Source organism: Pseudocolwellia agarivorans, assembly GCF_002000085.1.
In the GTDB taxonomy this organism is placed as follows: Bacteria; Pseudomonadota; Gammaproteobacteria; order Enterobacterales; family Alteromonadaceae; genus Pseudocolwellia; species Pseudocolwellia agarivorans.
The window spans coordinates 1-57671 of record NZ_MUZU01000005.1; the positions used below are offsets into that span (position 1 = coordinate 1).

The 57671-nt window shown below is 35.5% G+C and carries 54 protein-coding genes (1 of these 54 running past the window's edge); 32 read left to right on the forward strand and 22 right to left on the reverse strand.

The genetic code is table 11. From position 1 onward, the window contains the following. Positions 1 to 801 precede the first annotated feature (801 nt). The gene (locus tag B0X80_RS08945) at positions 802 to 1347 is read left to right on the forward strand and encodes a gamma carbonic anhydrase family protein (protein WP_077339608.1); all 546 of its coding nucleotides are present in this window, start codon (positions 802 to 804) and stop codon (positions 1345 to 1347) included. Between the two features lie 84 nt (positions 1348 to 1431). On the opposite strand, the gene B0X80_RS08950 is transcribed toward B0X80_RS08945, so the two are convergent. The 12 genes from B0X80_RS08950 to B0X80_RS09005 all read right to left on the reverse strand — a co-directional run bounded on the left by B0X80_RS08950 (position 1432) and on the right by B0X80_RS09005 (position 10606). Then, positions 1432 to 1659: a hypothetical protein gene (locus B0X80_RS08950; protein WP_077339610.1), complete on the reverse strand. Its 228-nt coding sequence runs from the start codon at positions 1657 to 1659 to the stop codon at positions 1432 to 1434. Beyond that, on the reverse strand, positions 1660 to 2475 hold the full coding sequence (aroE, locus tag B0X80_RS08955; protein ID WP_077339612.1) for a shikimate dehydrogenase: 816 nt from the start codon (positions 2473 to 2475) through the stop codon (positions 1660 to 1662). It lies immediately after the preceding gene. A 108-nt stretch (positions 2476 to 2583) separates the two neighbouring features. Next, positions 2584 to 3261 carry an OmpW/AlkL family protein gene (locus B0X80_RS08960; RefSeq protein ID WP_077339614.1) on the reverse strand — a complete coding sequence of 226 codons (678 nt, stop codon included), beginning with the start codon at positions 3259 to 3261 and terminating at the stop codon, positions 2584 to 2586. Positions 3262 to 3386: 125 nt separating this feature from the next. Continuing rightward, positions 3387 to 3767 carry a diacylglycerol kinase gene (locus tag B0X80_RS08965; protein ID WP_077339616.1) on the reverse strand — a complete coding sequence of 127 codons (381 nt, stop codon included), beginning with the start codon at positions 3765 to 3767 and terminating at the stop codon, positions 3387 to 3389. A gap of 34 nt (positions 3768 to 3801) precedes the next feature. Continuing rightward, positions 3802 to 4707 carry an oxygen-dependent coproporphyrinogen oxidase gene (hemF, locus tag B0X80_RS08970; protein ID WP_077339618.1) on the reverse strand — a complete coding sequence of 302 codons (906 nt, stop codon included), beginning with the start codon at positions 4705 to 4707 and terminating at the stop codon, positions 3802 to 3804. Further along, a complete protein-coding gene (gene tsaC / locus B0X80_RS08975; RefSeq protein ID WP_077339620.1) occupies positions 4704 to 5249 on the reverse strand; it encodes an L-threonylcarbamoyladenylate synthase type 1 TsaC in 546 nt (181 codons plus the stop codon). Before tsaC ends, hemF begins: the two co-directional genes overlap by 4 nt. 101 nt (positions 5250 to 5350) lie before the next feature. Continuing rightward, positions 5351 to 6490 (reverse strand): 5-(carboxyamino)imidazole ribonucleotide synthase, encoded by a 1140-nt coding sequence (locus B0X80_RS08980; RefSeq protein WP_077339622.1) that lies wholly within the window; start codon positions 6488 to 6490, stop codon positions 5351 to 5353. 9 nt (positions 6491 to 6499) lie between these two features. After that, positions 6500 to 6982, reverse strand: a complete 483-nt coding sequence (gene purE / locus B0X80_RS08985; protein ID WP_077339624.1) for a 5-(carboxyamino)imidazole ribonucleotide mutase — start codon at positions 6980 to 6982, stop codon at positions 6500 to 6502. Between the two features lie 163 nt (positions 6983 to 7145). Then, positions 7146 to 7709, reverse strand: a complete 564-nt coding sequence (locus B0X80_RS08990) for a DNA topoisomerase family protein (RefSeq protein WP_077339626.1) — start codon at positions 7707 to 7709, stop codon at positions 7146 to 7148. A 93-nt stretch (positions 7710 to 7802) separates the two neighbouring features. Then, complete coding sequence (locus B0X80_RS08995; RefSeq protein ID WP_077339628.1) at positions 7803 to 8276, reverse strand: DUF494 family protein; 474 nt, start codon at positions 8274 to 8276, stop codon at positions 7803 to 7805. Positions 8277 to 8329: 53 nt separating this feature from the next. Further along, positions 8330 to 9472, reverse strand: coding sequence for a DNA-processing protein DprA (dprA, locus tag B0X80_RS09000; protein WP_077339630.1), 1143 nt, complete (start codon positions 9470 to 9472; stop codon positions 8330 to 8332). Between the two features lie 39 nt (positions 9473 to 9511). Beyond that, a complete protein-coding gene (locus B0X80_RS09005) occupies positions 9512 to 10606 on the reverse strand; it encodes a LysM peptidoglycan-binding domain-containing protein (RefSeq protein WP_077339632.1) in 1095 nt (364 codons plus the stop codon). 115 nt (positions 10607 to 10721) lie between these two features. Here B0X80_RS09005 and def point away from each other — a divergent pair, with 115 nt between their 5' ends. From def to trkA, 4 genes are read left to right on the forward strand one after another with little or no spacing between them, the layout of a single operon-like run. Further along, complete coding sequence (gene def, locus B0X80_RS09010; RefSeq protein ID WP_076417383.1) at positions 10722 to 11234, forward strand: peptide deformylase; 513 nt, start codon at positions 10722 to 10724, stop codon at positions 11232 to 11234. Positions 11235 to 11254: 20 nt separating this feature from the next. Then, a complete protein-coding gene (fmt, locus tag B0X80_RS09015) occupies positions 11255 to 12256 on the forward strand; it encodes a methionyl-tRNA formyltransferase (protein WP_077339634.1) in 1002 nt (333 codons plus the stop codon). Continuing rightward, positions 12256 to 13572, forward strand: coding sequence for a 16S rRNA (cytosine(967)-C(5))-methyltransferase RsmB (gene rsmB / locus B0X80_RS09020; RefSeq protein ID WP_077339636.1), 1317 nt, complete (start codon positions 12256 to 12258; stop codon positions 13570 to 13572). Before fmt ends, rsmB begins: the two co-directional genes overlap by 1 nt. Before the next feature lies 1 nt (position 13573). Next, a complete protein-coding gene (gene trkA / locus B0X80_RS09025) occupies positions 13574 to 14953 on the forward strand; it encodes a Trk system potassium transporter TrkA (RefSeq protein ID WP_077339638.1) in 1380 nt (459 codons plus the stop codon). 9 nt (positions 14954 to 14962) lie between these two features. On the opposite strand, the gene B0X80_RS09030 is transcribed toward trkA, so the two are convergent. From B0X80_RS09030 to B0X80_RS09045, 4 genes are all read right to left on the reverse strand, one after another. After that, entirely contained in the window at positions 14963 to 16444 is a 1482-nt protein-coding gene (locus tag B0X80_RS09030; RefSeq protein WP_077339640.1) for a TrkH family potassium uptake protein, read from the reverse strand. A gap of 225 nt (positions 16445 to 16669) precedes the next feature. After that, the gene (locus B0X80_RS09035) at positions 16670 to 17302 is read right to left on the reverse strand and encodes a YigZ family protein (RefSeq protein ID WP_077339642.1); all 633 of its coding nucleotides are present in this window, start codon (positions 17300 to 17302) and stop codon (positions 16670 to 16672) included. A gap of 3 nt (positions 17303 to 17305) precedes the next feature. Next, positions 17306 to 18622, reverse strand: a complete 1317-nt coding sequence (pepQ, locus tag B0X80_RS09040) for a Xaa-Pro dipeptidase (protein ID WP_077340130.1) — start codon at positions 18620 to 18622, stop codon at positions 17306 to 17308. Between the two features lie 104 nt (positions 18623 to 18726). Further along, positions 18727 to 20625, reverse strand: coding sequence for a lytic transglycosylase domain-containing protein (locus B0X80_RS09045; RefSeq protein ID WP_089024859.1), 1899 nt, complete (start codon positions 20623 to 20625; stop codon positions 18727 to 18729). Positions 20626 to 20903: 278 nt separating this feature from the next. On the opposite strand from B0X80_RS09045, the gene tusA reads away from it, so the two are divergent. After that, a complete protein-coding gene (gene tusA / locus B0X80_RS09050; protein WP_077339644.1) occupies positions 20904 to 21158 on the forward strand; it encodes a sulfurtransferase TusA in 255 nt (84 codons plus the stop codon). A 79-nt stretch (positions 21159 to 21237) separates the two neighbouring features. On the opposite strand, the gene glyS is transcribed toward tusA, so the two are convergent. The 6 genes from glyS to dnaA all read right to left on the reverse strand — a co-directional run bounded on the left by glyS (position 21238) and on the right by dnaA (position 30518). Beyond that, positions 21238 to 23304 (reverse strand): glycine--tRNA ligase subunit beta, encoded by a 2067-nt coding sequence (gene glyS / locus B0X80_RS09055; RefSeq protein WP_077339646.1) that lies wholly within the window; start codon positions 23302 to 23304, stop codon positions 21238 to 21240. Between the two features lie 5 nt (positions 23305 to 23309). Then, positions 23310 to 24233, reverse strand: a complete 924-nt coding sequence (glyQ, locus tag B0X80_RS09060; RefSeq protein WP_077339648.1) for a glycine--tRNA ligase subunit alpha — start codon at positions 24231 to 24233, stop codon at positions 23310 to 23312. Positions 24234 to 24480: 247 nt separating this feature from the next. Beyond that, positions 24481 to 26925 carry a DNA topoisomerase (ATP-hydrolyzing) subunit B gene (gyrB, locus tag B0X80_RS09065; protein ID WP_077339650.1) on the reverse strand — a complete coding sequence of 815 codons (2445 nt, stop codon included), beginning with the start codon at positions 26923 to 26925 and terminating at the stop codon, positions 24481 to 24483. Between the two features lie 5 nt (positions 26926 to 26930). Continuing rightward, complete coding sequence (recF, locus tag B0X80_RS09070) at positions 26931 to 28025, reverse strand: DNA replication/repair protein RecF (protein WP_077339652.1); 1095 nt, start codon at positions 28023 to 28025, stop codon at positions 26931 to 26933. Then, a complete protein-coding gene (dnaN, locus tag B0X80_RS09075; RefSeq protein WP_077339654.1) occupies positions 28025 to 29128 on the reverse strand; it encodes a DNA polymerase III subunit beta in 1104 nt (367 codons plus the stop codon). The genes recF and dnaN overlap by 1 nt, the downstream gene beginning before the upstream one ends. A 31-nt stretch (positions 29129 to 29159) precedes the next feature. Then, on the reverse strand, positions 29160 to 30518 hold the full coding sequence (dnaA, locus tag B0X80_RS09080) for a chromosomal replication initiator protein DnaA (RefSeq protein ID WP_077339656.1): 1359 nt from the start codon (positions 30516 to 30518) through the stop codon (positions 29160 to 29162). 469 nt (positions 30519 to 30987) lie between these two features. Here dnaA and rpmH point away from each other — a divergent pair, with 469 nt between their 5' ends. The 26 genes from rpmH to B0X80_RS09210 form a co-directional block, all read left to right on the forward strand. Further along, on the forward strand, positions 30988 to 31122 hold the full coding sequence (gene rpmH / locus B0X80_RS09085) for a 50S ribosomal protein L34 (RefSeq protein WP_033080930.1): 135 nt from the start codon (positions 30988 to 30990) through the stop codon (positions 31120 to 31122). Positions 31123 to 31162: 40 nt separating this feature from the next. Further along, positions 31163 to 31519, forward strand: coding sequence for a ribonuclease P protein component (gene rnpA / locus B0X80_RS09090; protein ID WP_076417396.1), 357 nt, complete (start codon positions 31163 to 31165; stop codon positions 31517 to 31519). Next, positions 31486 to 31734: a membrane protein insertion efficiency factor YidD gene (yidD, locus tag B0X80_RS09095; RefSeq protein WP_077339658.1), complete on the forward strand. Its 249-nt coding sequence runs from the start codon at positions 31486 to 31488 to the stop codon at positions 31732 to 31734. Before rnpA ends, yidD begins: the two co-directional genes overlap by 34 nt. Positions 31735 to 31740: 6 nt before the next feature. Then, complete coding sequence (gene yidC / locus B0X80_RS09100; RefSeq protein WP_077339660.1) at positions 31741 to 33366, forward strand: membrane protein insertase YidC; 1626 nt, start codon at positions 31741 to 31743, stop codon at positions 33364 to 33366. Between the two features lie 153 nt (positions 33367 to 33519). Beyond that, positions 33520 to 34905: a tRNA uridine-5-carboxymethylaminomethyl(34) synthesis GTPase MnmE gene (gene mnmE, locus B0X80_RS09105; RefSeq protein ID WP_077339662.1), complete on the forward strand. Its 1386-nt coding sequence runs from the start codon at positions 33520 to 33522 to the stop codon at positions 34903 to 34905. A gap of 52 nt (positions 34906 to 34957) precedes the next feature. Beyond that, positions 34958 to 35401, forward strand: coding sequence for a flavodoxin domain-containing protein (locus tag B0X80_RS09110; protein ID WP_077339664.1), 444 nt, complete (start codon positions 34958 to 34960; stop codon positions 35399 to 35401). 413 nt (positions 35402 to 35814) lie between these two features. Then, complete coding sequence (gene mnmG / locus B0X80_RS09115) at positions 35815 to 37704, forward strand: tRNA uridine-5-carboxymethylaminomethyl(34) synthesis enzyme MnmG (RefSeq protein WP_077339666.1); 1890 nt, start codon at positions 35815 to 35817, stop codon at positions 37702 to 37704. 31 nt (positions 37705 to 37735) lie between these two features. Next, positions 37736 to 38362, forward strand: coding sequence for a 16S rRNA (guanine(527)-N(7))-methyltransferase RsmG (gene rsmG / locus B0X80_RS09120; protein ID WP_077339668.1), 627 nt, complete (start codon positions 37736 to 37738; stop codon positions 38360 to 38362). Positions 38363 to 38392: 30 nt separating this feature from the next. Then, complete coding sequence (locus B0X80_RS09125) at positions 38393 to 39187, forward strand: ParA family protein (RefSeq protein WP_077339670.1); 795 nt, start codon at positions 38393 to 38395, stop codon at positions 39185 to 39187. A gap of 15 nt (positions 39188 to 39202) precedes the next feature. Continuing rightward, entirely contained in the window at positions 39203 to 40084 is an 882-nt protein-coding gene (locus B0X80_RS09130; protein WP_077339672.1) for a ParB/RepB/Spo0J family partition protein, read from the forward strand. 129 nt (positions 40085 to 40213) lie between these two features. Then, complete coding sequence (locus B0X80_RS09135; protein WP_245825427.1) at positions 40214 to 40669, forward strand: ATP synthase subunit I; 456 nt, start codon at positions 40214 to 40216, stop codon at positions 40667 to 40669. 43 nt (positions 40670 to 40712) lie between these two features. Next, positions 40713 to 41483: a F0F1 ATP synthase subunit A gene (atpB, locus tag B0X80_RS09140; protein WP_077339676.1), complete on the forward strand. Its 771-nt coding sequence runs from the start codon at positions 40713 to 40715 to the stop codon at positions 41481 to 41483. 112 nt (positions 41484 to 41595) lie between these two features. Next, positions 41596 to 41817, forward strand: coding sequence for a F0F1 ATP synthase subunit C (atpE, locus tag B0X80_RS09145; RefSeq protein ID WP_076417406.1), 222 nt, complete (start codon positions 41596 to 41598; stop codon positions 41815 to 41817). Positions 41818 to 41864: 47 nt separating this feature from the next. After that, the gene (gene atpF, locus B0X80_RS09150; RefSeq protein ID WP_076417407.1) at positions 41865 to 42335 is read left to right on the forward strand and encodes a F0F1 ATP synthase subunit B; all 471 of its coding nucleotides are present in this window, start codon (positions 41865 to 41867) and stop codon (positions 42333 to 42335) included. A 14-nt stretch (positions 42336 to 42349) separates the two neighbouring features. Continuing rightward, positions 42350 to 42883, forward strand: coding sequence for a F0F1 ATP synthase subunit delta (gene atpH / locus B0X80_RS09155; protein WP_077339678.1), 534 nt, complete (start codon positions 42350 to 42352; stop codon positions 42881 to 42883). 12 nt (positions 42884 to 42895) lie between these two features. Continuing rightward, on the forward strand, positions 42896 to 44437 hold the full coding sequence (gene atpA, locus B0X80_RS09160) for a F0F1 ATP synthase subunit alpha (RefSeq protein ID WP_077339680.1): 1542 nt from the start codon (positions 42896 to 42898) through the stop codon (positions 44435 to 44437). Positions 44438 to 44467: 30 nt separating this feature from the next. Next, a complete protein-coding gene (gene atpG, locus B0X80_RS09165; RefSeq protein WP_077339682.1) occupies positions 44468 to 45328 on the forward strand; it encodes a F0F1 ATP synthase subunit gamma in 861 nt (286 codons plus the stop codon). A 58-nt stretch (positions 45329 to 45386) separates the two neighbouring features. After that, positions 45387 to 46772 (forward strand): F0F1 ATP synthase subunit beta, encoded by a 1386-nt coding sequence (gene atpD / locus B0X80_RS09170; RefSeq protein ID WP_077339684.1) that lies wholly within the window; start codon positions 45387 to 45389, stop codon positions 46770 to 46772. Positions 46773 to 46839: 67 nt separating this feature from the next. Beyond that, entirely contained in the window at positions 46840 to 47259 is a 420-nt protein-coding gene (locus B0X80_RS09175) for a F0F1 ATP synthase subunit epsilon (protein ID WP_077339686.1), read from the forward strand. A 132-nt stretch (positions 47260 to 47391) separates the two neighbouring features. Beyond that, positions 47392 to 48750 carry a bifunctional UDP-N-acetylglucosamine diphosphorylase/glucosamine-1-phosphate N-acetyltransferase GlmU gene (glmU, locus tag B0X80_RS09180; RefSeq protein WP_077339687.1) on the forward strand — a complete coding sequence of 453 codons (1359 nt, stop codon included), beginning with the start codon at positions 47392 to 47394 and terminating at the stop codon, positions 48748 to 48750. Positions 48751 to 48879: 129 nt separating this feature from the next. Then, entirely contained in the window at positions 48880 to 49641 is a 762-nt protein-coding gene (locus tag B0X80_RS09185; protein WP_076417414.1) for a DeoR/GlpR family DNA-binding transcription regulator, read from the forward strand. 27 nt (positions 49642 to 49668) lie between these two features. Continuing rightward, positions 49669 to 51498: a glutamine--fructose-6-phosphate transaminase (isomerizing) gene (glmS, locus tag B0X80_RS09190; RefSeq protein ID WP_077339688.1), complete on the forward strand. Its 1830-nt coding sequence runs from the start codon at positions 49669 to 49671 to the stop codon at positions 51496 to 51498. 144 nt (positions 51499 to 51642) lie between these two features. Then, positions 51643 to 52470, forward strand: coding sequence for a TnsA endonuclease C-terminal domain-containing protein (locus tag B0X80_RS09195; RefSeq protein ID WP_077339689.1), 828 nt, complete (start codon positions 51643 to 51645; stop codon positions 52468 to 52470). After that, the gene (locus tag B0X80_RS09200; protein ID WP_077339690.1) at positions 52454 to 54538 is read left to right on the forward strand and encodes a DDE-type integrase/transposase/recombinase; all 2085 of its coding nucleotides are present in this window, start codon (positions 52454 to 52456) and stop codon (positions 54536 to 54538) included. Before B0X80_RS09195 ends, B0X80_RS09200 begins: the two co-directional genes overlap by 17 nt. 2 nt (positions 54539 to 54540) lie before the next feature. Further along, the gene (locus tag B0X80_RS09205) at positions 54541 to 56199 is read left to right on the forward strand and encodes an AAA family ATPase (protein ID WP_077339691.1); all 1659 of its coding nucleotides are present in this window, start codon (positions 54541 to 54543) and stop codon (positions 56197 to 56199) included. Between the two features lies 1 nt (position 56200). Further along, a protein-coding gene (locus B0X80_RS09210; RefSeq protein WP_077339692.1) for a TnsD family Tn7-like transposition protein crosses the window boundary here: on the forward strand, positions 56201 to 57671 show its 5' portion. The gene runs 41 nt beyond the window's last position; the window shows 1471 of its 1512 coding nt (coding positions 1-1471); it begins with the start codon at positions 56201 to 56203; its stop codon lies beyond the right edge, outside the window.

The window sequence follows — 57671 nt, forward strand, 5'->3', positions numbered from 1 at the left end:
CTGCCGCCAGCGTTCAATCTGAGCCATGATCAAACTCTTCAATTATAAATCGTTTGTGCATCTTGCGATGCTGCTCAATGAATTCTGTCGTGTTACCTACATAAGTAGATAACTACATAAAACGTACAATTTAATATAAATACTAAATTATACTTTTTTGTGTGACATCAACATAAGCTGTTTTACGTCTTTCTTATTACCTAAGTAATAAAACCGACTATGTAAAATCAATCTTAATGTGAATGTTCACACAAATTGCATGATAACTAATTTTTAAAGAAAGGCTTCTTTTTATAAAAGAAGCAAGAGGTTAATCGCATTCGTTAAACTCTTGTGCTGCAGGCCTTGCCTGAAGCGAGATGCGCATTCTACGCGCCTCAGTTTTGATGTCAACAACTTTTTGAAATTCTTTTTAAAAGATTTTAAAAGTTATCTTTTGTTTAATCGGCCAATTAAGCCTAACTAAACCTATCAAAACTATCACTTCGCTGTCCTTATTAAGTGAACTAAGTATTTCCTATACTTACCTTCTCTGGGTTTCCCTGAAGAAGTGGAGCGCATTTTAGAGATTTTTGAGGTGACGTCAACACTTATTTTGAAAAAACTTACCGTTTGCTGGATTTTCACACAGACCTTGGTTTTGTTGTGTTATTTATCAACACTTCGTGTATTTAAAGAGCTATTTATCAGTGATATATATGACTTGATATACGTTAACTGTTTTCTTATTTTTGCTTTTTACGTTATTTTTATGGTTCTTTGTTAAAATAAACAAAATTAAAATTGGAAAATCTACTTAATATGAATACGATTAACATTAGATCCTTTAAAAACATCTCCCCTACTTTTGGTAAAAACACTTATATTGATACTTCCGCGGTTCTTATTGGTGATATATCAATTGGTGACGAAGTGAGTATTTGGCCATTAGTTGCTATAAGAGGTGATGTAAATTCTATTTCTATTGGTAATAGATCAAACGTACAAGACGGTTCTGTATTACATGTAACTCATAAAAATTCGAATAATCCTAATGGCTACCCTTTAATTATCGGTGAAGATGTAACTATTGGCCATAAGTGCATGTTACATGGCTGTACTGTTGGAAATCGTATATTGGTAGGTATGGGCGCTATTATAATGGATGGGGTTGTAGTTGAAGATGATGTATTTATAGGTGCTGGAACTTTAGTACCTCCAAACAAAATATTAAAGAGTGGTTATTTATATGTTGGTAATCCCATGAAACAAGCACGTAAACTTAAAGACTCTGAGTTTCAATTCCTTAAAAAATCTGCTGAAAACTATGTTCGCTTTAAAAATGAATACTTAGATGAAGAAGTATAGGAAGTAATTCGCCACCTTCTGTATAGACCCGTTTCCAATAAAGGTGCATATTTCAGAGCATATGATTGGTAACGGGTATACATATTATTTAATCGTAATTTCTACTGTATTATTATTTGGCTCGTTTTCTTCGAACCATTCCTCTATTACATATTCCCAATCAAATTTAATAGCTTGCGTTAGCTCATTAGATGAAACACTGCTATTAATTATAATAATGACTTTTTCTCCAGACAACATGGCTGAACATTGCCAATACTGTTTGTTGTGATTAAATTCATAATCGTCATTAATAATAATAGCTTGATTCATTTACTGACTTAACTCTTTACGTAATTCGTTTAATACCTTGCTAGTTTCTGGACGAACACCACGCCAAAGGTAAAAGCTTTCAGCAGCTTGCCCTACTAACATCCCTAAACCATCAATTATCTGTTTAGCGTTCTGCTTAGTAGCCATTTGAAGAAAGGGGGTTAAGCTTTTACCGTAAGTCATATCGTAACATGCAGTATTATTAGATATAAGAGTTTCTGAAATAGGTACACCATTACCTGATAATCCTGCTGATGTAGCATTAATAATAAGATCGAATTCTTGTTTATTAGCATCTTCAAACGACATGGCTGTTATAGGTTGGTTAGCATATTGCTGCGCGATTGTTTCTGCTTTAGATACTGTTCTGTTAGCAATTGTTAAATGTTTAGGTTTTTGATTGAGTAAAGGCAAGACAACACCTTTTGAAGCACCACCAGCTCCTAAGAGTAAAATACGACTATTTTCTAGCTCAACGTTGTGAGATAAAAGATCATTCACTAATCCAACACCATCGGTAGTATCACCATAAATTTTGTCATTTTTGAAGGTTAGTGTATTTACTGCACCAGAAAATTGAGCGTGTTCAGATAATTCATCACACATTGCCATAGCTTCCTCTTTAAAAGGTGCAGTAACATTGGCCCCTTTACCTCCTTCTTTAATAAAGAGCTTAACCGTTTGTTCAAACTCGCCTAATTCTGCTAACTGACTTTTATATTCAATGTTTTGATTTGTTTCTTTTGCAAATGCAGTATGAATAAAAGGGGATTTAGATTGTTTTATTGGGTTACCGTAAACGAGATAGTGATCCATAATTAATTCTATTTAACGCTGTTTTTTTTAGCTTAAATCAGAATCAACAAAAAAGCATCGACTTATCGATGCTTTTTTAGATGAAATTGTTTTATTAAAAGTGTGTAGTTAAAATTTATACCCTAGCATTATAGAATAAACCATAGGATCTACATCTATGGTTGCCTTGCCTATGCTTTCGCCACCAACATCAAAAGTCGCATCGGTAGATATATCAATATAACGAGCCGAAGCATTAATATGGAAGTTATCATTAATTAAGTAATCAACACCTAACTGATATGAAAGACCGAAAGATCCATCTAGTTCTAAATTACTTAAACCTAAACTTTTTGGTGCATCTTCAAATTTCTCATCAAAAAATATGGTGTAGTTAATTCCCAGGCCAACATAAGGCTTAAAAACTGATTGGTTTTCAATATAATAAAGTACGCTAATGGTCGGTGGCAATTGTGTAACTTCACCTAACTTTGCTCCATCAACATTAAGTACAGCGTTTTTATCATGAATAGTTACATCATGTGTGAAAGGGGTTGCAGCTAAAACCTCTATCGCGATATTGGTACTATAGAAGTATAAAAAATTTAAACCTAACTGAGAATTATCATCAACCGTTAAAGTCATTGATGAATCAGTATTATTGAGAAAAATGGAGGTATGATCACTGCTTGCGTTTACATTCGTGATACCACCACGTACAACAATATCACCCGATTGATAATCAGCAGCAAATGTAGATGTGGATAATATAGTACAAAGTGTTAGTGTTAAAATATTTTTTTTCATGATGATTCCCTTTAAGTTATTGCCGATATTTTAAAGAGGATCATTAAACAAAAATTTGATTTAGCTCAATTTGTTCTATTCATATAGCTCAAGGAACAAATTAAAGAATTGAATTCTGATCTAAATCAACTTAGCACAAAATACTGATAGACTTTATAACCCCAAACCATCAAGAAAAATAAAATCGCAACAAATACTGCAGCGGAAGCAATATCTTTTGCACGACCGCTGAGCTCATGATGCTCTAACCCAACCCTATCAACAACAGCTTCTATCGCAGAATTAAGGAGTTCAGTTACCAAAACAAAAACAAGAGAAAACACTAGTAAAAATAATTCAACAAAACTTGCACTGATCAACCAAGCGATCGGCGATAATATTAAAAATAGAAAAACTTCTTGTCTAAAAGCGATTTCATTTTTATAGGCTAAGAACAATCCCGCAATACTATTTTTAATTGCAGGTAAAATTCTTTCAATATGACCTGATTTATTTTTACCTGACATGAAACGCCCTATGCCTATTTATCTCGGTGTATAACTATACCCAGTTTCTAGGAACTAAGTACTGACTTAACTTATGTTCTTCAGAACTTTCGTCAACTTGAAAATTGTATTCCCATCTCGCCAGAGGTGGCATCGACATTAAAATAGATTCTGTTCTACCGCCAGACTGCAAACCAAAAAGAGTTCCGCGATCAAAAACTAAATTAAATTCTACATAACGACCACGACGATATAATTGGAATTGACGTTGGCGCTCACCGTATTCTTTATTTTTACGTTTTTCTATTATAGGTATATAAGCATCGATGAATCCTGATCCCACAGCTTTTATATAATTTAAACAAGTTTCGAAACCCCACTCATTTAAATCATCAAAAAATAAACCGCCAACCCCTCGTGTTTCATCACGATGCTTTAAGTAAAAGTAGTCATCGCACCATGCTTTATGCTGCTGATAAACAGAATCACCGAAAGGCTGACACAGTGTTTTAGCGGTTTGATGCCAATGAACAATATCTTCTTCAAACGGATAAAAGGGAGTTAAATCGAATCCTCCACCAAACCACCATACAGGCTCTTCACCTTCCTTTTCTGCAATAAAAAAGCGAACATTAGCATGTGATGTAGGAATATAAGGATTTTTGGGATGTATAACTAAAGATACACCACAGGCTTTCCAAGTTCGTCCAGCGAGTTCCGGTCGATGAGCGCTTGCTGATGGTGGAAGTTTATCACCTGAAACTAAAGAGAAGTTAACTCCTCCTTGCTCAACAACGCCTCCGTTAGTTAGAACTCGTGTACGTCCGCCACCACCTTCAGGGCGAACCCAATTATCTTCAACGAATTTAGCTTGGCCGTCGGCATGTTCTATCGCAGCACAAATTTGGTCTTGTAAACCTTTTAAAAATTCAACAACAGTTTCTATATTTACAGCACTCATGTGCGAAAAACCTCTCCAGTTAAACCATCAATAATTTTTGATGGTTGCATATAACCTAACGTTTCACCTTTTATTAAGTGATCAATCATCTGAGTTAATGTGGGATCTAATGTTTGCCATGTTCTGGCTGGCTCTAGCCCTGATAAATTAGCACTTGTTGAAACGATAGGTTTTTTGGTTTGTGAACACAATGAAACAACATCAGGCTGATCGGTAACTCTCACTGCAATAGTAGAAAAGTCGCCTGTTAAGTATGAAGAGACACTAGCCTGAGCAGGCAATACTTGAGTAACACCGTTTGGCCAACGACTTAATATTAAGTCAATTTGTGTATTAGTCAGCTTAGAAAGATCAATGTATGGCGTTAATTGTTCAAAACTACCCGCAAGTAAAATAAGCCCTTTGGCTTTATCTCTATTTTTGATTTGTAATAATTTTTCAATTGCCGTTTGATTATCAGGATCACAACCAAGACCAAATACGGCTTCAGTTGGATAAGCAATAACGCCACCTTGTTGAAAAATTTCAATTGCTGTAAACATTAGACCGTATTTTATTATCAATAATTTAAATTAGACATATCACGACGACTTACTACTAAAATAAAAAAGCGCTAAACGCGCTTTATATTTAACCAGCTATATTAGAGTGTACTCACGTATTCGTTTACATCAGGAAAATCAGCATTAGGTAACATTGTTGATAATTGAGTTAACCGACTAATTAATTCAGTTCGAGTTGAACCACACACATTGATGTGTCCCATTTTTCGCCCCGCCCTTTTACCTTTACCGTACCAATGAAGTGTTACACTAGGTATTTCAAGAATACTATGTGGAACGCTATCTGTACCGAGTATATTTATCATAGCTGTAGGTCTAACTAACTCGGTAGAACCTAAAGGCAATTGACAAACAGCTCTTATATGGTTCTCAAACTGACAAGTATCAGCACCTTGTTGAGTCCAGTGTCCAGAGTTATGCACACGTGGAGCAATTTCATTTACTAATAAAGAATCTCCCACTTGGAAAAACTCTATAGCAAGTACACCTACATAGTCTAAAGCATTGGCGATTTTATCAAAGGCTTCAGTTGCTTGAGCTTGCAAATTTTGATGCTCGTTAATGGCTAACGAAACACTTAATACACCTTTACTATGATGATTTTCAGTAAGAGGATACGCTAAGGTTTGTCCTGTTTTACTACGAACACCCACCATAGAAACTTCACGGTCAAAAGGCACCATTTGTTCAACAACAATAGCTTGTGGCCGACCACTGGTATCACCTTCAATAAATGATTTAATCTCTTGCCAAATAGCTTCTGCTTCAGATTTATCTTTTAAGCGCCATTGCCCTTTACCGTCGTATCCTGCTAGCGCACTTTTCATAATAAGGGGTAAAGTTAGCGACTCTATGGCTTCATCAAATTCAAACTTATTCGCTATAATTTTATGCTTAGCATTGGCAACGCCAGCTTGTGCAAGTAAAGTTTTTTCTAACCTTCTATCACCACCGGTTTTAATAGCTTGGCTACTAGGAAATAACTTTCCTGATTGTTCACAAGCTGCAAGTACATCATGAGCGATATGTTCAAACTCAGCGGTAATTGCATCAGCATCTAAAATTCCTTGGGCTAAATCACCATAATCTACACTCAGTGATAAAGGGTCAACAACGCGTTCGCTACCAACATCGTAAGCTCTAACATTAATATTTAGAGGTTTACTTGCTAATGCCATCATTCTGGCTAACTGGCCTGCGCCTAATACTAAAACATTCATTTAAATAACCTATTCCGCAGGGTTTGGGTTATCGAGAATATTTTGGGTTTGTTCTTTTCTAAACTTTTCAATCGCTGCCATTACGGTTTCGTCATGAGTACCGATAATTTGTGCCGCTAATAAGCCAGCATTCGCAGCGCCAGCATTACCAATAGCTAAAGTCCCTACCGCAATACCTTTAGGCATTTGCACGATAGATAATAAAGAATCTTGACCACTTAAAGCTTTTGATTGCACAGGAACACCTAAAACAGGCAAACTTGTGAACGCTGCAGCCATACCCGGTAAATGAGCTGCACCACCAGCGCCAGCAACAATAACTTTAATACCGCGCTCTTTAGCACTTTCTGCATATTCAGCAAGTAAGTGAGGGGTTCTGTGAGCTGATACTACTTTAGTTTCATATGGAACATTAAGAAGATCTAGCATATCTGCTGCATGTTTCATTGTCGGCCAATCCGACTTAGAACCCATGATAATACCTACTTTCATGATCAAACGCCTTTAAATTATATTAAGTTAAATTTTAAAATGTCTCGTATCGAGACGTTAACAGTCGAACATTATAACCTTGTTCGAAATAGATAAAAACTCAAGTCGCTATCAATCTTTGTACTTTAATAGTTAAACTTGGTCTTAATAATGGTTAAGCACGTTATATAACCTTCCGCTTAAAGCTACACTTCTTTTGCGGGCACATAACGATGTCGCCACTTGCCATTTTACGAGAAACTAAAATTGCCCAATGACATTCAGGACACGATTCATTAATAGGTTGATAGTTTATAACGTATTTACATGATGGATACTGATCACACGAATAAAAGGTTTTCCCGTAACGATTGGTTTTTTCGAATAATTTACCTTTGGCGCAATTCGGACAATGCACATCCATATCGTCATTTTGATTGGTATCTTCGATATGCTCGCATTCGGGGAAATTAGTACAACCAATAAACATACCATAACGGCCTTGCTTAACAGCTAACGTGCTATCACATAGTGGGCAGTGAGTTCCTGCTAATAAGGTATCTTCTACTTTTTCGTGCTCAACAACGGGACGTGTATATTCACAATTAGGATAATTGTTACATCCCAAAAAAGAGCCAGACTTACCATGTTTGATTGATAACTCAGCACCACAAGTAGGGCAAGTTTCATACGCTTTTTCTAACGCATGTTCATGATGTTTAAAAATTGAATCTTCAGATTTAGACATAAAACGCACCTGTTTCATACGAACTAAGTCATAGTTTTAGTTCAAGTTGCGCATTATGCCATAAAATTGAGGTGATTAACTAACCAAAGATAGCTAATGAAGTGGCCCTTCTTGCTCATCAAATATAAGGTCTTCCATTTGTGAGTATGCAGTTTCTTTACCAGGCACATTAAAAAGCACCATTAAAACCACCCATTTAAGATCGTCAATTGAGAAAAACTGAGTATCTAACTCCATAACACGGTCAATAACCATTTCACGCGTGGTAAAGTCTAATACATTAACTTGCTCAAGAAACATTAAGAACCCTCGAGACTCTACATCTAATAATTGCATTTCTTCACATGTGTAAACACGTGTAGATTTACTCGCAATACGTGTTAAGTAGGGATAGGCATCGCTGTCTTGAAGTGCTGCAAGTTTTTCTAACCAAGTAAGCGCTTTATATATTTCATCTTGATGAAAACCAGCTCGCGTTAATTCATCAGTTAAAACATCATGGTCAACCATAACTTCGGCTTCACTATGAATATAATTTTCAAATAAATACATTAAGATATCAAACATAACTAACCCCTTAATAAACACTTATATAACAAACTAACGATAAATTTTACTTATTAAATTCTCAGGTAACCACCTGGAACAGCTGACACTAAACCTTTCAGCTCTAATATTGTTAACTGTGTTAATACTACATCTATGGGTAGCTTACTCCTAGATACCACGACATCAATAGGAGTAATTTCATATCCCACATTATCTAACAATGAATCGTTAAACAAGTCCTCTTGATGATTTTTTTTCTCTTGTAGATTAGACTGAAGCGCTTCTTGCTCACTCTTTAAATTTAAGTGTAGACCAGTTTTTAACGGAATATTAAGATCTTCAATAATATCATTACATTCCTCAACTAACTTTGCTCCTTGTTTAATCAACCAATGACAACCTTTACCCTGTGGATTTTTTATTGAACTAGGAATAGCAAACACTTCCCGGTTTTGCTCAACAGCACAGCGTGCAGTAATTAATGAGCCACTTTTGATCGTCGCTTCAACGACCAAAACCCCATAGCTCATACCACTGATAATCCGATTTCTTTTAGGAAAAAAGCCAGCTTTAGGCACTGTACCAGGAACAAATTCACTAACAATAAGACCATCGCTATTCACTATGTCGTGAGCTAATTTTTTATGTCTACTTGGGTAAACGCGATCTAAACCTGTAGCAACTACAGCGATTGTTTTACCATTATTAAAAAGTGCTCCTTTATGTGCCTCGGCATCTATGCCTAAAGCCAGACCACTGGTAATAACAATACTTTTTTTAACTAAATCTCCAGCAAAAACAAAAGCATTTTCTCGTCCAAAAGGTGTAGCTCCCCTGCTACCAACAATAGCAATTTGAGGTTCTAACAGAAGCTGTTTATTACCTTGAGTAAATAAAACTAGCGGAGGATCATATATCTGCTTAAGCCTTTCTGGGTACTCTTCATCATCAAAACAAACGATATCACTGCCACATAGCTTACTATCGGTTATAACTTTATTAATCTTATCCCAATCTGGATGAGTAATAGCAGACTGTTGTTTCTCTGTTAAATGAAGTGAAGGTATCGATGTTACAGATGAAAAAAGCTTCATCAGTCCAATCTCTTGAACTAAACGAAGCTTTTTATGAATGGCTAGCCGAGGTATAAACTTTAACGCTAGCCAATAATGTGCATTAGATTTTTTTGTAGTTGATGTAACTTCAGTAGCCATATATCTTCTCCTTAAGATCAGGCTGTTTGCATTATTATTTTATGGTGCAGTTACTATATCAGACAACCTCAAAGGTTTAGATGTACGTAAGATTAATGCCATACTCACTTTATCGTAAATTTTAAAGACCATCATATTGCCTACAGGTTCAACGGGCATATTATATTCACCTTCTGCTGATGATAGTAAATTCCACCGTGAACTATCTTTTTTATACATAGGCCCTTTACCCGTTTCAATAACTGCAGGACTTTGTCTTCTAACAGACAATACATCACCCAATTGAACATCGTCTCGCTTGCCCCGGTTGATCATAACTACTTCAAGCTTACCAAACTCACGAGCATCAGATGATGCTTTTACAATTGAGCCTGTTAATGTTGTTTTAGCCGCTTGCATAGTAAAGAACGATGGTAACATTTGCCCTTCATTAATTGGGGCAACAAAATCACCAGAATGTATTTCGCGCTTAGCGCTATCAACATAAAGAGTAGATGGTTCTTTCTTACTTATATCACCTGTTCTAATTGCTTTTGATGTACCAACTAAACGTGCGTAGTATCCTAAACTCTCAAAGGTTTCAGGGTCAAAAACTTCATCGCCTTTTTCATAAATAGCATAGCTCTTGCCTACATCTAAATCACCATTAACATAAACATTAAACCCTTCGATACTTGATTTAAAACCTTCGTTACTCCCTAGAATATAAGGTAACTTTTCATATTCTTCTTCTGAAAAAAGAGCATCATACTTAATGTAAGGAGCAATAATATTTAAAGGAATAGTATTTACAGGAGAATGATCTTTTAACGTGGTTCTAACTTTAGGAGACCACTTTAATTGAGGTTTACCCCCCCCCTCTCTTACTAACATAGGGTTGCCGTCTTTATCATACACTAGGCGTAAAACATCACCTGGGTAGATAAGGTGTGGATTACTGATGTCTGGATTAATTCGCCATAACTTAGGCCACAACCAAGGCTGCTTTAAAAAAACACCTGAAATATCCCAAAGCGTATCACCTTTTACTACGGTATAAGATTTAGGGGCATTCTTATTTAACGTTAATTCATCCGCTAATAAGCTCATAGGTAAAAGTAAGCTAATTATTATTAATAAGACCTTTTTTTGCATGCTAGTCTTCCTATTCTTAAGCATTTATCCTAAACCACTATTATTAATTAAAATTAGTAGTTAAAATTGAAACATAACATTCTATGCGAAATTTCGCGAACCCTTTTGGAAAATTATGGCTATTTTATCTGTTTTACGCTTTCCAGACGAAAGACTAAGAACAAAAGCAACACAAGTTACTGAAGTTAACGACAATATTAAAAGCATTGTTGATGATATGTTTGAAACCATGTACGACGAAAACGGTGTCGGTCTAGCAGCAACTCAAGTTGATATACACCAACAGATCGTTGTAATGGATGTCTCTGAAAATAAAGAAAATCCGCTTGTCTTCATAAATCCTGAAATTATCGCGAAAAGTGAAGAGACTTTAATTAATGAAGAAGGCTGTTTATCTGTGCCTGGTCATTATGCAAAAGTTGATAGACACACAAAAGTAACAGTAAAAGCGCTTGATGTTAATGGTAAAGAATTTACCTTAGACGGCGAAGAATTATTAGCGATTTGTATTCAACATGAACTTGACCATTTAAAAGGCGTTTTATTTGTTGATTATCTTTCACCGCTCAAGCGCCAGCGTATAAAAAAGAAACTTGAAAAAGAAGCGCGTTTGAATAACGCCAACTAACACTACATTTAGGAAGTCAATTGTCTAAAGCTCTTAATATCATATTTGCAGGTACACCTGATTTTGCTGCACAACATCTAAAAGCATTAATCGATTCAGAACACAATGTCGTTGCTGTTTATTGCCCTCCTGATAAACCAGCAGGTCGTGGTAAAAAAATGATGGCATGTGCTACCAAGCTGTTAGCCTTAGAGCATAACTTACCCGTAGAACAACCAATTAACTTTAAAGACACTGTAGATCAACAACATTTAGCCACTTATAACGCTGACATTATGGTTGTTGTTGCTTACGGACTCCTCCTCCCTGAAGTGATATTAGAAACACCACGCTTAGGCTGTATTAATGTACACGGCTCAATTTTGCCTAAATGGCGTGGCGCAGCACCTATTCAACGATCACTTGAAGCTGGCGACAGTAAAACGGGTGTCACCATTATGCAAATGGATAAAGGTCTTGATACTGGTGATATGATATCTACAGCGACTTGCGAAATTACCACTAAAGATACTAGTGCAAGTTTATATGAAAAACTAGCTATCGCAGGCCCTAAAGCATTAACCGATGCATTAACACTGATGAGCACATCTGCTTATACACGCGAACCACAAAATCACGAACTATCAACGTATGCAGCTAAATTAGACAAAGCCGAAGCTGAGTTAAACTGGAACGAAAACGCTTTAGTACTACACCGCAAAATTAGAGCTTATATTCCATGGCCTGTTGCACAATTTACTTATATTGAAAGCAAGTCAAAAAAAGAACATCGTATTCGTATTTGGCAAGCAAGTATTATTGAAACACAGTCAAATGCAACAGCAGGCACTATTATGTCTGTAGATAAAAATGGAATTTTAGTAGCAACAGGCACAGCTGACCAAGCCATACAATTAGAAACACTTCAAATTCCTGGCAAGAAAGCCCTACCTGTTAGCGATATTATTAATGCTAGAGCAGATTGGTTTGTTGTAGGACAACCTATTACAGGTATAGCCTCTATAAACCAAGGAGCACAATAATGGCTAATAATAAGCCGACTAACATTAGAGCGCTTGCTGCTAAATGTACTTATGCTGTAATAGATCAAGGAAGAAGTTTAGGTGACGAACTCCCTAAACAAATGGCTAAAATTGATCTTAAAAATAAAGGCCTACTACAAGAGATTTGCTATGGCGTTTTACGCTACTTACCTGAATTAGAAAACGAAGTTCAACAATTAATAGAAAAACCATTAAAAGGAAAACAACGTGTATTTCATTTTTTGATGTTAGTAGGAATATATCAATTAAAATACATGCGCATTCCAGACCATGCTGCGGTAAGTGAAACGGTAGAAGCCGCAAACGCTCTAAAAAACAGACATTTAGGTGGTCTAGTTAACGGTGTTTTACGTAATTATCAACGAAAAGTCGAAAAGCAATTAACCAATACAACCCAAGCTGAATTACCAGATCCTATTAAATATAATCATCCCGGTTGGTTTATTAAAAAAATTCAAGCTGCCTACCCTGAACAATGGCAAAGTATTTTAATAGCTAACCAAGAACGACCGCCTATGTGGCTTAGGGTAAACCAACAGCATAACTCTATAGACAGCTACCTTGAACAACTCAATAACACAGATATTGCCTTTGAATACGTAGACCCAAAAAGCCAAGCCATTAAACTTAACCAAGCTGTTGGTGTAGAAAAGCTCCCTGGATTTGCGCAAGGTCACGTATCTATACAAGATGGCGCTGCACAACAAGCTGCAATACTCCTTGATTGCAAAGAAGCTGACAACGTACTTGATTGCTGCGCAGCTCCCGGCGGAAAAACCTGTCATATGCTAGAACGAGTACCTAACCTAGCAAATATGACAGCAATTGATATAGATGAAAACCGTCTTGTGCGAGTTAATGAAAACTTAGCGCGTTTACAGCTTAAAGCTAAAGTTATTACGGGTGATGCCGCCAGCAAAGATTGGTGGGATGGAAACCTTTACGACAAAATATTACTTGATGCACCATGTTCAGGTACAGGCGTTATTCGAAGACACCCTGATATAAAATGGCTTCGCAAAGCTAACGACATTGAAAAGTTAACAGAACTACAAGCACAAATACTAAAAAACATATGGTCATTACTCAAGCCAGGTGGTACTTTGCTGTATGCAACTTGTAGTATTTTACCTGAAGAGAATAACCTACAAGTTCAACGTTTTATTGAAAATAATAATGACGTAGAACATATTTCAATTACAGATAATGATGCTGATGTTGGTTGGCAAATATTGCCTAATGAGCATTCGATGGATGGTTTTTACTACGCTAAATTAGTCAAAAAAGAACAATAAAATGAAAATAGTTATTATTGGCGCAGGGCAAGTAGGTGGAACACTAGCTGAAAACTTAGTTAGAGAAGAAAACGAAATTACCCTTATTGATATCAACAATGAAACCTTGCTCGAACTACAAGACAAAATGGATCTTCAAGTGGTTCAAGGGCAAGGTTCTCATCCCGATGTTTTAATCAAAGCAGGTATCGAAGACGCTGATTTAGTTATTGCGGTAACAAGTGATGACGCAATTAATATGATTGCTTGTCAAATTTGTTATTCGTTATTTAGAACCAGTACCAAAATTGCTCGTATTCGCTCTTCTAAAATACTTAAATATCAAGATCAATTATTTCAAAACGAAAACATTCCTGTTGATCATATTATTGCACCTGAACAACTCGTAACCCGTGATATAGCACGTTTAATTGATTACCCTGGCGCTTTACAAGTATTAGAGTTTGCTGATGGAAAAGTCAGTTTAGTTGCTGTTAGAGCTTATTATGGTGGATTATTAGTAGGCCATGCTCTTTCTACCATTAAAGAACACATTCCTAATGTAGATACTCGTGTTGCTGCTATTTACCGAAACGGTAAACCGATCAGGCCTCTAGGCACCACAATCATTGAAGCCGATGATGAAGTATTTTTTATCGCAGCAAGTATTCATATTCGTGCGGTAATGAACGAACTTCAAAAGTTAGAACCCGCCTATAAACGTATTATGATTGCTGGTGGCGGTAACATAGGTTCTGGTTTAGCGCGTATATTAGAAAAAAACCATCAAGTAAAATTGATTGAGCGTTCGCCTGAACGTGCAGAATATTTAGCATCTGAATTAAATGATACCCTTGTATTTACTGGCGACTCTTCCGATCAAGAGCTACTGCTTGAAGAGCATATAGATCACTTTGATGTATTTATCGCAGTAACTAATGATGATGAAGCCAATATCATGTCTTCATTATTAGCTAAGCGCTTAGGCGTAAGAAAAGCTATGGTACTTATTCAGCGTGAAGCTTATGTAGACTTACTACACGGCAGTAATATTGATATTGCAATATCACCACAACACGCAACTATTTCAGCGTTATTAACTCATGTACGCCGTGGTAATATAGCTAATGTATATAGTTTACGAGGGGGGTCTGCTGAGGCAATTGAAATAGCGGCCCAAGGTGATGAAAAGTCATCTAAGGTTGTAGGTCGTACCGTTAAAACCTTAAAACTTCCTCCGGGTGTAAATATAGGAGCAATAGTAAGAGGAAACGAAGTTATTATTGCTCATTCGAAAACTAAAATTTTGTCTAACGACCAAGTTATTATATTTTTAGTTAATAAACGTTATATCTCTGAAGTAGAAGCTTTATTTCAACTTGATGCGCTTAGTTTTTACTAATAGCTAAACTTAAGATCGCCAGAATGCTGGCGTGAATAAAACAAGTAGAGTAAATATTTCAAGTCGCCCAAATAACATAGCAACTATAAGCACCCACTTACTAAAGTCACCAAGACTTGAAAAGTTAGTCGCCACCTCTCCCAATCCGGGACCTAAATTATTTAAACAAGCAGCAACCGCTGTAAACGCGGTAATGTTATCAACTCCCGAAGCAAGTAATAACAACATACACACAACAAATACAGCAGTATAAGCTGAAAAGAATCCCCAAATAGCTTGAACAACCTTATCTGGCAATGCTTTTTTACCTAATTTAATGGTAAAAATAGCTTTAGGGTGAACTAACTTATTAAGCTCTCTAAAGCCTTGTAAGTATAATAAAAGAATACGAACAACTTTCATTCCACCACCAGTACTACCAGCACAACCACCAATAAAGCTTGAAAATATAAGAAGCAAAGGTAATAAGGTTGGCCAGCCAGCAAATGAAACAGGTGTAACACCATCAACAATAGGCACCGATGTGGCAAAGCCCGCGGTGGTACTCATAGATACCGCATGAAATAACGCTTGATCTAAAGCCTGCCATTCATTGCTATATGTATTATGTGCCAATAACACAATAAAACAAATTGCCGTTAAAACAAATTGAATAGCAATAAAAACTTTAAACTCAGGATCATAAAAATAATTACGTAACGATTTACTGTGCAATACAGCAAAATGAAGCGCAAAGTTAACACCAGCAACTAATAAAAAGAATACACAAATAAAGTTAATTAGTGGACTACCAAAAGCCCCCATACTTGCATCATGCGTAGAAAAACCACCTATTGCGATGGTGGAAAACGCATGACAAATGGCGTCAAATGTTGACATCCCCGCCAGCCAATAACATAGCGAACAAAGAATGGTTAAAGAAAGATATATATACCATAAATGCTTGGCAGTATCGGCAATTCTTGGTGTCATTTTTGAATCTTTGACTGGCCCAGGAGTTTCAGCTCTATAAAGTTGCATACCACCAACGCCAAGCATAGGAAGAACAGCTACGGCTAACACAATAATCCCCATACCACCTAACCACTGTAATTGCTGGCGATACCACAACACAGCATGCGGTAAACCGTCTATTTTTGTTAAAATAGTGGCGCCTGTGGTAGTTAGTCCCGAAAAAGACTCAAAAAAGGCATCGGCAAAAGATAAATTAGGGGTTTCAAGCAATAATAAAGGAATGGCAGAGAAGCTAGCTAAAACGGTCCAAAAAAGTACAACAATTAAAAAACCCTCTCTGGGTCTTAAGTCACCTTTATACTCCCTATTGGGATACCAAGAAATAATACCGACAACTAAACAAAAGATAAAAGACATTAAAAAGGATAAACCACCACCATCTCTATATAACAAAGAGATTAATGCCGGTGGCAACATAGTCACACTAAGTATGGTAACAAGTAGCCCTAAAATTCGAATTATATTTTTGTATTGCACGTTTTGTTGTCGTTATTCTTAATGTTTTATTAATAAATTTAAGTAACTGACTCTACTTAACCTGAACTCGGCTTAACAAATGCTTATCTAGCAGCTATTTTCCTAATTTCTGCGTTATATTTACTTACAATAGACTTGCTATTGACGCCAAATTTGCATTGAATTAAGAAAAATTATTTTTTGTTATATTTCTATTTACTAAACACCTATTAAACCGAGATCAAGTTACTTAGTATCTTCAGTTGTATTCACTTTACGCAAGGTAATAGAACCCGATGAAATAATTTGTATTTGCTGTTCGGTTACTTCAAGGTTGTCTTCAGGCAATTTAACTAATAATTCAATATGCTCTAAAAACTCTTGCTCAACAACAATACCCTCTGACTTATCAATAACATGTAGTACGTCGTTTATTTGAGTATATTGACACGCTAGCGTTCTAGAAACCATAGGTATTTTAGTTTTACTCGTTAACAGGGTTAATGCTTGACGAACACTGGCACCATAAGCTCTTTGTAAACCACCAGTTCCTAACTTTGTACCACCAAAATAACGAACAACAACAGCACAAATCTCACCTACCCCATGTCCTTGTAGCGCAGACAGCATAGGTCTTCCTGCTGTGCCAGAAGGTTCTCCATCATCTGAAAAGCCATAGTGTTGACTACTATCGGCTCTTTCAGATAAATAAGCATAGCAATGATGGGATGCTTGAGGATGTTGTTGCTGAAGTTCTTTCAAAAATGTTTTTACCGTATCAATTGATGAACACGGCGTTAAATAACAAATAAACCGACTGCGGTTAACAACAACTTCCTCAATAACATTATTTTTGGCAACTAAATACGATTTTGACACAAGCTACAGTTCTAAGTCCCTAGTCATATTTTCGTTATGAAGTTGATGCACAATAATATTATCTTCAATTCTAATGCCGCCATACACTCGCATTTCTTCAACAGCACTCCAGTTAACCATTGATGAATGTTTAGAGGCCTTTAAATCCCCTAATAAAGAATCAATAAAATAAAGTCCAGGTTCAATAGTAAACACCTGATTAACTTCAATAACTCGCGATGTTCTTAAGAAGGGATGTTCATCAGGTGAAGCTACATGCGTACCTCGTTCATCAGCCATAAACCCACCAACATCATGAGTTTGTAGACCTAAATGATGACCTAATCCATGAGGAAAAAAGGTAGAAATAATGCCCGCTTCAAAAGCTTGTTCTGCGGTTACATTAATAAAACCAAACTCAGCTAAAACATTACCTATATCTTTATACGTTTGAATATGCAAATCAACATAGTTCACACCCGGTTTAAGACCATCTACGGCATTAAGCATTAAAGTATTCATACGAGTGATCAGTTCAGCAAATTTGTCACGTTTAAAAGAATAGGTACGAGTAATATCGGAGGCATAACCATTAAAACTAGCACCAGCATCTATTAGGAAAGATCGATGTGCTTGAGGTACCAATTTTTCTAATGCTGTATAGTGTAAAATTGAAGCATTTTTATTCAGAGCAACAATATTGCCGTAAGGTGTATCATTACATGTATGTTCTGTTGCTTTTAAATAAGCTTGTTGAATATCAAACTCTGACGCCCCCTCTAAGAATAAAGCTTTAGCGGCTTTATGCCCTTTTACAGCAATAGCATTTGAACAGCGCATACACTCTTGTTCATATTTTGTTTTATAGGCTCTATGATAATGAATATAATTTAATGGCGACTCTGGATTAATTGATTCAAAACCCAAAGCCTTTGCTACTTCAATATGTTCACCTATATAAGCAAAGCCTTTTTTATCGTAAGGCAATAACTTATCAACGTCAGTGGCATTTGTAATAATTTTTATATTGAAATGCTCGTTCCAATAATTATCTTCTAACACTTCCACTTTGTGCCAAAAATCTACAGGTTGATAATAAATAAGTGTTGGTTTGTCTTCACCATTCACAATTAACCATGAGTTAGGTAAATTAGTAAGTGGTAACCATACTTTAAAATGAGGGTTTACTTTAAAGGGATAACCATAGTCATCAAGAAAAACTTTGATCTCTTGTCCAGAATGAATAACCAACCCTTGGAGGTTATCTCTTTGTAATGCGCTTTTACTTCTTTTTTGTAGTTCAGCTATATGGGCAGGATAATGTTTTAGTAACTCATTCATTTTCATTTGATCAATTCCGTGAAACGTTTCCTATATTGTAACACTAGAATGAGACTCTATATTTATATTTACAGCTATTCAACGATAAGAATAGCTGTTTTATCCTAAATTTTATTTTTAACTAGGTCGGCAAATAAAGGTTCTTTTTTACCAATTTTATGCTGATAAATTTGTTGATATGCCATAACACTTTTTACATACTCACGCGTTTCTTTAAAAGGTATGGTTTCAATCCACATATCAATAGGCATTCCTTTCGCTTCTTTCGCCCACTTTTTAACTCTATGTGGTCCTGCATTGTATGATGCCGTTGCTAATACATTATTGCCTTTATATTGATCTGAGAGTATTTTTAAGTATTTAGTACCAAGCTTTATGTTATTTTTTGCATTGAGAAGATATTTAGTTGATACCCTTTTACGCTCTAACTGTTTAGCTGTTCCTAGCATTATTTGCATTAAGCCTTTTGCTCCAACACCTGAATTAGCGTCAGGCATAAACGAACTTTCTCTACGTGCAATAGCAAAAGCCCATGCAGGATCTATATTATTTTTCTTGGAATATTTGGTAATATTTTTGTGAAAAGCTAAAGGAAATCTTAAATCAACATCATTCAAATACCCTACTTTGGATAAAGTAAAAATAGCGCGGTCAAACCATTTTTCATCATAAGAAATTGTTGAAGCTATCAACTTGTCATGATCATTTAACTGAGATAACCAGTAATTCCATTCTTTTCTTGCATCACTATATTTACCAATATGAAACAACTCGAAGGCACGTTTAGCTGCGGAGTGCTGTAATAGCGTATTTTTTTCAATCTCTGTGGTTTTAATGGGTTCATCTTGCAAATTAAAAGGGATGTTTAAATAACCGGCGGCTAAAAATCCATAATAATGGCGTGTATTAGCTAACTGTTTTAATGCCGCGACGCCTTGCTCTTTATTATTGGTTTCTATCAAACTTCTACTGTGCCAGTACTGCCATTGTTTCGTCTGGTGCAAAGCTTTAGGAAAACTCTCTAACTCTCTTAAAATAAGTTCCCAGTTTTGCTTTCTCAATACGTCAGCAATTCTCCACTGTACAACACTCTCATTAAGAAAATCCTCATCAACCATATGTAGCCACTTTTGAGCTTTAGGATGATTTTTATTTGCTAAAGATAATGCAAAGCTTTGTGTTATCTCTTTTTGTTGTACGCTAGTTAACTTTAATTTAGTTTTTAACTTAGTAAAGATATCAATCGCTTTGTCAGGCTCTCGCCAAATAAGTCGCTTTACGCCATAAGTAAAAATTTCAGCTTCACGTTCGTTGAATTTTTTAAAGACATTACTACGAAGGATATAAGCAGGATTGCGTCTAACTTTATGCCATAAGCTACCTAAATATTTTTGAGAATTAGGTAGCAATGTTGTTAAATATGGTAATAGCGTGTGTTCACCACCATCTGCTGCTTTACCTATACGTTCCCAAATAATGCTTTCAGTTCTATAACCAGCCTTTTGCCATTTTTTAAATAAGGGATCGCAAATCTTAGGTTGCGATTTACCTACCGTCCAAAGTTTGGTTACTTTAGGGAGAATAGTTTTTTCAGCAACGCCTTTTTTTAAGCTATAACGATAATACGCACAATTTAATGTTGCACTGCTTGATGATTTATAATGATATAAAAATAAACTTTCCTGTTTATTATCAATTAAATATTCTAACCATTTTTTTCTTAACGGCCAATCAAGTGGAGTACCTTGGTATTTATCTAGAAACGTTGTTATTTCTTTACCATCAGTAATGCTTATTTTATGCATTAAGCGCTGTTGATCTAAATATGGCTGTAATGGGTAATAATGTAATTGTTGATACAGCTTTTTAAATTCATCAGGTTTAGATAACCATATTTGTTTTTCTGCATCTAAATACATTTTACGAAAAGCGGTATTTTCAACAGCGTTAACTATAAAACTCGATAAAAGAATAAAAACGAATAAAACATTTTTTAAAAACAACTTGGCCCAAGCCTTAAAAAGTAAAGAGATAAACTAACTATAGATTATTCATGCGACGCTTTATAAATCAAGGTTAAATAATTATTTTTAATGGTTTTTTGTAACTAAATAACCGAACTCAATAACCTTATATAGATTTTATGTCACTTTTTTGATTTCTCCTCTTTTATATCTCTATCTAAACGTAAATATTTTTATTTTATAAAGTTGATTAATGGTTGATTAAAATAACGCTAAGTTTAAAATTAGCCGACTTTTACCCTACTTTAGAGTGTTAGATGACTGAACAAACAAACCAGTTATTTGAAAAAGCTAATCACCAATTAGATACAATTGGTTTACGATGCCCAGAGCCTGTGATGATGATTAGAAAAAAAATAAGACAGCTGGAAGTAGGTGAAACGTTATTGATCACCGCTGACGACCCTTCTACGACTCGGGATATTCCAAGTTTTTGCAGATTTATGGATCATGAATTGCTTAGTATGAAGGTTAATGACAAACCTTATTGTTATTTAATAAAAAAACAATAAGCATACAACTCAATATTTCAAAAACAAAAAAGGAAGCATAAAGCTTCCTTTTGAAATTATATACTTTAATTACGTAAGTTTATTGGAGTACTGAAATATCAGCTATTGCCAAAAAGCTATTACGAATATCGTTTAATAATGTTAAACGATTCACTTTCACGTTTTCATCATCAGCCATTACCATCACATTATCGAAGAAGGTATCAACAGGATCTCTTAATAAGGCTAATTCAGACAATGCAGCTTGGTATTCTTTAGCATCGGTTAATGGTTTAACTTTAGCACTTACTTGCTCAAAAATAGCTAACAAGTCTGTTTCTGCTGATTCACAAGCATAGTCGGCATTTACGCTAGTAAATAATTCACCTTCAAACTTAGCTAAAATATTACCAACACGTTTATTTGCTGCAGCAAGAGTTACTGCTTCAGGCAATTGTTTAAAGTGTGTTACCGCATGAATACGCTTATCAAAATCTAATGGCGCTGTTGGTGAATTATTTAATACTGCTTGAATTACATCTACACTAATATTTTGTTCTTGGTAATACGCTTTATAACGACCTAATACAAATTCAATGACTTGCTCAAGTGTATTATCATTTGTTAATTTTGCACCATAAAGTTCAATACTTTTAGTTAATAGATCCGCAATATCTAAGTTAAGCTGTTTTTCAATAATAATACGGATCAAACCTATAGCTGCTCGGCGTAGTGCAAATGGGTCTTTGTCGCCTTTAGGTTGTTGGTTAATACCAAAAATCCCAACTAAAGTATCAATTTTATCTGCTATTGCTACAGTACAGCCGATATTACCTTCAGGTAATGTATCACCTGAAAACCTAGGTTTATATTGATCTTCTAATGCTTGAGCAACAGCATCATTTTCACCGTCATGCTGTGCATAGTATTTTCCCATAGTACCTTGTACCTGTGGGAATTCTAATACCATTTCAGACATTAAGTCTGTTTTACTGAGTAATCCAGCTCTATTCGCATCAGTAGTATTTTCGCCAAGCTTACTTGCCACAAACTCACTTAACGCTGCAATACGTTCTGATTTAGCTTTAAGCGTACCTAATTGCTTTTGAAACAATACCGATTCTAAACTAGCCAACCTACTTTCAAGCGTTTGTTTTTTATCAGTTTTAAAAAAGAACTCTGCATCAGCTAAACGTGGTCGAATAACTTTCTCATTACCAAATATGACTTGATTTGGATCTTTACTTTCAATGTTGGTAATAAAGATAAACTGATTTAATAATTTTCCATCTTTACCATTTACAGGAAAATATTTTTGATGGTCTTTCATTGAATAAATTAAAGGCTCAGGTGGAACATTTAAAAAATCTTCATCAAAACTTCCCACTAAAGCAACAGGCCACTCAACCAAAGCTGTTACTTCATCAATCAGGTCGTCGTCTAAAAGTGGTACACCGTTGATCTCCTCAGCCACTACTTTTATTTGCTCTAAAAGAAGTTGCTGACGTTTATCATAATCAACCATAACATAAGCACTGTGCATCAGCGATTCATAGTTGTTAGCATGATCAATAGTCACTAAACCGTGATGGTGGAATCTATGTCCTGTAACAAGATTATTTGATGATACACCTAAGCTTTCACCTGCAATAATTTTTGAACCATAAAGCATAACTAAAGTATGAACAGGTCTGATAAATTGAGTTCTAGTACTCCCCCAACGCATTGGTTTAGGAATAGGCAGTTTGCTAATTGCTTGATTAACAAAAGCTGGAATTAATTCATCAACAGATTTACCTGCTTGAATAGCTTTATGTAGTAACCATTCACCTTTATCTGTTTTTAATCGTTCAGCTTGCTCAACGGTTATGCCATTTGAACGTGCCCAACCTTCAGCAGCTTTACTTGCTTTTCCAGCCTCATCAAAAGCAACATTAACTGCAGGGCCTCTTTTTTCAATTTCTTTATCTTCTTGCTTTTCATCCAAATCGATAACTTTAACCGCTAATCGTCTAGGAGTAGCAAACCATTTAATATCGCTATACGTTAAATTAGCACTATCTAATTGAGATTTAATTTGCTCAAAAAAAGTAATAGCCAGCGTTTTTAAACTCTTTGGTGGTAACTCTTCAGTACCTAATTCTATTAATAATGTTTCTTTAGACATATCGGTTACTCCTGCCCCACTTTAGATGTTTGATTTTTGCAAAGTGGAAAACCGAGTTCTTCACGTTTAGCATAATAAGATTCAGCACATGCTTTAGATAATGCTCTTACTCGTAATATATAACGCTGTCTTTCCGTCACAGAAATCGCATGACGAGCATCTAAAAGGTTAAATGCATGTGATGCTTTCATTACTTGCTCGTAAGCTGGTAATGGTAAATTAGCTTCATTTAAACGCTGGCTTTCTAGCTCACATTGATCGAATTGTTTAAATAGTGCATCTACATCTGCATGTTCAAAGTTATAAGTTGATTGTTCAACTTCGTTTTGATGAAAAATGTCACCATATAGTACTTTCCCCATCGGGCCATCAGTCCACACTAGGTCATAAATACTATCAACATTTTGTATGTACATAGCTAAACGCTCTAAACCATAAGTAATTTCACCAGTTACTGGTGCACACTCCAATCCACCTACTTGTTGAAAATAAGTAAATTGGGTAACTTCCATACCATTTAACCAAATTTCCCAACCTAGACCCCAAGCACCTAACGTTGGTGATTCCCAGTTATCTTCTACAAATCTAATATCATGTACTAACGGATCTATACCTAACTCTTTCAAAGAGTTTAAATATAACTCTTGGATATTTTTTGGCGATGGTTTCAACATTACTTGAAATTGATAGTAATGTTGAAGTCTATTAGGATTTTCACCATAGCGACCATCAGTAGGACGTCTACAAGGTTGCACATACGCGCTACTCATTGGCTCAGGACCAATAGCTCGTAAGAAAGTCATAGGATGGAAAGTTCCCGCTCCTACCTCTAGATCCAAAGGCTGAATAATTACGCAGCCTTGTCTTGCCCAATAATCTTGTAACTGTAAGATTAAACCTTGAAATGTTTTTATATTAAACGTACTCATGAATATCCAGTTTTCAATAGGGTTATAAGTTTATATTTTGTTAGCAATTATACGCATTGTGCTTTTGTTAGCCTAGCCATGTAGCACATATTTATTAATTATTTTTATTCTTTAATTTATTAGTGTTGAAATCAACACCCGGACATCAATATTTATATATAAAAATTAATAGTGATATGATTAAGTTAAAAAAAAACCATTCTTTTTATAAGAATGGTTTTTATAATATTGATTTAATTAAATTTTACTATATATCTAAGTTAGCTACTTTAAGAGCATTCTCTTCAATAAAGTTTCTTCTAGGTTCTACATGATCACCCATTAGCGTTGTAAACAGTTGATCAGCAGCAATTGCATCTTCAATTGTTACTCGTAGCATTCTGCGTGTTTCAGGATCCATTGTAGTTTCCCACAATTGGCTAGGGTTCATTTCACCCAATCCTTTATAGCGTTGTATATATTGACCACGTTTAGATTCAGCCATCAACCAGTTAAGAGCTTCTTCAAACTCAGATACAGGCTTAATTTTTTCACCACGTTTTACATAGCCACCTTCTTCAATTAAACCATTAATTGAGGTATTTAAATCAACTATTTCTTTAAATTCATTAGACTCAATAAATTCATAACTACAGTTATATTCAGTATCAATACCATGTTTACGTACGATAAAGCTCGGGTAAAATATTTGTCTTTCTGGATCTTTTTTAACAACAACAGAGTAAATTGAACCATTACCATCTTGGTCATCTAACTGTTTAAGTAAATCAGCAGTCCATATGTCTACTTTACCTTCATCATTAAAATCTTCTTTAAGGATAGGTTTTGAGTAAATCATTTTTTCTAAAATATCAGCTGGAATTTGTCTTGATACACGTTTAATTGTATCCATTGTTTTTCTGTACTGATTCACTAATGTTTCTAATGCAGCACCAGATATTGCAGGTGCAGATTCATTGACATGTAACTCTGCGTTATCTAAAGCAAGCGTAGTTAAGTATTCTGTTAAACCTTCATCGTCTTTAATATACCTTTCTTGCTTACCTTTTTTAACTTTATATAAAGGAGGTTGTGCAATATAAATATAACCACGCTCCATTATTTCAGGCATTTGACGATAGAAGAATGTTAGTAATAAAGTACGTATATGCGAACCATCGACATCAGCATCGGTCATGATAATGATACTGTGATATCTTAATTTATCTGGATCATATTCATCTCTACCAATACCACAGCCTAATGCAGTGATTAGCGTTCCGACTTCCTGTGAAGATATCATCTTATCAAAACGAGCTTTTTCTACGTTTAATATTTTACCTTTTAGTGGAAGTATTGCTTGGTTTTTTCTGTTTCGTCCCTGCTTGGCTGATCCGCCAGCAGAGTCCCCTTCCACTATATATAGTTCAGATAATGCAGGATCTTTTTCTTGGCAATCTGCTAACTTACCTGGTAAACCTGCAATATCTAGAGCACCTTTACGTCGGGTCATTTCACGTGCTTTACGAGCAGCTTCACGAGCTCTTGCCGCATCAACAATCTTCATAATAATTGTACGAGCAACAGCTGGCTTTTCTAATAAATATTCACCTAACTTTTCACCCATAGCTTGTTCAACGGCCGTTTTAACTTCTGAAGAAACTAGCTTGTCTTTAGTTTGCGATGAAAATTTAGGGTCAGGTACTTTTACAGAAATTACAGCGGTTAAACCTTCACGAGCATCATCACCTGATGCATTTGTTTCGGTACTGCCACCTTTTTTAGTTTTGTTCAGGCCTTCTTTAACCATATAACTATTGAGTGTTCTGGTTAATGCTGTTCTAAATCCGCTTAAGTGAGTACCACCGTCACGTTGTGGAATATTGTTAGTAAAACAATGAATATTTTCTTGGAATCCGTCGTTCCATTGCATAGCAACTTCTACAATAATTCCATCGTCTTTAGCTAAATCAAAATAAAATATTTCTTCGTTTACAGGTGTTTTATTTGTATTTAAGTAATCAACAAATGCTTGAATACCACCTTCAAAATGGAAGTGATCTTCTTTACCTTCTTCTCTGTCATCAATTAATTTTATTGATACACCTGAGTTAAGAAATGAAAGTTCACGTATACGCTTAACAAGTAAGTCATAATGAAATAGAACATCAGAGAATGTTTTTGAGCTTGGCCAAAATCTTACTTCTGTTCCTGTTTTATCACTAACACCGATTTCAGCTAATGGAGCTTCAGGCTCACCATGATGATAAGTTTGCTCATAAAGTTTACCAGCCCGACGTATGTTAAGTTTTAATTTATCACTGAGAGCATTTACAACTGAAATCCCAACACCATGCAAACCACCCGAAACTTTATAACCAGAATCTTCACCACCAAATTTACCTCCGGCATGTAGAACAGTCATAATAACTTCTGCTGCTGATACACCTTCTTCAGGATGTAATTCTGTAGGAATACCACGACCATCATCTCTTACTGATACTGAGCCATCTACATGTATTCTTACTACAATTTCACTACAATGACCTGCCAATGCTTCATCAATTGAGTTATCTAAAACTTCAAACACCATATGATGTAATCCAGATCCATCATCTGTATCACCTATATACATACCGGGTCTTTTACGAACTGCATCTAGACCTTTTAGTACTTTTATACTGGCCGAATCATATTCATTTTCTATTGTCATAGCTATTAGCCTATTTCACTCATTTCAAAAATTTTACCATGTTTCACGTGAAACATTTTGTAATTAAGGTCATCAGGAACCAAAGGTTCAATCGCGACTTTATCTATTGCTGTAATAATTACTTGGCAATTTAGTTGATTGATGGCTTCGTTCAAAACAGTTCTTGATTGAGAATCTAGCTCTGCCCCAACATCATCTATCAATAAAATTGGTTTTACTCGTTTTACTTTTTCTATAAGTTTTGCTTGAGCAAAAGTTAAAGCGAGTAAAAACAACTTTTGTTGCCCTCTAGAAAGTTGATTTTCTATTGGTTGTTTTTTCATAAGAAATCGCACATCAAATTTATGAGTCCCTGAAATTGAGTATCCTAGCGTAATTTCACGGGTACGATTACTTTGTAAAACATCTTCAAGCTTAGTATTTTGTTTCCAACCTTGAAAATATTGTATCTCTATATTTTTGTATATATCGGGTAATAATAACTGAGACCAAATTAAAAACTCTTCTTTAAAACTATTTACATATTTAATTCTTAATTCAGAAACGTTATTAGAATGAATACAAAAAACTTCATCCCAATATTTAATTCCATCTAAATTATGACCTGATCTAAGATAAGCATTTCTTTGTTTTAGAATACGGCTAAACTCTTTCCATTCTGTAGAAAAAGATTGTTCCACGTGAAACAATCCTAAATCAACAAAACGTCTTCTTTCTTTAGGTCCACCAAAAAATAATTTAAAACTTTCTGGTGTAATAATCTGAACAGCAATATTTTTAGCAAGTTCGGATAATTTAGTGTGCCTTTGACCATTAATTTTTATTTCTGTTTGATTTGAAATAAAATCTCTGGAAATACCTATTTGTGTATCTTGATCATCTTTAACGCTAACAACAAAAGTAGATTGTTCAAATGAAACTAAATTTTCAACTTTGGTTGTTCTAAAAGATTTACCATGGCCAAGAAAAAATATAGCTTCTAAAAAGCTGCTTTTTCCACTGCCATTGTCACCAATTAAAAAATTTAAATATGGATGTAAATCTGTTTTACATTGTTCAATATTACGAAAATTACTAGTAATTAATCGAACTACACTCATTACAAACGCATAGGCATAACAACATACGTTGCTTCACCAGTATCAGCACCTTCAATAACTACACTACTATTCGCATCAGCAAGAGTAAATTTAACATTAGTATCTTTTATCGCATTAAGTACGTCTAATACATAACTTACATTAAAACCCACTTCTACATCTTCAAACGGAAAGTCAATCTCAACAACTTCTTCAGCTTGTTCTTGCTCAGGGTTATTAGCTGTAATTTTGAGTTCAGAGCTTGAAAAATTAAGTCTTACTCCTCTAAATTTTTCATTTGATAATATAGCGGCACGAGATAAAACTTGTCTCATTTCTTCACGACTAGTTTGTAAAATTTTATCACCGTTACGTGGTAACACTCTTCTATAATCAGGGAAACGACCATCAACTAACTTACTCGTAAATGAAAACTCAGTATCAATAATACGGATATGGTTAGAGCCTAGAAATACTTTTACCGTTTCTTCTAATGGATCAAGTAATCTTATTATTTCTAAAATTCCTTTACGGGGTACTATGACTTGTCTGGTCGGTAAGGCTAAAGTGTCGTTTGAAATTTTACAAATTGCTAAACGGTGACCGTCTGTTGCAACAGAACGAATTTCGTTTCCTTCCGTCTCAATAGACATTCCATTTAAGTAATAACGAACATCTTGATTCGCCATCGAGAAATGTGTACTTTCAATAAGTCTTAAAAATTCTGATTTCAATAATTGAAATTCTACATCACCTTGCCATTCTTCAATATTTGGAAAGTCATCAGCAGATAATGTAGAAAGTGTATATTTACTTCTGCCTGTAGAAATTTTAATTATTTCGTTTTCTAACTCAAACTCCAAAAGAGAATCGTCAGGTAAGCTTTTACAAATATCTAAAAGTTTTCTAGCGGGAATGGTAACTTTAGCATCTTGTGCATGGTTATCAATTTGTGCATAAGAAACCATTTCAAGCTCTAAATCTGTGGCTGTTAGGGTAAGTGACTGCCCACTAACCTCTAACAATACATTACTTAAAATGGGTAATGTACTTTTTCTTTCAACAGCGCCAGAAACAAGTAACAACGGTTTTAAAAGTGATTCCCTATTTATTGAAAACTTCATTTTTATACCTATAAAAATTTTAATTAACTAATTAAGATGAAAGTGTTCTTATCAAGTTTGAATAATCTTCTTTTATGTCGTGAGTTTCTTCTCTCAAAGATTTAACTTTACGACATGCATGTAAAACAGTTGTATGATCTCTCCCGCCAAAAGCATCGCCAATTTCAGGTAAGCTATGATTTGTCAGTTCTTTAGAAAGTGCCATAGCAATTTGTCTTGGACGTGCAACAGATCTATTACGTCTTTTAGATAACAAATCTGAAACTTTAATTTTATAATATTCAGCGACTGTTCTTTGTATGTTATCAATTGTGACAAGTTTATCTTGAAGTGCAAGTAAATCCCGTAAAGCCTCACGAACAAAATCTATTGTTATAGCTCTACCGGTAAAATTAGCATTAGCAACAACTCTATTTAAAGCACCTTCAAGTTCGCGAACATTAGAGCGAAGGCGTTTAGCAATAAAAAATGCAACTTCGTCAGCTAAATTAATATTACTCTCTTCTGCTTTACGCTTTAATATAGCAACACGCGTTTCTAATTCGGGAGGTTCAATTGCAATAGTTAACCCCCAACCAAAACGAGATTTTAATCTGTCTTCAACATCAACTTCTTTAGGATAACGATCACTCGTTAAAATTATTTGTTGATTACCTTCAAGTAAAGCATTGAATGTATGGAAAAATTCTTCTTGAGTGCGATCTTTACCAACAAAGAATTGAATATCATCAATCAATAATGCATCAACAGAACGATAAAATTGTTTAAACTTTTCCATTTCATTGTTTTGCAAGGCACGAACCATATCTTGAACGAAACGTTCTGAATGCATATAGGCTATTTTTGCATCAGGATTATTAGCTAAAATACCATTGCCAACAGCGTGTAATAAATGGGTCTTACCTAAACCAGTACCACCATAAATAAATAATGGATTGTAAGCTGAACCAGGATTGTCAGCTACTTGTGAAGCTGCTGCTCTAGCCAATTGATTAGATTTACCTTCCACGAAGTTATCAAAGGTATATTTATCACGAACGTTGGCTGTTTTAGGTAAAGTCGTTTCTGAAGGTGCTTTAGATTTTTTAACCGTACTCGATTGCGGTGTAGGTGCTTTACTTACCACTTGGTCTGCATTATTAGTAGGAATACTACCAACATCAAAGCGTAACATAGGTGGATTTGTAGGATCATTTAAAGAAACCAATTCATTCAAACGATTCAAATATTTATCTCTTACCCAATCTAATACAAATCGATTAGGTGCAAACAGTGTTACAACATTGTTATCTATAATGCATTGAAGTGGGCGAATCCACATACTAAATTGTTGAGCAGGCAATTCTTCTTGTAAGATAGACAGACAACGTTGCCAATGTGATTGATCCAACCAAAACTCCTAAGATGCTATATTTAATTTTTACTCATTAATAAAAAATTGAAGTAATATAAAATAGCGGAAAACTGTTAAAAAAATTATCTATAAATAGCATTATCTACGTAGTTATCCACAAGTTCAATATTGACATTTACAATAAACCAATAAACCCGCTAAAAATACTATTAACTATATAATTATAATACAATTAATAATTCAATAATAATAATATTTTGATGTTAAAAACCAAGACTAATCACATAAAAACCCTCTGAAATAGTTAATAAAAAAGGTTATATGTGATGAAACTGTGGATACTTAATATTTAATACGAAAGATCAGCTAAGGATCCTTTGAAAAAATACCTATAGTTCATGTTGACGCCTACAATTAATCTGTATATAATTCTGCCTCTTTTTTAGACCAGTGTGCTCATTTTAAGGCGACTTGCCAGGGCAACAACAACCGACGGATTAGCGTAATGAAAAGAACATTTCAACCTAGTGTATTAAAGCGTAAACGCAACCACGGCTTTCGTGCTCGTATGGCAACTAAGAACGGTCGTGCAGTTATTGCACGTCGTCGTGCTAAAGGCCGTGCAAGCTTAAGCGCATAATCTCTTTTTTGATTTATCAAATAGAGTTCGAGTAACTACCATGGTTACTTATGAATTTAATCGGGAGTCACGTTTGTTGACTCCCGGTCAATTCCAATCAGTATTTACTAAACCATTACGTTTTGGTTCTAGTCATATAACAATTCTTGTCATCCAAAATTCTAATAAACTTAATCGTTTGGGTTTAGCTATAGCTAAAAAAAGAGTTAAATTAGCTGTTCAAAGAAATAGAATTAAACGAGTAATTCGAGAAAGTTTTCGTTTAAATCAGCACAACCTCCCCCATATAGATATAGTTGTTATGGTAAAATCAGGTACTGATAAACTAGACAACAAAGAAATTAATCAACAATTAGAAAAAATATGGCGAAAAATAATTCAGCGCCACAAAGTATAGTAATTTATATAATAAAAGCTTACCAACGCTTGCTGAGCCCTTTATTGGGCAACAATTGTAGATTTAATCCAACATGTTCTTTTTATGCTATTGAGGCAATTAATCGCTTTGGAGTGTTAAAAGGTTGTTGGTTAGCGAGCAAACGTATACTAAAATGCCACCCACTTAATGCGGGAGGATCTGATCCCGTGCCACTATCAAAAAAAGAGAAATAATTCATTATGGAATCTCAACGCAGTTTTTTGTTTATTGCGCTAATGGTTGTTACCTATTTATTATTTACTGAATGGCAAAAAGATAATGCCCCAGTAATTGAACAACCAGCACAAGTACAAACTAATACTATTCAAAATGCTAACGGCGAATATATTCCCGAATCATCAACTAATAGCGCCGTAATTCAAGAATCAATTAATCCTGTTAAACAGCTTGTATCTGTAAATACAGATGTTTTAGCAATAAAAATTGATACTCGTGGTGGTGATATTGTTGAAGCTAAATTATTAGAATTTAATACCGAGCAAGGTAATGGAATTCCATTTACATTAATGCAAAATGGTCCAAAAAAATATATAGCACAAAGTGGCTTAATTGGTGAACAAGGTATAGATCGTGTTATTAAAGGTCGTCCAATTTATCAAACTCAAGCAACAACGTATGAACTCGCAGATAAAGATTCAATAGCTGTTGATTTAAACTTTGTAACCACTGATGGATTGGCAGTAACCAAACGCTTCACCTTTAATAAAGCAAGCTATAGCGTTAATGTTGAATACATCATTAAAAATGACACAGCAGCTGTCGCTAGTGTGCAAATGTATGCTCAACTGAAACAATCAACGCTAGTAGAAAGCGGCTCAGCACTTATGCCAACATATAATGGAGCTGCATATTCTACAACTGACGAAAGGTACGAAAAATATGGTTTTGATGATATAGCAGAGAAGAAGTTATCTCTTTCAACCATAGGTGGTTGGATTGCAATGTCAGAGCATTACTTTGTATCATCATGGATACCAAATAAAGACGATTTAAATCAGCTTTATACTACATATACTTCAAATCAAGATGCTGTCATTGGCTACAAAGCACCTATAATTTCAATACAACCAAATACCGAAATAACCACGTCTGCTATTTTATATGTAGGACCAAAGGATCAAGATGTACTTGAAACAATAGCTCCAAACTTAGATCTTACAATTGACTACGGTTTTTTGTGGATGATCAGTAAAGCATTGTTTTGGTTACTAATACAAATTCAATCTATTGTATCAAACTGGGGTTTAGCTATTATAGTAATTACTTTAATAGTTAAAGGTGCAATGTACCCGCTAACAAAAGCGCAGTACACATCTATGGCAAAAATGCGTGCTTTAGCGCCTAAAATGGCTCAATTAAAAGAACGTTTTGGTGATGATAGACAAAAAATGTCTCAAGCCACAATGGAAATGTACCGTAAAGAAAAAGTAAATCCTGCTGGTGGTTGCTTACCATTACTTATACAAATGCCTATATTCTTAGCTTTGTATTGGGTATTTTTAGAAAGTGTTGAATTACGCCATGCACCTTTCATGTTATGGATACAAGATTTATCTGCAATGGATCCTTACTACGTATTACCTGTACTTATGGGTATCAGTATGTTTGTAATGCAAAAGATGCAACCCATGACAATACAAGATCCAATGCAACAAAAGATAATGCAATACATGCCTGTTGCTTTCTCAGTGTTTATGGCATGGTTCCCATCAGGGTTAGTACTTTATTGGTTTATAAGTAACTTAATTTCAATAGCACAAATGAAAATAATATTTTCAGGATTAGAAAAAGCTAAAGAAAAATAATCAACACGAAAATATATATAAAGGTGACTTAGGTCACCTTTTTTTTTATCAATAATTTCTACATCCCCTTCCACATAATAATTCACATCATGCATATTTAAATACTTTAGGGTTATAATACACACAAAATAAAAGCGTTAAATCGAGTAATAAATGAGTGAAATAAGTTTAGCTAACCTAGCCAAAGAAACCATTGCGGCACAAGCTACTGCACCAGGTAGAGGTGGAGTTGGCATTATCAGAGTATCTGGTCCAGAGGTACAAAATGTAGCTAAAGCTATTTTAGGTAAATTACCTGAACTTAGAAAAGCTGAATATCTTCCTTTTAAAAACTTAAGGGGTGAAATTTTAGATCAAGGAATAGCTTTATATTTTAAAGGCCCTATTTCATTTACTGGTGAAGATATTATTGAATTTCAAGGGCACGGTGGCCCTGTAATTTTAGATATGCTACTCAAAGAAATTTTATCCTTGCCTAAAGTCAGAATGGCAAACCCCGGTGAATTTAGTGAACAAGCATTTTTAAACGATAAGTTAGATTTAACACAAGCAGAAGCCATTGCTGATTTAATCAATTCAAGTTCAGAACAAGCGGCTAAATGTGCACTTAACTCTCTTCAAGGCGACTTCTCTAGACTTATTAATCAACTGGTTGAAGATACTATTCATTTAAGAATGTACGTAGAAGCAGCGATAGACTTTCCAGAGGAAGAAATTGATTTTCTCGCAGATAAAAAAGTTGTAGATAAGCTTAAAAGTATTATTACCCAAGTAATTGATGTGCGTAAACAAGCACAGCAAGGTGCCATTATTAGAGAAGGTATGCGCGTTGTAATTGCAGGCAGGCCTAACGCTGGTAAATCAAGCCTACTCAATTCCCTTAGTGGTAAAGAGAGCGCAATAGTGACAGATATAGCAGGTACCACTCGAGATGTATTATCAGAGCAAATACATATTGATGGTATGCCTTTACATATTATTGATACAGCAGGACTACGAGAAAGCACAGATAAAGTAGAACAAATAGGGATCGAACGAGCTTGGAATGAAATTAACCAAGCAGATCGTGTATTACTTATGGTTGATTCATCACTTAATATTGATGAGGATCCTAAACAGCAATGGCCAGAATTTTTTGCTAAATTACCTGAAAAAATTGGCTTAACCGTTATTCGCAATAAAGCAGATATTAGTAAAGCTCAAACGGGATACTCAAACCCAAATAATACACCTACCATAACATTATCAGCTAAAAATGGTGATGGTGTTGCTGTACTAAAAGAACATTTAAAAGAGATTATGGGCTATCAGGGGAGCACTGAAGGTGGCTTTATGGCCCGTCGTAGACATTTGTCAGCATTAGAAAAAGCCCATAACCACTTAGAAATAGGCTTAGAACAACTAGAATCTTATGTAGCAGGTGAAATACTTGCTGAAGAACTCAGGTTTTGCCAAGAAGAGTTGAACCAAATAACAGGTGAATTTACTAATGATGACTTATTAACTGAGATATTTTCATCATTCTGTATTGGTAAATAGCCGAATAAACAACGAATAAAATCACTTATTTAACCCCATTTATGAGATAAATATGAGTTCATATCAAATTATTGTTGGCAGTATGTTAGGTGGAACTGAGTACGTAGCTGAAGCTTGTGAAGAACAATTAAACGCTTTAGGGCATCAAACTAAGCTACATTTAACACCTAATTTTGAAGAAATAAAAAATAAAAACACAAATTGGCTAATTTGCACTTCAACTCATGGCGCTGGAGATTACCCTGATAACATCCAAAAATTTGTTTTAGATCTTGAAAACAGCACACAGGATCTAACAAGTATTAATTATATGATCATAGGGATCGGTGATCGTAATTATGATACTTATTGCTTAGCTGCTAAAAACATAGATAAACTATTAAATTCAAAAGGTTGTGTAAAAATAACAACAATAAAACTATTGGATATGTCACAAGATATAGATCCAGAAGATCTTGCTCAATGCTGGATTACTGAAAATAAAGATCTATTGTAATGATCTTACTAAGAAGTTATTCACAGAATTACAAAAATAAAACATGTAATGTGTATAACTCTGTGATTAAGCTATTATTTTCTTATTATTATTCAGTGTATATAAATAAAAATTATTCTTCTTGTGGATAACAGCCCCTTTTGATCATAGGTTTAAAGTTAAATGATCCAAGGTTGTAAACAAGCTTTATAGCACCCTAAGTAATTGAAGATTAATAAATAAAAGTACTTATCAACAGAAAAAAGGATCCTTAATAAGTAATAACAACAAGATCTTTAAAAAGATCTTATATATATTTAAGAAGATCATACTAAGATCTTTTTCGGTATTTGATCATTCCCCTCCTCTCAAAAACAAGCTAAAATACGCTCCCTAATTTAAAAAGATCATTAATCTAAAGGTTAAAAAAATTTATGTGGTATCAAGAAACTTATGACGTGATTGTTGTTGGCGGTGGACACGCCGGAACAGAAGCTTGTTTAGCTGCTGCACGTATGGGTTGTAAGACATTATTGTTAACTCATAATATTGACACTTTAGGGCAAATGTCATGTAACCCAGCAATAGGAGGTATTGGCAAAGGTCATCTTGTAAAAGAAATTGATGCTTTAGGCGGATTAATGGCTACTGCAACAGATCATGCTGCAATCCAATTTAGAACTCTAAACGCAAGTAAAGGTCCTGCAGTAAGAGCAACCAGAGCTCAAGCTGATAGATTATTGTATAAATCTTTTGTTAGAAACGCTTTAGAGAACCACGAAAACTTAACTATTTTTCAACAACCTTGTGACGATCTTATTCTAGAAAACGATGTTGTAGTTGGTGTCTCAACACAAATGGGATTAAAGTTTAAAGCTAAATCTGTCGTTTTAACGGTAGGAACATTCTTAGCTGGCCAAATACATATTGGTTTAAATAATTATCAAGGCGGCCGTGCTGGTGATCCTGCAAGTGTTAACTTAGCTAAAAGTTTAAGAGACATGCCATTTAGGATCGATCGTTTAAAAACAGGAACACCTCCTAGACTAGATGCTAGAAGCTTAGACTTTTCAGTGATGCAAGAACAACCAGGTGACGATCCTAGACCCGTATTTTCTTATATGGGAAATAGATCTCAACATCCTGAACAAATTTCTTGTTTTATTACACATACAAATATTAAAACACATGACATCATTCGCGGAGGTCTAGATCGCTCTCCAATGTACACAGGTGTTATTGAAGGTATTGGACCAAGATATTGTCCATCCATTGAAGATAAGATCCATCGTTTTTCTGATAAAGACTCTCATCAAATATTTGTTGAACCTGAAGGTTTAACAACACATGAAATTTATCCAAATGGTATTTCAACAAGTTTACCATTTGACGTACAAATGAACTTAGTAAGATCAATTGTAGGTTTTGAAAATGCTCACATTACAAGACCTGGTTATGCTATAGAATATGACTATTTTGATCCTAGAGATTTAAAACAGACTCTTGAAAGTAAATTTGTTAACAACTTATATTTTGCTGGCCAAATAAATGGAACAACAGGATATGAAGAAGCTGGTGCTCAAGGTTTAATAGCAGCAACAAATGCAGCAGCACGTGTTCAAGGCAAAGAAGAACTTATTTTAGGTCGTGATGAAGCATATATGGGGGTACTTATTGATGACTTAGCAACATTAGGTACTAAAGAACCTTACAGAATGTTTACCTCTCGTGCAGAGTATAGATTATTACTTCGAGAAGATAATGCAGATATTCGCTTAACTGAAAAAGGTTACAAGCTTGGTTTAGTCGACGAAGCTCGTTGGAAACGTTTTAATGAAAAAATGGAAAATGTAGAACTAGAACGTCAGCGTTTAAAAACTACATGGATCCATAAAGATCATGCAGCAGTAGCTGATATTAACCCACTATTAAAAACGCCTATTAGTAGAGAAAATAGCTTAGAAGATTTAATTCGTCGTCCAGAAGTTACTTATGATGATCTAATGAGTATTGAAAGCTTAGGACCAAAATTACAAGATGTACAAGCTGCAGAACAAGTAGAAATTCAAATAAAATATGCAGGCTATATTGATCGCCAGTTAGAAGAAATATCAAAAAAGAAAAAACATGAGCTAACTTTGATCCCTCATGATTTCGATTTTTCACAAATATCAGGCTTATCAAATGAAGTCATTGCAAAACTAACAGATACTCGACCAGAAACTATTGGTAAAGCTTCACGAATTTCAGGTATTACTCCTGCTGCAATTTCGTTATTATTAGTTTATCTAAAAAAGCATGGTTTATTACGTAAATCAGCTTAATCTTTAATCATATGAGCCAGTAATTTATATAATGTTAACTGATAAACTAAAAACACTAATAAAAGAAGCACAATTACAGCTCACCGATCAACAAGTAAAATTGCTTATTGATTACGTAGAATTATTAAATAAATGGAATAAAGCTTACAATCTAACCTCTATACGTGATCCACAAGATATGATTATCAAACATATCATGGACAGTTTAATGATAGGTCCTTTACTCGATGGTCAACATTTTATAGATGTAGGAACAGGTCCTGGTTTACCAGGTATCCCGTTAGCTATAGCCTATCCAGATAAAGAGTTTATTTTATTAGATAGTTTAGGCAAACGAATTACCTTTTTAAAACAGGTTACTTATCAATTATCCCTTAAAAACGTAACCGCAATTCAATCAAGAGTAGAAAAGTATCAACCTGAAAAGCCATTTGATGGTGTTTTAAGTAGAGCATTTTCTTCACTTAATGATATGGTTACCTGGTGTGATCATTTAATATCAAAAGATCATGGAAAATTTCTAGCGCTAAAAGGACAATTTCCAACAGATGAAATTGAAAATTTACCTAGTCACGTAGAAATGATAAAAAGTCATACTATAATTGTTCCTCAGTTAAATGCGGAAAGACATTTAATTGAATTAGTTAAAAAACAATAAAATATTGTAACCGAGAAATTCGAGGGATTTGTGGGAAAAATAATTGCAGTAGCGAATCAAAAAGGAGGTGTTGGTAAAACAACAACCTCAGTAAATTTAGCTGCATCCTTGGCTGCTACAAAAAGAAAAGTATTACTTATCGACCTTGATCCACAAGGTAATGCATCAATGGCCAGTGGTATTGATAAATATGATGCCCCTGCTACATGTTATGAATTACTGGTTGAAGAAAAACCATTTGATGACGTTGTAATAAAAGAAACAACGGGTCTTTATCATTTAATTGCTGCCAATGCTGATGTTACAGCAGTAGAAATTAAATTAATGGAAGTATATTCAAGAGAACAACGATTAAAAAGAGCATTATCTAAAGTAAAAAATGACTACGAATATATAATAATAGACTGCCCCCCTTCATTAAATATGCTTACAGTTAATGCGATGACAGCTGCAGATTCTGTTTTAGTTCCAATGCAATGTGAATATTATGCATTGGAAGGTTTAACGGCACTAATGGATACTATTTCTCAATTGACTTCTGTCGTTAATGGAAATCTACATATAGAAGGTATTTTGCGTACCATGTATGATCCAAGAAATAGATTAGCCAATGATGTATCAGAACAACTTAAGCGCCATTTTGGTGATAAAGTTTATAGAACTGTAATCCCAAGAAATGTCCGTTTAGCTGAAGCACCTAGTTTTGGTTCACCAGCAATGTATTACGATAAATCGTCTACAGGTGCTAAAGCATATTTAGCATTAGCTGGCGAAATATTACGTAAAAATGAAAAGAAAGCTAATAAAGAAACCGTCACAAGTTAACATTCAAGGAAAAGTATGAGTCCAACTAAACGCAGAGGACTAGGCCGTGGTCTAGATGCCCTATTAACACCAGTACCTAAGGACTCAGACACATCTGCTAATCCATCAACAGATTCTCAGCAAAGTGAACTACAAAACCTTCCTATAGAGTTGCTAAATACGGGTAAATATCAACCACGCAAAGATATGTCTGATGAAGCGTTAATTGAATTATCAAATTCGATTAAATCTCAAGGTATTATTCAACCTATTGTGGTCCGACAAATAGATCATCAAAAATATGAAATTATTGCAGGTGAAAGACGTTGGAGAGCAGCGCAAATTGCTGGTTTAGAATTAGTGCCTTGTTTAGTTAAAGATGTTCCTGATGAATCTGCAGTTGCTATGGCGTTAATTGAAAATATTCAACGTGAAGACCTTAATGCCATGGAAGAAGCTATAGCGTTAGAAAGACTTTTAATTGAATTTGAATTAACTCACCAAGAAGTGGCAGACGTTGTTGGAAAATCAAGAACAACGGTCAGTAATTTATTACGACTAAATAACTTGAATAGTGAAGTTAAAACTTTTTTAGAACATGGTGATATTGAAATGGGCCATGCACGAGCATTACTTGGTCTTTCTGATGATGAACAAACAAGTACAGCAAGAATTGTAGTTGCTAAAGAATTAACAGTAAGAGAAACAGAAGCTCTGATAAAAAAATTACAAGAGCCTGTAAAAGAAGTTAAAACAAAGGAAATAGACCCAGATACACAATCATTAGAACAAAACTTATCAGAAAAAATAGGTTCACAAGTTTCGATTTCTCATAATAAAAAAGGTAAAGGTAAACTTGTAATTTCTTATACCAATTTAGATGAACTTGATGGAATAGTTGCTCGATTTAATACCTAAAAAATGTATTAAATGGGTATATAACTATTCACGATAATAAAATTAAAATAATTCGCACAATTTTAGGGCTTACATAGCCCTATTTTGTTGCATTAAAAACGCAATTAAGTATACTTGCGCAGACTTTTTATGTTTAAAGTATTTACTTTAAACATCTGTATGTTTTACGAATATTTTCGTATGGAGCTTTTAGTGAATCTCTTTTCAGAAAACGAGTTAACTAAGCCAGGACTGAAATTAGCGTTTAAACAAATATTCATTAGTTGTATTGTCGTAATGAGTATAACAGTCGGTATATATTTTTTAGGGGATAAAACTTCAGCCAAATCAGCGTTAATCGGTGGTTTGATTGGAATAATACCTAATATAATTTTTGCACTTAAAGCATTTAGATATGCAGGTGCAAAATCAGCTAAAAAAGTAGTTGAGTCCTTTTTTAGTGGTGTAAAAATAAAGATGGTATTAACGGCAATTTTATTTTCACTAGCCTTTAAGTTTTTAGTGATAGAGCCGCTTCCTTTATTTGGCATGTTTTGTTTAGTAATGGTTATGCCGTTACTACAACCAATTATTAATAAACAATAATTGGCATAGTTTTTTTAAACTTTAATCATTAGGGTAATTTAATATGGCTTCAGGTGCTGAAATAACCAGCCAAGAATATATTAAACATCATTTGCAAAATCTTACTGTGGGCGAAGGCTTTTGGGCTGTCCACATAGATACGCTAGGATGGTCAATATTTTTAGGCTTAGTTTTTCTTTACATTTTCCGTTCAGTTGCTAAAAAAGCAAACTCGGGCGTACCAGGAAAACTGCAATGTGCAGTAGAAATGGTAGTAGAATTTGTAGATGACAGTGTAAAAAGTACGTTTCATGGTAAAAATCCAGTTATTGCGCCTTTAGCATTAACTATTTTTGTTTGGGTATTACTAATGAACGCAATGGATTGGGTACCAGTTGACCTTATTCCTCGTATTTTTGAGTTGTTTGGTGTTCATTATATGAAAGCCGTACCAACAACCGATCCAAATATGACTTTTGCATTAGCTTTAGGCGTATTTGTTCTTATTATTTACTATTCAATTAAAGTAAAAGGTGTAGGTGGATTCATTAAAGAATTAACAACGCAACCTTTTGGACATTGGTCTTTATATCCAGTGAACTTTATTCTTGAAATGGTTACTTTATTAGCTCGTCCATTATCATTAGCGTTACGTTTATTTGGTAACTTATATGCAGGTGAGTTGATATTTTTACTGATTGCGACAATAGGTTTATTCCAATTGCCAGTACACTTTTTATGGGCAGCGTTTCACTTGCTGGTTATCCCATTACAAGCGTTTATTTTTATGATGCTAACGATTCTTTATTTGAGTCTTGCGCATGAAGATCACTAACTCTTCGGGACTGAGTTAGAACGACACTAGTCGGGCCGAAGGGTTTAGGGCAGGAAGCCCGTAAAAACAAATTTTTAACTTTAAACTTTAACTTAAATAATCGGAGATAAATATGTTATATATCGCTGTTGCTTTACTAATCGGTTTAGGTGCTTTAGGTACCGCTATCGGTTTTGGTTTACTAGGTGGCAAATTCTTAGAGTCTGCTGCACGTCAACCTGAATTAGCACCTCAACTTCAAGTAAAAATGTTCATCGTAGCAGGTCTTATTGATGCTATCGCAATGATCGGTGTTGCTATCGGCTTATACCTATTATTCGCAGTTGGTGCTTAATTTTTTTTAAGTTGTTATTTACGCGAATTAGAATAGGAGATACATAAATGAATCTTAATATGACCTTAGTTGGTGAATTAATCGCATTTATCGTATTCGTAATTTTTTGTATGAAGTTTGTATGGCCACCAATTATTGGTGCTATAGAAGCGCGTCAAGCGACTATCGCTGACGGACTTGCTGCTTCAGATCGTGCTGCTAAAGAACTTGAGCTTGCTCAAGAGAAAGCAACAGCACAACTAAGAGAGGCGAAAGCTCAAGCTGCTGACATTATTGAAGCAGCTAAGAAGCGTGAAACTCAATTAGTAGAAGAAGCTGCAGTTAAAGCCCAAGCTGAGAAAGATAAAATCTTAGCATCAGGTCATGCAGAAATAGAAACAGAACGTAATCAAGCAAAAGAAGAACTTCGTCAACAAGTTGCAGTTTTAGCTGTAGCTGGCGCTGAGAAAATTCTTGAACGTTCAATCGATGCCGCAGCACATAGCGACATTTTAGATAAACTTGTAGCTGAACTTTAAGAGGGATAGAGCTTATGTCTGAATTGACAACCGTCGCTCGTCCCTACGCTAAAGCAGCGTTCGATTTTGCTGTTGAAGCAAATGCTATTGATAACTGGTTATCAATGTTAGCATTTGCTGCAGAAGTTTCTGAAAATGAAACAATGACAAACTACCTTAGTGGTGGTGTGTCTTCTGATCAAGCCGCAGACTTATTTTTAAAAGTTTGTGAAGATCAACTTGATAGCAATGGTCAAAACTTAATAAAAGTAATGGCCGAAAACGAACGTTTGTTGGTACTACCACAAGTTCTTATTCAATTTAGTGCATTAAAGGCTGAATATGAAAAAGAAATTACTGTGGATGTAACATCTGCTGTTGAATTAGTAGCGGATCAAGTAACTACATTAAGTGCCGCGCTTGAAAAGCGTTTGGCTCGAAAAGTAAAGCTCAATTGTATTGTAGACGCGAACGTAGTATCAGGTTTAATAATTAAAGCTGGTGATACGGTAATAGATGGTTCAGTACGAGGTAAATTGAGCCGCTTAGCAACAACAATGCAATCTTAACGGGGACAGAGCATGCAACTGAATTCCACTGAAATCGCCGAACTTATCAAAAATCGTATTGAAAAGTTTGACGTAGTTAGTGAAGCTCGTAACGAAGGTACTATCGTTTCTGTAACTGATGGTATCATTCGTATTCATGGTCTTGCAGATGTAATGCAAGGTGAGATGATCGAACTTCCTGGCAGCCGCTTCGCAATAGCGTTAAACCTAGACCGAGATTCGGTAGGTGCGGTAGTTATGGGCCCATATGCGGACCTAGCTGAAGGCGTAAAAGTTAAAAGTACTGGCCGTATTTTGGAAGTACCAGTAGGACGTGGCTTATTAGGCCGTGTAGTAAACACATTAGGTGAACCAATTGATGGAAAAGGACCTATCGAAAACGATGGCTTCTCTCCTGTTGAAGTAATGGCACCAGGTGTTATAGAACGTAAATCTGTTGATGAACCTGTACAAACAGGTATTAAATCAATTGATGCAATGATTCCTATTGGTCGTGGTCAACGTGAACTTATCATTGGTGACCGCCAAATCGGTAAATCAGCGATTGCACTAGATGCAATCATCAACCAGAAAAACACAGGCATTAAGTGTGTTTATGTAGCTATTGGTCAAAAAGCCTCTACTGTTGCGAACTTAGTTCGTTCTTTAGAAGAGCACGGCGCGTTAGATAATACTATCGTTGTTGTTGCCGGTGCTTCTGAAGCTGCTGCATTACAATACTTATCAGCTTACTCTGGTTGTACTATGGGTGAATACTTCCGTGACCGCGGTGAAGATGCGTTAATCGTATATGATGATTTGTCAAAGCAAGCAGTTGCTTACCGTCAAATTTCATTATTATTACGTCGTCCGCCAGGTCGTGAAGCATACCCTGGTGACGTTTTCTATCTTCACTCTCGCTTATTAGAACGTGCTGCTCGTGTAAACGAAGCTTACGTTGAGAAATTCACTAACGGTGAAGTTAAAGGCAAAACAGGTTCTTTAACAGCTTTACCAATTATTGAAACTCAAGCGGGTGATGTATCAGCATTCGTACCAACAAACGTTATTTCAATTACTGATGGTCAGATTTTCTTAGAATCTAACTTATTTAACTCAGGTATTCGTCCTGCTGTTAACGCCGGTATCTCTGTATCACGTGTTGGTGGTGCTGCTCAAACGAAAATCATCAAGAAACTTGGTGGTGGTATCCGTTTAGCATTAGCACAATATGCTGAGTTAGCAGCATTTGCTCAGTTCGCATCTGATTTAGATGACGCGACTCGTGCTCAATTAGAGCATGGACAACGTGTTACTGAGTTGATGAAGCAAAAGCAATACAGCCCATTATCAATTGCTGAAACAGCCGTATCATTATTTGCCGCAGAAAAAGGCTATTTAAATGATGTTGCTATTGAAAAAGTTGTTGATTTTGAAGATGCACTTCGTTCATACGTGAACAGTGATTACGCTGAGCTTATGGCTACTATCAACGAAAAAGGTGACTATAACAAAGATATCGAAGCTGGTTTAGCTAAAGCAATTGAAGCTTTTAAAGCTACCCAAACTTGGTAATTTAGTTAACCTTTTCGCGGAGAATTAGTCATGGCTGGTGGTAAAGAGATTAAATCAAAGATCGGAAGTGTAAAAAATACACAGAAGATCACCAGCGCAATGGAAATGGTTGCAGCTAGTAAAATGCGCAGAGCGCAAGATAGCATGGCTGCATCTCGTCCATACGCTGAAAATATGCGAAATGTGATCGGTCACATCGCGCTTGGTAATTTAGAGTTCAATCATCCTTATATGGTTGAACGCGAAGTTAAGCGCGTAGGTTATATCGTTGTATCAACAGACCGTGGTTTGTGTGGTGGTTTGAATATTAATTTATTTAAACAAGTACTTGCTGATGCTGGTAAACAGCAAGCAGCTGGCGCCGAAGTTGAATTTGCAGTTGTTGGCTCTAAAGCTACTGCATTTTTCAACAATATGGGTGCTAAAATTACTTCACAAATTTCAGGTTTAGGTGACGAACCTTCACTTACTGATTTAATTGGTAGTGTGAAAGTGATGTTAAATGCCTATGATAATGGTGATATAGATAAGTTGTTTGTTGTGTATAACAAGTTTGTTAATACAATGACGCAAAAACCGACAATCGATCAACTTTTACCTTTGCCTAAGTCAGATGATGACGCAATTAAGCATCGCTGGGATTATATATACGAACCAGATGCTCAAGCTTTGCTTGAACAACTACTTGTTCGTTATACAGAATCTCAAGTATATCAAGGTGTGGTTGAAAACCTCGCATGTGAACAAGCCGCTCGTATGATTGCAATGAAAGCTGCAACAGATAATGCGGGTGACTTAATTGATGATTTACAATTGGTATATAACAAAGCTCGTCAAGCAAGTATTACTCAAGAATTGGGTGAAATTTGTGCTGGCGCGGCAGCGGTATAAGCAAAGGTTCTTTGTTTATTTTATTAGTAAATAAGAGCACAAGATTAGAGGATTAAACATGAGTACAGGTAAAGTCGTCCAAATCATTGGCGCAGTTGTGGATGTAGAATTCCCACAAGATGCTGTACCTCAGGTATATGACGCATTAAATATAACCGAAGGTGACCTTAGTGGCTTAGTACTAGAAGTACAACAGCAACTTGGTGGTGGTGTAGTTCGTACTATCGCTATGGGTTCTTCAGATGGTTTGCGTCGTGGTCTGAACGTAGTAAACACAGGTGATAACATTCAAGTTCCAGTTGGTACTGCAACTTTGGGTCGTATCATGAACGTTTTGGGTGAGCCTATTGATGAAGCTGGCCCAATCGGCGAAGAAGAAAAATGGTCAATTCACCGCGCGGCACCAGCTTATGCTGACCAAGCGATGTCTAATGAACTATTAGAAACAGGTATCAAAGTAATCGATTTAGTATGTCCATTCGCTAAGGGTGGTAAAGTTGGTTTATTCGGTGGTGCTGGTGTTGGTAAAACCGTTAACATGATGGAACTTATTCGTAACATCGCGATTGAGCATAGCGGCTACTCAGTATTTGCTGGTGTAGGTGAGCGTACTCGTGAAGGTAACGATTTCTACCATGAAATGAACGACTCTAACGTACTTGATAAAGTATCGTTAGTTTACGGCCAAATGAACGAGCCTCCAGGAAACCGTTTACGTGTAGCGTTTACTGGTTTGACAATGGCTGAAAAATTCCGTGACGAAGGTCGTGACGTATTATTTTTCGTAGATAACATCTACCGTTATACACTTGCTGGTACAGAAGTATCTGCATTGTTAGGTCGTATGCCATCAGCCGTTGGTTACCAACCTACACTTGCTGAAGAAATGGGTGTTCTTCAAGAACGTATTACGTCTACGAAGAAAGGTTCAATCACTTCAATCCAAGCGGTATACGTACCTGCGGATGATTTAACCGATCCATCACCAGCTACAACCTTTGCTCACTTAGATGCAACAGTTGTACTTTCTCGTGACATCGCTTCGCAAGGTATCTACCCTGCAATCGATCCGCTTGATTCTACTTCGCGTCAATTAGACCCGTTAGTAGTAGGTGCTGAGCATTATGAAACAGCTCGTGGCGTTCAATCTACATTACAGCGTTATAAAGAACTTAAAGATATCATTGCTATCTTAGGTATGGATGAGTTATCAGAAGAAGACAAGCTTGCGGTAAACCGTGCTCGTAAGATTCAACGTTTCTTATCACAACCGTTCTTCGTTGCTGAAGTATTCACTGGTTCTCCAGGTAAGTATGTATCACTTAAAGACACTATCAGTGGATTTAAAGGATTACTTGCTGGTGAATTTGATGATTTACCTGAGCAAGCTTTCTACATGGTTGGTTCTATTGAAGAAGCAACTGAAAAAGCTAAAAACATGTAATGAAGGCTGGCGACTAATTGCTTAAGTAAACTACTAAGTCTATTTAGTCGCCCATTTGGAGGTCAACATGGCAATACTTTCTGTAAATCTTAATGTAGTAAGTGCTGAAGAGAGCATATTCTCTGGTAGCATAGAATCATTACAGATAGCAGGTAGCGAAGGTGAATTAGGTATTATGCCTGGTCACGCACCTTTGCTGACCTCACTAAAACCTGGTATGGCAAGAATCGTTAAGAAAGGTGGTGACGAAGAAGTTATTTACCTTTCTGGCGGTATGCTTGAGGTTCAACCAAACAACGTTACAGTGTTAGCAGATGTAGCTATACGTGGTGATGATTTGGACGAAGAAGCTGCATTACAAGCTAAAGAAAGAGCAGAAAAGCACTTAAATGATCATGGCGGTGACGTCGATTATGCTGAAGCTGCATCTGAATTAGCTCGTGCAGTAGCACAATTACGTGTTATCCAAGCTTCAAGTAAAAAATAGTTTAAGCTTTAACACTTAGTTTTAGTGATACAAAAAAGCGACCTTTACGTTAAGTAAGTGGTCGCTTTTTTTATGGGAAAATAGTTACAATAGACAAGCAATATATCTTCAATCAGATAATGGAATAAATAAATGTCTCTTTCAGTCGTAATTTTAGCTGCGGGTAAAGGTACTCGCATGCGTTCATCATTGCCTAAAGTTTTACATCCAATAGCGAATAAACCTATGGTAAATCATGTTATTGATTCGGCAAGACAAGTTAATGCTGAAAATACCTATGTAGTTTATGGATTTGGCGGTGATATATTAAAAGATAAAGTAAAGGGTGATGATTTAACCTTCGTAGAACAAAAAGAGCAATTAGGGACTGGGCATGCAGTTGATATGGCATCACCATTTTTAAAAGATGATGAAGATGTATTAGTACTATACGGCGATGTACCACTTACAAAGGTTTCTACCTTAAATAGATTGATTGATGCTAAACCTGAAAACGGTATGTCATTGTTAACGGTTCATTTAGGTAATCCTAATGGTTACGGTCGTATAATGCGTAATAACAACACCGTTGTTGGTATTGTTGAACAAAAAGATGCTAACACTGAGCAATTATTAATTAATGAGTGTAATACAGGAATTCTACTAGCGAATGGTGGTGATTTAAAAAGATGGCTTGCCAACTTATCAAACGATAATGCTCAAGGCGAATATTACCTGACTGATATTATTGCTGCTGCTCATCAAGAAGGTAAAAAAATAGCTACAGCGCATCCTGATAGCGAAATAGAAGTAGAAGGTGCAAATAACAGAGTTCAATTAGCATCACTTGAAAGAGCTTTTCAATATCGTCAAGCAGAAGAATTGATGATTGCAGGTGCAAGTATACTTGATCCTAATCGCATTGATATTCGTGGTGAAGTTACTGTAGGTCAAGAAATTACAATTGATGTTAATTGTATTTTTGAGGGGAAAGTAAGCATTGCGGATGGAGCTAAAATAGGTGCAAACTGTATTATCATTGATAGTTGTATTGGTGAAAATGCGCTGATAAAGCCTAATTCAATTATTGAAGGCGCAATTATAGGCGCAAATGCTTCTGCAGGTCCTTTTGCTCGTATTCGACCCGGTTCTGAATTAAAAGAAAATGCCCATATTGGTAATTTTGTTGAAATGAAAAAAACTGTATTAGGTGAAGGATCTAAAGCAGGTCATTTATCTTACTTAGGTGATACTGAAATAGGTAAAAACTCTAATATAGGTGCAGGCACAATTACCTGTAATTATGATGGTGTTAATAAATTTAAAACCATTATCGGTGACAATGCTTTTATTGGTTCAAATGCATCAATCGTAGCGCCTGTGAATATTGGTAATATGGCAACAACGGCGGCAGGTTCAACTATAGTAAAAGATGTGAAGGATGATGAACTAGCCGTTGCTCGTGGTAAACAACGTAATATAGATGGTTGGCAGCGTCCAGTTAAAAAATAGAAAGGGGTGATTGATTATTTTACTTTCTATATAAAAAGAGCAATTATACGGTTGCTCTTTTTTTTGCTTTATTGATATTGTTTCACTTTAAGGTATAATTCTTTCGGATCGAAACTTAGGAGATGATTTTTGTCAAAACGTAATACGCAACAAAGACGACATACCATTATTACTCTGCTTAATTCGCAAGGTGAAGTTGGGGTTGATGAACTAGCAAAACGATTTGATACATCGGAAGTTACTATCCGAAAAGATCTTGCCATTTTAGAGAACAGTGGTTTATTACTTCGTCGTTATGGCGGTGCAGTACCATTGCCTAAAGAGATAACTGATAATAAAGATGAAAATCTTTCACAGCGTAAGATTATGATCGCACAAAAAGCTGCAATGTTAATTAAAGATCATAATCGAATTATTATTGATAGTGGTCATACAACGTCAGCATTAGTATCGGCATTAAATAATAAAAAAGGATTAGTTGTTATGACTAATTCTTTAGCTATAGCAAATAAATTACAGACATTAGAAAATGAACCTACATTATTGATGACCGGAGGTACATGGGATACTCATTCTGAATCTTTTCAAGGACAAGTAGCTGAAAATTCATTGAGATCTTATGATTTTGACCAATTATTTATAGGCGCAGATGGTATTGATTTAGAACGAGGAACAACAACTTTTAATGAATTAATTGGTTTATCTCGCGTTATGGCTGAAGTATCAAGAGAAGTGATTGTTTTAGTTGAGTCAGATAAATTTAATCGAAAAATACCTAATGTAGAAATACCGATAAATCAAATTCATACAGTAATAACTGATGATGATTTATCCATTGAAAAACGTAAACAGCTCATAGATCAAGGCTTAAACTTGATCATAGTTAATTAAAGAATAAAGAAGTTTAAAGGAAGAGTTATGTGTGGAATAGTAGGCGCAGTTGCGCAACGTGATGTAGTAGATATCTTAGTAGAAGGTTTACGTCGCTTAGAATATCGAGGTTATGATTCTGCTGGCGTTGCAATTGTTAGCGATAACAAAATTAATCGCGTTCGTCGTTTAGGTAAAGTACAAGAACTAGCAGATGCTATTCAACTAAACCCTCTTGTTGGTGGTACCGGTATTGCTCATACACGTTGGGCAACTCATGGTGCCCCAAGTGAAATAAATGCTCATCCGCATATTTCTAGCGATAATATAGCTGTTGTACATAACGGTATTATTGAAAATCATGATGAATTAAGAACAAGGCTTTCAGGTTTAGGTTATGTTTTTGTTTCTGAAACTGATACAGAAGTTATTGCACATTTGGTTCATCATGAGCTTCAAACGGCTCAAACATTAACTGAAGCTGTACAAAAAACAGTTAAGCAACTTGAAGGAGCCTACGGAACAGTAGTTTTAGATACTAACGACAAAGATCGTGTCGTTGTTGCTCGTTCTGGTAGCCCTCTAGTTATAGGTTATGGTGTAGGTGAAAACTTTATTGCATCAGACATGATGGCGTTATTGCCTGTTACACGTAAGTTTTCCTTCTTAGAAGAAGGTGATGTTGCTGAAATTACTCGTTTTGAAGTAAATATTTTTGATGTTGACGGAAAGCCAGTAATACGTGAAGCCAAAGAATCTGAAGTAAGTCATGATGCTGGCGATAAAGGTGAATATCGTCATTACATGCTAAAAGAAACATACGAACAACCAACAGCAATCAGAAATACACTTGAAGGACGCTTTACCGATAACAGCATTGAAACAGATGCATTTGGTAAAAATGCGGATGAAATTTTCAAGAATATTGAACACGTTCAAATTATAGCGTGTGGTACAAGTTATCATTCAGGTATGGTTGCACGTTACTGGTTAGAATCACTTGCGGGGGTATCATGTAACATCGAAATCGCGAGTGAATTTAGATACCGTAAATCACACGTACCTAAAAATGCTTTATTAGTTACTATTTCTCAATCAGGTGAAACAGCTGATACATTAGCTGCGTTACGATTAGCTAAAGAAATAGGTTATCAATCAAGTTTAAGTATATGTAACGTACCAGGTTCATCATTAGTACGTGAATCTGATCTAGCCTTCATGACAAAAGCAGGCGTAGAAATAGGTGTAGCATCAACTAAAGCCTTTACAACTCAGTTAGTTGGCTTATTAATGATGACTATAGCTATTGGTTCACACCATGGAATGAGTTTAGAAACACAAGCAAATATTACACGTTCACTACAAAAGTTACCTAACAAATTAGAAGAAGTTCTTGCACTAGCGAGTTCAATTGAAGATTTAGCTGAAGACTTTGCTGATAAGCATCATTCATTATTTTTAGGTAGAGGTGATCAATACCCTATCGCAATGGAAGGTGCTTTAAAGCTTAAAGAAATTTCTTATATTCATGCAGAAGCATACGCTGCGGGTGAATTAAAGCATGGCCCATTAGCGTTAATAGATGCTGAAATGCCAGTAATTGTAGTGGCGCCTAAAAATGATTTAATTGAAAAGTTAAAATCAAATGTAGAAGAAGTAAGAGCGCGTGGTGGCTTAATGTATGTGTTTGCTGACGTAGATGCTAAGTTTGAAAGTGATGAAACAATGAAAGTAATTAACGTGCCTCACTGTGACGACATTATTGCGCCAATCGTTTACACTTTACCATTACAACTACTTTCTTATTATGTGGCCATTATTAAAGGTACGGATGTTGATCAGCCACGTAATTTGGCCAAGTCTGTAACTGTTGAATAAGTATTTTATGCTAAATTACATCAATTGTGAGAGAGTAATAAAGTATCATACTTAGTATTAAAGTATCATACTGAGTAATAAAGTTGCATACTGAAACCGTCTTAACTATGCTTGATTTATGAGCATAAACAAGGCGGTTTTTTTATGGCATCGAGAAAACTAGGCAACTCGGAGGCTAAAAATAATAAATGGATTAAAGAAGGTCGGGGCTCTGGTCAACATGCAGAGTATAAACCTTGGATAACCGTTAGGGATTTACCTTCTGATGGTCGAGTACATCGCGTTTTTGGTCATAAATCACAACGTACTCATCATCTGCTTTCAGATATAGAGCTTGCCGTGTTTTTATTGCTCGAGTGGCATCAAGACGTTTTACAAATTCGTGAACAATTCCCATTAGAAATAGAAACTACACAGCAAATAGCTTTAGAATCTGGAATTGACCACCCAAGCTTATCTGGTGTTAAACAGTATATGTCTTCAGATTTTCTCGTTAACTCTCAAGATCCTAAGCAGTCTAAATTTGTTCTTCAAGCAAAGCAATCAGAGGCGTTAGATGATGCTCGAACTATTGAAAAACTTGAATTAGAGCGACGATATTGGCAACTAAAAGAAGTACCTTGGTTTTTGATAACGGAGAGGGATATACCTGAAACCGTCATCAAAAATATCAAATGGTTGTACCCTGCCCAGCGTGATGAAATCGATATGGAGCTGTTAATTCAGCGCGTTGATTATTATGACCATCACTTTTCTAAGAACCCCAATAAAAACATCATCGATATTTGTAAGAACTTAGATATAGCATATGAACTTCAAGTTGGTGAGTCACTAGCAGAAGTTAGGCACTTAATGGCTAAACGTTGTTTTACCTTTGATATTTTTGTCCTAGCGCCAAAATTAAAGGCAAAGCAATTAAAAACAGGAACAGTCAAACTGTTGCAGGAGGCTTATTGTGTTTCAAATCAATGAGGTTGTTGAGTACAACGAAGTGCCTTTTAGAGTGCTAATGCTTATGTCCGATCACCTGATATGGATTTCATTAGATGACACCTCTGCGTTTCCACAGTTGGTAAACAAAAAAGAATTACAGATTGCCGTTGATGAAGAAGTTTTAACTCGAATGGATGATCCCTATTCTGAACTTGCTTTTCAAACCCCAGAAGAAGGTACAATTGCAAAAACAAAAAGAGATAACAACTATCAGTTGATAAAGCCTTTAGTAGAATCACCTGAGTTTTACCTTGCTAAATCGCGATCTGCGATTATTAATCAAATTATCGAGAAGCAAGGTTCGACTAAACAAACGCTTTATCGCTTAGCTCGTCGTTACTGGCAACGAGGACAAACTCAAAATGCTTTGCTTCCTGATTATAAAAATTCAGGAGCAAAAGGTAAAAAACGTATTGCCACTAATAAGAAACTTGGTCGACCAAGAAAGTATATGCCAGGTACCGGTGCAATTATTGACTCATTTATTGAAAGGCTATTTCGAATTGCAATTGATAAGTACTTGTTAACTGATAAAGGTTACTCATTTCCTTATGCGCACCGAAGATTTAAATCTTTGTATGAAAATCATTTCCCGAATACTCCTGAAGAAGAAATCCCGACTAATTGGCAAATGATGCATTTTTATAAACGGGAGTATCAACAGGTAAATAGAATACAAAAGCAAGTATCTCGAATTGAATACAATAAAGACGTAAAACCACTAAGTAGTACAGCCAATACGCAAGTACTTGGCCCTGGTTCTAGATATGAAATTGACGCGACAATTGCTGATATTTATTTAGTCTCAGATAGTGACAGAGCCAATATTGTTGGTCGACCAGTAATTTACATGGTTAAAGATGTTTTTAGCAGAATGGTTACTGGCTTTTATGTCGGTTTTGAAAATGCATCATATATTGCTGCAATACAGTCATTAGCTATGGCTATGACAGATAAAGTTGAGTTTTGTCGAGAATATGGCTTTGAAATAACGAGCGAAGATTGGCCATCAGTTGGATTGCCTGATGCTATTTTAGCGGATAGAGGCGAAATACTAGGCTATCAAATAGAAAGTTTAGAAAGTAATTTTTCTATACGCATTGAAAATACACCGCCTTATCGAGGTGATGCAAAAGGTATTGTTGAGCGAAGTTTTAAAACTTTGCAAGCCGATTTCACTCCGTTTGCTCCTGGTGTTGTAACAGGTACCAAAATTAAAAAGCGTGGCGATAAAGATTATCGATTGGATGCAAAGTTAACTATTTGTGAGTTTAAAGAAATTATCCTTTCATCAATTTTATATCATAACCAGTTTGCTGTTCTTGAAAAGTATGATCGGGATGTTGATATGCCAAGCGATCTGCCATTAGTGCCAAAGGAACTGTGGCAATGGGGACTACAGCATAGAACAGGTAGGTTAAGAACTGCATCATATGATGCATTGAGAGTTTCTTTATTACCCCGTATTAAAGCTACGCTTTCAGATTTAGGTATTTGTATTTACGGCGTGTATTACACTTCTGTTGAAATAGTTCAACAAGGTTGGTTACATCGTTCTTCTGAAGCACGAAGACCCGAAAAGCTAAATGCAGCATATGATCCTGCCTCGGCTGATCACATTTATATTTTCCCTGAGAAAAACTCTACTAAATACTGGATCTGTAAACTAACCCCTCGTTCCCGAGAGTTTGAAGGGGCATCTTTTTGGGACGTATGGTTGGTTCAAGAAACGCAAAAACAAACAATGGCTAAAAGTAAGCTGGTAGCAGAGCAGAAGAAGCGAGAGCATGAAGAGTTCGTAGCAAGTAAAATAAAACAGGCTGTTAAGAAATCTTCCGATACAAGCCATTTATCAAATGCTGAAAGAATTTCTTCGATAAATGATAATAAGCGTAAAATTAAAGCTTTAGAGCGACAAGAAAATGCTTATAGACCCGATATTGGCACCAAGGATAAAAAAGCGGAGGTAATTCATTTGAATGAACATGTTGAAGAAGATTATAGCTACCCTGATCATATTGATGAATTATTCAGTGAGGATGACTAGTAATGACATTACCGAGTAATTTTGTATCCGCTATATATAAAGATCCTGGTATTGAACGATATCGTGGGAATCCGTTTATTGAAGCATTAACGCCCATTATGTCAGTACAGCAAATCAAAAAAAGGCTTACAGGAAAAATTAAATATAATCCGCAAGATGTGTTTAGTAATGCCCGGGAACGAGCACATGAAGTTTCTGCGCTTCTCGATGATTTTTTTCAACCAATAGCGAATCACCTTCAACTAGAAGAAAAGATTTCTATTATGATCCGTGGAGGTTACGTAGGGCGTAACTTAGCAGACGGTTCACTTAATACTCATATGCAAAATGGATATGAGCGAATTATGTCTGGTGAGTTAGATAGTTTTCGTTTTGCTCAAACCAATTCAACAGCCAAGAGCTTATCTTTAATAGGTTGTTCCGGTAGTGGAAAAAGCACAACCATTAATCGAATTTTAGCGACTTACCCTCAAGTTATATATCATGAACGACATAATTATATTCAGTTGTCTTATCTAAAAATTGAATGCCCTCATGATGGCTCCTTAAAAAGCTTATGCTTAAATTTTTTTCGTGAACTAGATCAGGTACTTCATACAAACTATGAAGATAAATATGCTAAAAAGCGCCATAGCACGGAAGTATTGCTAGCATTAATGAGTCAAGCTGCCACTCAAAAGGCAATTGGTATATTAGTCATTGATGAAATTCAGCGCCTTAGCCAAAGACGCTCTGGTGGTAAGGAAAAAATGTTGGAATTTTTTGTCGCCTTGGTCAATGTAATTGGTGTACCTGTCGTTATGGTAGGTACACCAAAAGCAAGGCCAATTTTTGAACTGGAGTTACAATCAGGACGAAGAAGTGCCGGATTTGGTTCATTATTTTGGCAACCAATGAGAGCTGAAAAACCGAGTAAAGATCGTAAAACTGGAGAATTACGTAAAACAGAATGGATAGCGTTCAGTGATAAATTGTGGCGATATCAGTGGTTATTAAAGCGAGAAGAAGTATTAACAGATGAAATTAGAGAGTGTTGGTATGACTTATCGCAAGGGGTACTTGATATTGTTGTTAAGTTATTCGTATTAGCTCAGCTTAGAGCAATAGCTACAGGTGTTGAGCGTTTAACGGTTAATTTATTGAAGCAGGTTTATCACGATGAACTTAAGCCTGTACACCCTATGCTCGCAGCATTACGTTCAGGTGATGTTGAATTAATTGCTAAATATTCAGATTTACAGCTAATTGATATTGATAAAAAGGTATTAGATTTACGGCAGAAAATAGATGAATTAAAAGCTGGGCAAGATAAAGAACAACCATTTCAGAATAATGGGCAAGCGATGCGGCTTTATAATTTATTATTGGCAATGGACTGTGACTCTCAAATATTACCACCACTCATTGAACAGGCTTTCAAGGATTACCCGAAATTAACAGTACGAGAGCTTATGCCTATTGTATTGGATTGGTATGAAAAACCAGATAAGTCTATAGCTAGTAGAAAACAGAAGAAGATCCAACAAAAAAACTGGCATACCTTGGACACAGATGACATGCGTTTTAAATTCTCTCAGGCTAAAAAAGGAGAGCTATATAAAACCTTAAACTACGGTGATGAATTGTTTGATTTACCTAACTGGATAAAAAAAGTCGGATAATATGTTTAACTTCCCTTTACCTTATCGCGATGAACTGCTTTACAGTGTTATCGCAAGGTATAGGGTTCACCAAGGGATCGTTTCCCCTAAAGAGCTACTGGATGATGTTTATAATGATAGGAAAATCGTTGCTACTGTTGATTTGCCTAGTCATGTTAACAAAGTCTCTAGTTTGTATCCTCAGAGAGAAGCCTCGTCTCCGGTTGAATTGATTTATTCACATACCCTTTTTCCTTTGTATGCCCCGTTTGTTGACGAAAAGCGCAGGAAAAGATGCATTAATTTCATGCTGAAACAAGCAAAAGGAAGCACACATTTAGCCCTGGGAGTTGCTGCTTCTCGAATTAAACAACCTAGATGGTTAAGGTATTGCCCTGCTTGTCTTATAGAACAACAAAATACGTTTGGCGAGTATTATTGGTCACGCAATTGGCAGATTTCAGGTGCAGAGAGTTGTTTGTTGCATGGGGCGTTGATTGATTCCAATATACTCAGGCATCCAGATCATAAACATGAATATACCCCTGCAACTCACCATTCTTGCCAAACGGATGCGAAACAGCAACCAAGCAGCATTCAATCTGAGTTAATAACTCAGAGTTTAGATGAGTTATTGCAGCTTAAACCTTTACATTCTCCGACCCTTGAGCAATGGAGCTATTTTTATAGAACTTTATTGTTTGAGCATGGATTAAATCGTGGCAAACATATTGATTACAGCAGGTTAAAGGAAAAAATAATTTCGTCCTTTGGAAGAAAATGGCTTCGAAAGTATGATTTATACCCTGAAGACAGTGAAATATGTTGGCTTAAAACTATTTTTCGTAAACACAGAAAAGCATTCAGTTACTTAGAGCACCTAGTTGTTTGGCATAGCATATTAGGAAGTGGTTGGCAGGTTGCTGATATTTTTAAACAGGTAAGTTTGCAACCAAAAGAAAATAAAGCATCAGTAACACCACTGCTTGATGCAACAGAAAAAGACAAGACGAAGTATCGAGATCTATGGCTAGTCGCGGTAGTTAAAAATGGTGTTAATTATGCTCGTAATTACAAATTCGGCTATGTATATGCTTGGCTTTACCGCCATGATAGAGACTGGTTACTACAAGTTAATAATCAACATAAAGTACCTAATATTACTAAAAATCAGCGTATTGATTGGCATAAACGTGATCGACATTTAGTAAAACTATTATGCCGAATTAAAAATGATATCGAACTTCAGTTAGATGATCCGCGCCACTCAATGAATTGGTATTTATCAAAACTTTATTGTGGATCAACGGTTGGAAAACATTTAAATGACTTACCACTTTGTAAATTGTTTTTTATGAAGTTTTGTGAAAATATAGCTGAATATCAAATAAGAAGAATAACATGCGCTGTTATTGCACAAAGCCTATCGAATAATACATTACGGCGATGGCAAATATTAAGGATGTCAGGGTTAAGTGATCAAAGATTAACTC

Bases quoted from the DNA above. Each gene is read 5' to 3' on its own strand.
- rsmG (WP_077339668.1), top strand. From the start codon at position 37,736: ATGTTAACTGATAAACTAAAAACACTAATAAAAGAAGCACAATTACAG.
- atpE (WP_076417406.1), top strand. From the start codon at position 41,596: ATGTTATATATCGCTGTTGCTTTACTAATCGGTTTAGGTGCTTTAGGT.
- tusA (WP_077339644.1), top strand. From the start codon at position 20,904: ATGACTGAACAAACAAACCAGTTATTTGAAAAAGCTAATCACCAATTA.
- hemF (WP_077339618.1), bottom strand. From the start codon at position 4,707: ATGAGTGCTGTAAATATAGAAACTGTTGTTGAATTTTTAAAAGGTTTA.
- B0X80_RS09195 (WP_077339689.1), top strand. From the start codon at position 51,643: ATGGCATCGAGAAAACTAGGCAACTCGGAGGCTAAAAATAATAAATGG.
- atpF (WP_076417407.1), top strand. From the start codon at position 41,865: ATGAATCTTAATATGACCTTAGTTGGTGAATTAATCGCATTTATCGTA.
- yidC (WP_077339660.1), top strand. From the start codon at position 31,741: ATGGAATCTCAACGCAGTTTTTTGTTTATTGCGCTAATGGTTGTTACC.
- yidD (WP_077339658.1), top strand. From the start codon at position 31,486: ATGGCGAAAAATAATTCAGCGCCACAAAGTATAGTAATTTATATAATA.
- glyS (WP_077339646.1), bottom strand. From the start codon at position 23,304: ATGTCTAAAGAAACATTATTAATAGAATTAGGTACTGAAGAGTTACCA.
- B0X80_RS08945 (WP_077339608.1), top strand. From the start codon at position 802: ATGAATACGATTAACATTAGATCCTTTAAAAACATCTCCCCTACTTTT.
- atpB (WP_077339676.1), top strand. From the start codon at position 40,713: ATGGCTTCAGGTGCTGAAATAACCAGCCAAGAATATATTAAACATCAT.
- B0X80_RS08950 (WP_077339610.1), bottom strand. From the start codon at position 1,659: ATGAATCAAGCTATTATTATTAATGACGATTATGAATTTAATCACAAC.
- mnmG (WP_077339666.1), top strand. From the start codon at position 35,815: ATGTGGTATCAAGAAACTTATGACGTGATTGTTGTTGGCGGTGGACAC.
- glmU (WP_077339687.1), top strand. From the start codon at position 47,392: ATGTCTCTTTCAGTCGTAATTTTAGCTGCGGGTAAAGGTACTCGCATG.
- B0X80_RS08990 (WP_077339626.1), bottom strand. From the start codon at position 7,709: ATGTCTAAATCTGAAGATTCAATTTTTAAACATCATGAACATGCGTTA.
- atpD (WP_077339684.1), top strand. From the start codon at position 45,387: ATGAGTACAGGTAAAGTCGTCCAAATCATTGGCGCAGTTGTGGATGTA.
- glyQ (WP_077339648.1), bottom strand. From the start codon at position 24,233: ATGAGTACGTTTAATATAAAAACATTTCAAGGTTTAATCTTACAGTTA.
- B0X80_RS08960 (WP_077339614.1), bottom strand. From the start codon at position 3,261: ATGAAAAAAAATATTTTAACACTAACACTTTGTACTATATTATCCACA.
- tsaC (WP_077339620.1), bottom strand. From the start codon at position 5,249: ATGTTTACAGCAATTGAAATTTTTCAACAAGGTGGCGTTATTGCTTAT.
- glmS (WP_077339688.1), top strand. From the start codon at position 49,669: ATGTGTGGAATAGTAGGCGCAGTTGCGCAACGTGATGTAGTAGATATC.
- B0X80_RS09135 (WP_245825427.1), top strand. From the start codon at position 40,214: ATGTTTAAAGTATTTACTTTAAACATCTGTATGTTTTACGAATATTTT.
- rsmB (WP_077339636.1), top strand. From the start codon at position 12,256: ATGGCTAATAATAAGCCGACTAACATTAGAGCGCTTGCTGCTAAATGT.
- dprA (WP_077339630.1), bottom strand. From the start codon at position 9,472: ATGGCTACTGAAGTTACATCAACTACAAAAAAATCTAATGCACATTAT.
- B0X80_RS09130 (WP_077339672.1), top strand. From the start codon at position 39,203: ATGAGTCCAACTAAACGCAGAGGACTAGGCCGTGGTCTAGATGCCCTA.
- pepQ (WP_077340130.1), bottom strand. From the start codon at position 18,622: ATGAATGAGTTACTAAAACATTATCCTGCCCATATAGCTGAACTACAA.
- atpG (WP_077339682.1), top strand. From the start codon at position 44,468: ATGGCTGGTGGTAAAGAGATTAAATCAAAGATCGGAAGTGTAAAAAAT.
- def (WP_076417383.1), top strand. From the start codon at position 10,722: ATGGCTATTTTATCTGTTTTACGCTTTCCAGACGAAAGACTAAGAACA.
- B0X80_RS08995 (WP_077339628.1), bottom strand. From the start codon at position 8,276: ATGTTTGATATCTTAATGTATTTATTTGAAAATTATATTCATAGTGAA.
- aroE (WP_077339612.1), bottom strand. From the start codon at position 2,475: ATGGATCACTATCTCGTTTACGGTAACCCAATAAAACAATCTAAATCC.
- rpmH (WP_033080930.1), top strand. From the start codon at position 30,988: ATGAAAAGAACATTTCAACCTAGTGTATTAAAGCGTAAACGCAACCAC.
- B0X80_RS09005 (WP_077339632.1), bottom strand. From the start codon at position 10,606: ATGCAAAAAAAGGTCTTATTAATAATAATTAGCTTACTTTTACCTATG.
- B0X80_RS09175 (WP_077339686.1), top strand. From the start codon at position 46,840: ATGGCAATACTTTCTGTAAATCTTAATGTAGTAAGTGCTGAAGAGAGC.
- B0X80_RS08965 (WP_077339616.1), bottom strand. From the start codon at position 3,767: ATGTCAGGTAAAAATAAATCAGGTCATATTGAAAGAATTTTACCTGCA.
- dnaN (WP_077339654.1), bottom strand. From the start codon at position 29,128: ATGAAGTTTTCAATAAATAGGGAATCACTTTTAAAACCGTTGTTACTT.
- atpH (WP_077339678.1), top strand. From the start codon at position 42,350: ATGTCTGAATTGACAACCGTCGCTCGTCCCTACGCTAAAGCAGCGTTC.
- B0X80_RS09110 (WP_077339664.1), top strand. From the start codon at position 34,958: ATGAGTTCATATCAAATTATTGTTGGCAGTATGTTAGGTGGAACTGAG.
- rnpA (WP_076417396.1), top strand. From the start codon at position 31,163: ATGGTTACTTATGAATTTAATCGGGAGTCACGTTTGTTGACTCCCGGT.
- gyrB (WP_077339650.1), bottom strand. From the start codon at position 26,925: ATGACAATAGAAAATGAATATGATTCGGCCAGTATAAAAGTACTAAAA.
- trkA (WP_077339638.1), top strand. From the start codon at position 13,574: ATGAAAATAGTTATTATTGGCGCAGGGCAAGTAGGTGGAACACTAGCT.
- recF (WP_077339652.1), bottom strand. From the start codon at position 28,025: ATGAGTGTAGTTCGATTAATTACTAGTAATTTTCGTAATATTGAACAA.
- mnmE (WP_077339662.1), top strand. From the start codon at position 33,520: ATGAGTGAAATAAGTTTAGCTAACCTAGCCAAAGAAACCATTGCGGCA.
- purE (WP_077339624.1), bottom strand. From the start codon at position 6,982: ATGAAAGTAGGTATTATCATGGGTTCTAAGTCGGATTGGCCGACAATG.
- atpA (WP_077339680.1), top strand. From the start codon at position 42,896: ATGCAACTGAATTCCACTGAAATCGCCGAACTTATCAAAAATCGTATT.
- B0X80_RS08980 (WP_077339622.1), bottom strand. From the start codon at position 6,490: ATGAATGTTTTAGTATTAGGCGCAGGCCAGTTAGCCAGAATGATGGCA.
- B0X80_RS09205 (WP_077339691.1), top strand. From the start codon at position 54,541: ATGACATTACCGAGTAATTTTGTATCCGCTATATATAAAGATCCTGGT.